57 protein-coding genes and 1 riboswitch (1 of these 58 cut by a window edge) are annotated in these 54,330 nt (G+C 69.7%); of the genes, 28 read left to right on the top strand and 29 right to left on the bottom strand.

Annotated features, from left to right (window positions below; all coding sequences use genetic code 11):
- The 5 genes in view from ACQ859_RS05645 to ACQ859_RS05625 are tightly spaced (at most 14 nt apart) and all read right to left on the bottom strand, a layout consistent with a single transcriptional unit that may run on beyond the window.
- A protein-coding gene (locus ACQ859_RS05645; RefSeq protein ID WP_431264934.1) for a hypothetical protein crosses the window boundary here: on the bottom strand, nt 1–88 show its 5' portion. 1,502 nt of this gene lie to the left of the window's left edge; 88 of the gene's 1,590 nt are visible here — the first part of the coding sequence; its start codon is at nt 86–88; the stop codon falls past the left edge of the window.
- A 14-nt stretch (nt 89–102) separates the two neighbouring features.
- The gene (locus ACQ859_RS05640; RefSeq protein WP_431264933.1) at nt 103–1,032 is read right to left on the bottom strand and encodes a tyrosine recombinase XerC; all 930 of its coding nucleotides are present in this window, start codon (nt 1,030–1,032) and stop codon (nt 103–105) included.
- Entirely contained in the window at nt 1,010–1,729 is a 720-nt protein-coding gene (locus ACQ859_RS05635; protein ID WP_431259430.1) for a DUF484 family protein, read from the bottom strand. The genes ACQ859_RS05640 and ACQ859_RS05635 overlap by 23 nt, the downstream gene beginning before the upstream one ends.
- On the bottom strand, nt 1,726–2,601 hold the full coding sequence (gene dapF, locus ACQ859_RS05630) for a diaminopimelate epimerase (protein ID WP_431264932.1): 876 nt from the start codon (nt 2,599–2,601) through the stop codon (nt 1,726–1,728). Before dapF ends, ACQ859_RS05635 begins: the two co-directional genes overlap by 4 nt.
- Nucleotides 2,602–2,613: 12 nt before the next feature.
- Nucleotides 2,614–3,501, bottom strand: coding sequence for a lipid A biosynthesis acyltransferase (locus ACQ859_RS05625; RefSeq protein WP_431264931.1), 888 nt, complete (start codon nt 3,499–3,501; stop codon nt 2,614–2,616).
- A 205-nt stretch (nt 3,502–3,706) separates the two neighbouring features.
- Here ACQ859_RS05625 and metK point away from each other — a divergent pair, with 205 nt between their 5' ends.
- The 4 genes from metK to ACQ859_RS05605 all read left to right on the top strand — a co-directional run bounded on the left by metK (nt 3,707) and on the right by ACQ859_RS05605 (nt 8,333).
- Nucleotides 3,707–4,885, top strand: coding sequence for a methionine adenosyltransferase (metK, locus tag ACQ859_RS05620; RefSeq protein ID WP_331613785.1), 1,179 nt, complete (start codon nt 3,707–3,709; stop codon nt 4,883–4,885).
- A 118-nt stretch (nt 4,886–5,003) separates the two neighbouring features.
- Nucleotides 5,004–6,056 (top strand): GGDEF domain-containing response regulator, encoded by a 1,053-nt coding sequence (locus ACQ859_RS05615; protein ID WP_431264930.1) that lies wholly within the window; start codon nt 5,004–5,006, stop codon nt 6,054–6,056.
- 86 nt (nt 6,057–6,142) lie between these two features.
- Nucleotides 6,143–7,165 carry a GGDEF domain-containing response regulator gene (locus ACQ859_RS05610; protein ID WP_431264929.1) on the top strand — a complete coding sequence of 341 codons (1,023 nt, stop codon included), beginning with the start codon at nt 6,143–6,145 and terminating at the stop codon, nt 7,163–7,165.
- Between the two features lie 70 nt (nt 7,166–7,235).
- Complete coding sequence (locus ACQ859_RS05605) at nt 7,236–8,333, top strand: DNA glycosylase AlkZ-like family protein (RefSeq protein WP_431264928.1); 1,098 nt, start codon at nt 7,236–7,238, stop codon at nt 8,331–8,333.
- Nucleotides 8,334–8,391: 58 nt separating this feature from the next.
- Here the strand turns inward: ACQ859_RS05605 and ACQ859_RS05600 are convergent, their stop codons facing one another.
- Nucleotides 8,392–9,420: an aldo/keto reductase gene (locus tag ACQ859_RS05600; protein ID WP_431264927.1), complete on the bottom strand. Its 1,029-nt coding sequence runs from the start codon at nt 9,418–9,420 to the stop codon at nt 8,392–8,394.
- A gap of 188 nt (nt 9,421–9,608) precedes the next feature.
- On the opposite strand from ACQ859_RS05600, the gene ACQ859_RS05595 reads away from it, so the two are divergent.
- Together ACQ859_RS05595 and ACQ859_RS05590 are read left to right on the top strand one after the other, a co-directional pair.
- Nucleotides 9,609–10,550, top strand: coding sequence for an AraC family transcriptional regulator N-terminal domain-containing protein (locus ACQ859_RS05595; protein WP_431264926.1), 942 nt, complete (start codon nt 9,609–9,611; stop codon nt 10,548–10,550).
- A gap of 10 nt (nt 10,551–10,560) precedes the next feature.
- Nucleotides 10,561–11,499 (top strand): AraC family transcriptional regulator N-terminal domain-containing protein, encoded by a 939-nt coding sequence (locus ACQ859_RS05590; RefSeq protein ID WP_431264925.1) that lies wholly within the window; start codon nt 10,561–10,563, stop codon nt 11,497–11,499.
- Nucleotides 11,500–11,518: 19 nt separating this feature from the next.
- Here the strand turns inward: ACQ859_RS05590 and ACQ859_RS05585 are convergent, their stop codons facing one another.
- Both ACQ859_RS05585 and ACQ859_RS05580 read right to left on the bottom strand, forming a co-directional pair.
- Nucleotides 11,519–12,154 carry a hypothetical protein gene (locus ACQ859_RS05585; protein WP_431264924.1) on the bottom strand — a complete coding sequence of 212 codons (636 nt, stop codon included), beginning with the start codon at nt 12,152–12,154 and terminating at the stop codon, nt 11,519–11,521.
- 169 nt (nt 12,155–12,323) lie between these two features.
- A complete protein-coding gene (locus tag ACQ859_RS05580; RefSeq protein ID WP_431264923.1) occupies nt 12,324–13,163 on the bottom strand; it encodes an oxidoreductase in 840 nt (279 codons plus the stop codon).
- A gap of 518 nt (nt 13,164–13,681) precedes the next feature.
- Between ACQ859_RS05580 and ACQ859_RS05575 the strand changes: the two genes are divergently transcribed.
- The 4 genes from ACQ859_RS05575 (at nt 13,682) to ACQ859_RS05560 (ending at nt 15,297) form a co-directional block, all read left to right on the top strand.
- Entirely contained in the window at nt 13,682–13,897 is a 216-nt protein-coding gene (locus tag ACQ859_RS05575; protein WP_421037371.1) for a hypothetical protein, read from the top strand.
- A gap of 85 nt (nt 13,898–13,982) precedes the next feature.
- Nucleotides 13,983–14,240 (top strand): translation initiation factor IF-1, encoded by a 258-nt coding sequence (gene infA, locus ACQ859_RS05570; protein ID WP_067278543.1) that lies wholly within the window; start codon nt 13,983–13,985, stop codon nt 14,238–14,240.
- A 49-nt stretch (nt 14,241–14,289) separates the two neighbouring features.
- Entirely contained in the window at nt 14,290–14,499 is a 210-nt protein-coding gene (locus ACQ859_RS05565; RefSeq protein ID WP_431264922.1) for an oxidoreductase-like domain-containing protein, read from the top strand.
- 315 nt (nt 14,500–14,814) lie between these two features.
- Nucleotides 14,815–15,297, top strand: a complete 483-nt coding sequence (locus tag ACQ859_RS05560) for a hypothetical protein (RefSeq protein WP_431264921.1) — start codon at nt 14,815–14,817, stop codon at nt 15,295–15,297.
- On the opposite strand, the gene ACQ859_RS05555 is transcribed toward ACQ859_RS05560, so the two are convergent.
- Nucleotides 15,225–16,016: an HAD family hydrolase gene (locus tag ACQ859_RS05555; RefSeq protein WP_431264920.1), complete on the bottom strand. Its 792-nt coding sequence runs from the start codon at nt 16,014–16,016 to the stop codon at nt 15,225–15,227. The two genes, ACQ859_RS05560 and ACQ859_RS05555, sit on opposite strands and share 73 nt — an antisense overlap.
- Before the next feature lie 30 nt (nt 16,017–16,046).
- Nucleotides 16,047–16,145: riboswitch (S-adenosyl-L-homocysteine riboswitch) on the top strand.
- 115 nt (nt 16,146–16,260) lie between these two features.
- On the opposite strand from ACQ859_RS05555, the gene ahcY reads away from it, so the two are divergent.
- From ahcY to ACQ859_RS05530, 5 genes are all read left to right on the top strand, one after another.
- Nucleotides 16,261–17,694, top strand: a complete 1,434-nt coding sequence (gene ahcY, locus ACQ859_RS05550) for an adenosylhomocysteinase (protein WP_431264919.1) — start codon at nt 16,261–16,263, stop codon at nt 17,692–17,694.
- A 22-nt stretch (nt 17,695–17,716) separates the two neighbouring features.
- Nucleotides 17,717–18,448 (top strand): TlyA family RNA methyltransferase, encoded by a 732-nt coding sequence (locus ACQ859_RS05545; RefSeq protein WP_431264918.1) that lies wholly within the window; start codon nt 17,717–17,719, stop codon nt 18,446–18,448.
- Nucleotides 18,445–19,284: a methylenetetrahydrofolate reductase [NAD(P)H] gene (gene metF, locus ACQ859_RS05540; protein WP_431264917.1), complete on the top strand. Its 840-nt coding sequence runs from the start codon at nt 18,445–18,447 to the stop codon at nt 19,282–19,284. Before ACQ859_RS05545 ends, metF begins: the two co-directional genes overlap by 4 nt.
- 129 nt (nt 19,285–19,413) lie before the next feature.
- Nucleotides 19,414–20,061, top strand: a complete 648-nt coding sequence (locus ACQ859_RS05535) for an OmpW/AlkL family protein (protein WP_431264916.1) — start codon at nt 19,414–19,416, stop codon at nt 20,059–20,061.
- 169 nt (nt 20,062–20,230) lie between these two features.
- Nucleotides 20,231–20,794, top strand: coding sequence for a proprotein convertase P-domain-containing protein (locus ACQ859_RS05530; protein ID WP_431264915.1), 564 nt, complete (start codon nt 20,231–20,233; stop codon nt 20,792–20,794).
- A gap of 121 nt (nt 20,795–20,915) precedes the next feature.
- Here the strand turns inward: ACQ859_RS05530 and pepQ are convergent, their stop codons facing one another.
- Nucleotides 20,916–22,250 carry a Xaa-Pro dipeptidase gene (pepQ, locus tag ACQ859_RS05525; RefSeq protein ID WP_431264914.1) on the bottom strand — a complete coding sequence of 445 codons (1,335 nt, stop codon included), beginning with the start codon at nt 22,248–22,250 and terminating at the stop codon, nt 20,916–20,918.
- Nucleotides 22,247–22,840 (bottom strand): 5-formyltetrahydrofolate cyclo-ligase, encoded by a 594-nt coding sequence (locus ACQ859_RS05520; protein ID WP_431264913.1) that lies wholly within the window; start codon nt 22,838–22,840, stop codon nt 22,247–22,249. Before ACQ859_RS05520 ends, pepQ begins: the two co-directional genes overlap by 4 nt.
- Before the next feature lie 100 nt (nt 22,841–22,940).
- Here ACQ859_RS05520 and ACQ859_RS05515 point away from each other — a divergent pair, with 100 nt between their 5' ends.
- Complete coding sequence (locus ACQ859_RS05515; RefSeq protein ID WP_431264912.1) at nt 22,941–23,501, top strand: TfoX/Sxy family protein; 561 nt, start codon at nt 22,941–22,943, stop codon at nt 23,499–23,501.
- Here ACQ859_RS05515 and ACQ859_RS05510 read toward each other — a convergent pair.
- A complete protein-coding gene (locus tag ACQ859_RS05510) occupies nt 23,446–23,805 on the bottom strand; it encodes a DUF2917 domain-containing protein (RefSeq protein ID WP_431264911.1) in 360 nt (119 codons plus the stop codon). The genes ACQ859_RS05515 and ACQ859_RS05510 overlap by 56 nt on opposite strands.
- Before the next feature lie 126 nt (nt 23,806–23,931).
- On the opposite strand from ACQ859_RS05510, the gene ACQ859_RS05505 reads away from it, so the two are divergent.
- The gene (locus ACQ859_RS05505) at nt 23,932–24,915 is read left to right on the top strand and encodes a LysR family transcriptional regulator (RefSeq protein WP_431264910.1); all 984 of its coding nucleotides are present in this window, start codon (nt 23,932–23,934) and stop codon (nt 24,913–24,915) included.
- 5 nt (nt 24,916–24,920) lie between these two features.
- On the opposite strand, the gene ACQ859_RS05500 is transcribed toward ACQ859_RS05505, so the two are convergent.
- A complete protein-coding gene (locus tag ACQ859_RS05500) occupies nt 24,921–25,271 on the bottom strand; it encodes a 5-formyltetrahydrofolate cyclo-ligase (protein WP_431264909.1) in 351 nt (116 codons plus the stop codon).
- Nucleotides 25,243–25,452 carry a hypothetical protein gene (locus ACQ859_RS05495; protein WP_431264908.1) on the bottom strand — a complete coding sequence of 70 codons (210 nt, stop codon included), beginning with the start codon at nt 25,450–25,452 and terminating at the stop codon, nt 25,243–25,245. Before ACQ859_RS05495 ends, ACQ859_RS05500 begins: the two co-directional genes overlap by 29 nt.
- A gap of 139 nt (nt 25,453–25,591) precedes the next feature.
- On the opposite strand from ACQ859_RS05495, the gene ACQ859_RS05490 reads away from it, so the two are divergent.
- Both ACQ859_RS05490 and ACQ859_RS05485 read left to right on the top strand, forming a co-directional pair.
- Nucleotides 25,592–27,628: a transglycosylase SLT domain-containing protein gene (locus ACQ859_RS05490; RefSeq protein ID WP_431264907.1), complete on the top strand. Its 2,037-nt coding sequence runs from the start codon at nt 25,592–25,594 to the stop codon at nt 27,626–27,628.
- Between the two features lie 50 nt (nt 27,629–27,678).
- Complete coding sequence (locus ACQ859_RS05485) at nt 27,679–28,380, top strand: glutathione S-transferase family protein (protein ID WP_431264906.1); 702 nt, start codon at nt 27,679–27,681, stop codon at nt 28,378–28,380.
- A gap of 88 nt (nt 28,381–28,468) precedes the next feature.
- On the opposite strand, the gene ACQ859_RS05480 is transcribed toward ACQ859_RS05485, so the two are convergent.
- Nucleotides 28,469–28,744: a hypothetical protein gene (locus ACQ859_RS05480; protein WP_431264905.1), complete on the bottom strand. Its 276-nt coding sequence runs from the start codon at nt 28,742–28,744 to the stop codon at nt 28,469–28,471.
- 160 nt (nt 28,745–28,904) lie between these two features.
- Here ACQ859_RS05480 and ACQ859_RS05475 point away from each other — a divergent pair, with 160 nt between their 5' ends.
- Nucleotides 28,905–30,146 carry a multifunctional CCA addition/repair protein gene (locus tag ACQ859_RS05475; RefSeq protein WP_431266469.1) on the top strand — a complete coding sequence of 414 codons (1,242 nt, stop codon included), beginning with the start codon at nt 28,905–28,907 and terminating at the stop codon, nt 30,144–30,146.
- Here ACQ859_RS05475 and ACQ859_RS05470 read toward each other — a convergent pair.
- The 11 genes from ACQ859_RS05470 to purE all read right to left on the bottom strand — a co-directional run bounded on the left by ACQ859_RS05470 (nt 30,115) and on the right by purE (nt 41,716).
- Nucleotides 30,115–31,281 (bottom strand): class I SAM-dependent methyltransferase, encoded by a 1,167-nt coding sequence (locus ACQ859_RS05470; RefSeq protein WP_431266468.1) that lies wholly within the window; start codon nt 31,279–31,281, stop codon nt 30,115–30,117. The genes ACQ859_RS05475 and ACQ859_RS05470 overlap by 32 nt on opposite strands.
- Nucleotides 31,282–31,307: 26 nt before the next feature.
- Complete coding sequence (locus ACQ859_RS05465) at nt 31,308–33,410, bottom strand: putative bifunctional diguanylate cyclase/phosphodiesterase (protein WP_431264904.1); 2,103 nt, start codon at nt 33,408–33,410, stop codon at nt 31,308–31,310.
- The gene (locus ACQ859_RS05460) at nt 33,411–34,409 is read right to left on the bottom strand and encodes a uracil-DNA glycosylase (RefSeq protein ID WP_431264903.1); all 999 of its coding nucleotides are present in this window, start codon (nt 34,407–34,409) and stop codon (nt 33,411–33,413) included.
- A complete protein-coding gene (gene rimI / locus ACQ859_RS05455) occupies nt 34,406–34,903 on the bottom strand; it encodes a ribosomal protein S18-alanine N-acetyltransferase (protein WP_431259461.1) in 498 nt (165 codons plus the stop codon). The genes ACQ859_RS05460 and rimI overlap by 4 nt, the downstream gene beginning before the upstream one ends.
- Nucleotides 34,900–35,622, bottom strand: coding sequence for a tRNA (adenosine(37)-N6)-threonylcarbamoyltransferase complex dimerization subunit type 1 TsaB (gene tsaB / locus ACQ859_RS05450; protein ID WP_431264902.1), 723 nt, complete (start codon nt 35,620–35,622; stop codon nt 34,900–34,902). The genes rimI and tsaB overlap by 4 nt, the downstream gene beginning before the upstream one ends.
- Before the next feature lie 91 nt (nt 35,623–35,713).
- Nucleotides 35,714–36,412 carry an OmpW/AlkL family protein gene (locus tag ACQ859_RS05445; RefSeq protein ID WP_431264901.1) on the bottom strand — a complete coding sequence of 233 codons (699 nt, stop codon included), beginning with the start codon at nt 36,410–36,412 and terminating at the stop codon, nt 35,714–35,716.
- Between the two features lie 30 nt (nt 36,413–36,442).
- Nucleotides 36,443–37,840: an alpha/beta hydrolase family protein gene (locus ACQ859_RS05440; RefSeq protein WP_431264900.1), complete on the bottom strand. Its 1,398-nt coding sequence runs from the start codon at nt 37,838–37,840 to the stop codon at nt 36,443–36,445.
- A gap of 254 nt (nt 37,841–38,094) precedes the next feature.
- A complete protein-coding gene (locus ACQ859_RS05435) occupies nt 38,095–39,033 on the bottom strand; it encodes an SGNH/GDSL hydrolase family protein (protein ID WP_431264899.1) in 939 nt (312 codons plus the stop codon).
- Between the two features lie 22 nt (nt 39,034–39,055).
- The gene (locus ACQ859_RS05430) at nt 39,056–40,054 is read right to left on the bottom strand and encodes an L-threonylcarbamoyladenylate synthase (RefSeq protein WP_431266467.1); all 999 of its coding nucleotides are present in this window, start codon (nt 40,052–40,054) and stop codon (nt 39,056–39,058) included.
- Between the two features lie 25 nt (nt 40,055–40,079).
- Nucleotides 40,080–41,252 (bottom strand): 5-(carboxyamino)imidazole ribonucleotide synthase, encoded by a 1,173-nt coding sequence (locus ACQ859_RS05425; protein WP_431264898.1) that lies wholly within the window; start codon nt 41,250–41,252, stop codon nt 40,080–40,082.
- Entirely contained in the window at nt 41,252–41,716 is a 465-nt protein-coding gene (gene purE, locus ACQ859_RS05420; protein ID WP_431261331.1) for a 5-(carboxyamino)imidazole ribonucleotide mutase, read from the bottom strand. Before purE ends, ACQ859_RS05425 begins: the two co-directional genes overlap by 1 nt.
- 194 nt (nt 41,717–41,910) lie before the next feature.
- On the opposite strand from purE, the gene ACQ859_RS05415 reads away from it, so the two are divergent.
- Entirely contained in the window at nt 41,911–42,876 is a 966-nt protein-coding gene (locus ACQ859_RS05415; RefSeq protein ID WP_431264897.1) for a tetratricopeptide repeat protein, read from the top strand.
- On the opposite strand, the gene ACQ859_RS05410 is transcribed toward ACQ859_RS05415, so the two are convergent.
- Nucleotides 42,877–43,635 (bottom strand): DeoR/GlpR family DNA-binding transcription regulator, encoded by a 759-nt coding sequence (locus ACQ859_RS05410; RefSeq protein ID WP_431264896.1) that lies wholly within the window; start codon nt 43,633–43,635, stop codon nt 42,877–42,879. It lies immediately after the preceding gene.
- Between the two features lie 241 nt (nt 43,636–43,876).
- On the opposite strand from ACQ859_RS05410, the gene ACQ859_RS05405 reads away from it, so the two are divergent.
- Genes ACQ859_RS05405 through ACQ859_RS05375 form a run of 7 tightly spaced genes read left to right on the top strand, consistent with a single transcriptional unit; the run spans nt 43,877 to nt 52,199 of the window.
- Nucleotides 43,877–46,204: a TonB-dependent receptor gene (locus ACQ859_RS05405; protein WP_431264895.1), complete on the top strand. Its 2,328-nt coding sequence runs from the start codon at nt 43,877–43,879 to the stop codon at nt 46,202–46,204.
- Between the two features lie 5 nt (nt 46,205–46,209).
- Nucleotides 46,210–47,397 carry an alkaline phosphatase D family protein gene (locus tag ACQ859_RS05400; RefSeq protein WP_431264894.1) on the top strand — a complete coding sequence of 396 codons (1,188 nt, stop codon included), beginning with the start codon at nt 46,210–46,212 and terminating at the stop codon, nt 47,395–47,397.
- Nucleotides 47,394–48,512, top strand: a complete 1,119-nt coding sequence (locus tag ACQ859_RS05395) for an ABC transporter substrate-binding protein (RefSeq protein WP_431264893.1) — start codon at nt 47,394–47,396, stop codon at nt 48,510–48,512. Before ACQ859_RS05400 ends, ACQ859_RS05395 begins: the two co-directional genes overlap by 4 nt.
- Nucleotides 48,509–49,501 carry an alkaline phosphatase family protein gene (locus ACQ859_RS05390; protein WP_431264892.1) on the top strand — a complete coding sequence of 331 codons (993 nt, stop codon included), beginning with the start codon at nt 48,509–48,511 and terminating at the stop codon, nt 49,499–49,501. Before ACQ859_RS05395 ends, ACQ859_RS05390 begins: the two co-directional genes overlap by 4 nt.
- Nucleotides 49,498–50,331 carry a hypothetical protein gene (locus tag ACQ859_RS05385; RefSeq protein ID WP_431264891.1) on the top strand — a complete coding sequence of 278 codons (834 nt, stop codon included), beginning with the start codon at nt 49,498–49,500 and terminating at the stop codon, nt 50,329–50,331. The genes ACQ859_RS05390 and ACQ859_RS05385 overlap by 4 nt, the downstream gene beginning before the upstream one ends.
- Complete coding sequence (locus ACQ859_RS05380) at nt 50,328–51,173, top strand: ABC transporter permease subunit (RefSeq protein ID WP_431264890.1); 846 nt, start codon at nt 50,328–50,330, stop codon at nt 51,171–51,173. Before ACQ859_RS05385 ends, ACQ859_RS05380 begins: the two co-directional genes overlap by 4 nt.
- A 54-nt stretch (nt 51,174–51,227) precedes the next feature.
- Entirely contained in the window at nt 51,228–52,199 is a 972-nt protein-coding gene (locus ACQ859_RS05375; RefSeq protein WP_431264889.1) for an ABC transporter ATP-binding protein, read from the top strand.
- Nucleotides 52,200–52,332: 133 nt separating this feature from the next.
- Here ACQ859_RS05375 and ACQ859_RS05370 read toward each other — a convergent pair whose 3' ends face one another.
- Nucleotides 52,333–53,013, bottom strand: a complete 681-nt coding sequence (locus ACQ859_RS05370; RefSeq protein ID WP_431264888.1) for a glutathione S-transferase family protein — start codon at nt 53,011–53,013, stop codon at nt 52,333–52,335.
- 113 nt (nt 53,014–53,126) lie between these two features.
- Nucleotides 53,127–54,170 (bottom strand): hypothetical protein, encoded by a 1,044-nt coding sequence (locus ACQ859_RS05365; protein ID WP_431264887.1) that lies wholly within the window; start codon nt 54,168–54,170, stop codon nt 53,127–53,129.
- Between the last annotated feature and the right edge of the window lie 160 nt (nt 54,171–54,330).

Genomic DNA, 54,330 nt, shown 5'->3' with positions numbered 1-54,330 from the left:
TCGCGTGCATCTGCGCCGCCATCAGGGCGGAACACAGCAGCAGCGGGCGGGAAGGGAAACGCGAAGAGGTCAGGTCAAGGCGGCGCATCGGGAAGCAGTCGGTTATTTCTTGCGGGCGCGTGGATGCGCCGCGTCGTAGACCTTGGCCAGGTGCTGGAAGTCCAGCCGGGTGTAGATCTGCGTGGTGCTGATGTTGGCGTGGCCCAGCAGTTCCTGGACCGCGCGCAGGTCGCCGCTGCTCTGCAGCAGGTGCGACGCGAACGAGTGGCGCAGCATGTGCGGATGGACATGCGTGGGCATGCCCGCCGCCAGCGCGCGTTGCTTGAGACGCTTGCGGATCTGGTCGGCGCTGAGCCGGTGGCCGCGCGGACCGACCAGCAGCGCCGGTTCGTCCGCCGACGCCCATTGGCCGCGGACCTCGATCCACGCGCGCAGCGCCGTCATCGACGGCCCGCCCAGCGGCACGGCACGGCGCTTCGAGCCCTTGCCGAGGACCTGCGCCTCGGCGTCCTCGAGCACGATCCAGCCGGCGGAGGACGCCTGGTGCCGCTGGTCCAGGCCGGCCAGCTCGGAGACGCGCAGGCCGCTGCCGTAGAGCAGTTCGACCAGGCAACGCTCCAGCGCCTCGGCGACCGGATCGGCCGCGTCCTGATGGTGCTCCGCGAGCCGCACCGCGTCGTCGACGCCCAGCGCCTTCGGCAGCGGCCGGCCCTGCTTGGGCGCATGCAGGTCGGCGATCGGGTTCGCGTCGACGAGGCCGTTCTGGCCCAGCCAGCGGTACCAGCCGCGCCACGCGGACAGGATCAGCGCCAGCGTGCGCGGCTTGAGCTTCTCCCCGTGCAGCTTCGCGAGGAAACGCCGCGCCTGATGCGCCGTCAGGCGCAGCAGGTTCAGGTCTTCCGCCACGGCGAGCCCGGTCAGCCGCTGCAGCGCCTCCGTGTAGAGCGTCAGCGTGCGCTCCGCCAGGCGGCGCTGCACGCGCAGGTGGTCCAGGTAGCGCTGCTGCTCGTCAGTCAGGCTGGGCAGCGACATGGGGAGCGGCCTGGGCGGCGTGCGGATCGGCGTCCAGCAGGCGCGAGAGCGCGGCGCTCGCGATCTCGCCGACACGGGCCAGGAACTCGGTGCCCATCTCGGCCGTGTAGCGCGTCGGATCCGGCGAGCCCAGCACCAGCAGCCCGAACGGCTGCGCCGGCGCGCCCGTCGTCAGCGGCACCAGCGCCAGCGAGGCCACGTCGTCCTCCAGCCAACGCGCGGCTTCGAAGCCCGAATTGATGCCGCAGTACGGCTGGTTCAGGCTGCCCACGAAGGTCTTCACGTCCGGGTTGACCTCGGCCGCGAACGGCGCCAGCGCGTGGCCGGCGTCGACGTTCCACAGCCGCAGGCCCGCCTGCGGGATCAGGAACTGGTGGCGCAGCTCGCGCAACAGCACTTCCGGCAGCTGGCGGTCGTCGCGCGTCAGCATCAGCGCCAGCGTCCAGCGGTGCAGCCGGTCGGCGATGGCGACGTTCTCCTGCCCGTTGCGGATCATCTCGATGATCTTGTTTTCCAGGCCGCGGATCTTGTCGCGCAGCAGCTCCGCCTGGCGCTCCTGCAGCGAGACCGCGCGCTGACCGTGCGGATGCGAGATCCGGACGTTGGCCAGCAGTTCGGCGTGACGTTCGAAGAACGCCGGGTCATTCGCCAGGTAGTCGGCGATGTCTTGTTCGGTGATGCCTTCGATGCCGCTCACAGTTCGATTTCTCCTTCAAAGACCGTCTGTGCCGGCCCCGTCATGTAGACCGGGGCGGACAGCCCCGGGCCTCCCGGCGTCATGCCGGCCCATTCGATGCGCAGGTCGCCGCCGCGCGTGTGCACCTCGACCGCGGCGTCCAGCCAGCCCAGCCGGATGCCCGCCACCACCGCCGCGCAGGCGCCGGTGCCGCAGGCCAGCGTCTCGCCGGCGCCGCGCTCGAAGACGCGCAGCTTCACTTCGCCGCGGCTGACGATCTGCAGGAACCCGGCGTTGACGCGCCGGGGGAACGATGCATGGTGCTCGACCAGCGGGCCGACGATGCCCACCGGCGCCTGGTCGACGTCGTCGACCCGCTGCACCGCGTGCGGATTGCCCATCGACAGCACGGCGACATCCGCCGTGATGCCGTCGCCCAGGTCCAGCGGCCAGCGCTCGAACCCGTTCTCATGGCGCGGGGCCGATTCCTTCGGGTCGAACGGGATCCGCGGCAGGTCGAAGACCGGCGCGCCCATGTCGACCGTGACCCGGCCGTCGTCCTGCAGGCGCAGCTCCAGCAGCGCGTTGATGGTCTGCACGCGGATGGTCCGCTTGTCGGTCAGGCCCTTGTCGACGACGTAGCGCACGAAGCAGCGCGCGCCGTTGCCGCACTGCTCCACCTCGGACCCGTCCGAGTTGAAGATGCGGTAGCCGAAATCGACGTCCGGAGACTTCGACGCCTCGATCACCAGGATCTGGTCGCAGCCCACGCCGAAGCGGCGGTCGCCGACGCGCCGCAGCTGGTCACTGGTCAGCGGCATCGGGTGGCGCGTGGCGTCCAGCACGACGAAGTCGTTGCCGGCGCCCTGCATCTTGGTGAAGCGCAGTTTCATGGGAGCGGATTATCAGGAATACAGCGACGCCTCGCCGGGCGGTCGCGTCTTGAATCGCTTGTGGACCCAGAAATACTGGGCCGGGTGCTCGCGGATCCGGTCCTCGAGCCAGCGGTGGAAGTGGTTGGCGTCGGCTTCCAGGTCGCCGCTCGGGTAGTTCTCCAGCGGCTCGTGCGCATGGATCACGATGCCCTCGCCCTTGGGCAGCATCGTGACGATCACCGGCTGCACCACCATCTTCATCGTCTGCGCGATCTTGGCCGGCGCCAGCAGCGTGTTGGCCGGCACGCCGAAGAACGGCACGAAGGCCGAGTCCTTCGGGCCGAAGTCCATGTCGGGCAGGTTCAGGAAGGAGTAGCCGTCGCGGATCGCCCGCAGCACGCTGCGCACGCCCTCGTGGCGGTCGACCAGCTTGGTCGTGCCGAAGCGCGAGCGCGCCTTGCGCAGCGCCTCGTCGAAGAGCGCGTTGCTCTGGCGCTGGTAGATGCTGGCGCCAGGTCTTGCCTGGTTCAGCATCAGCGCCGGCCCGATCCAGTCCAGGCCCACGAAGTGCGGCATCAGCCACATCACCGGGCGGTCGACCTGTTCGGAGAGCTGGATGTTGCCCTCGATGCGCATCAGCTTCAGCAGGCGGCGGTCCGACGCGTACCAGAGCAGCCCGCGCTCGAGCAGGCTGCGGCCCAGCCAGCCGAAGTGTTCCCGCACCAGCGCTTCGCGCTCGGCCAAGGGTTTCTCCGGGAAACACAGTTCGACGTTGCGCAACGCGACGCGCCGGCGCGAGCCGGCCACACGATGCAGGACGCCGCCGAGCCCCCAGCCGAGGGCCGCCAGCCAGCGCAGCGGCAGCCAATGAAGCAGCCAGAGGAGCGCGATCAGCGCATAGGTACCCAGTTTTCCCATCCACCCATCCAGGGGCCCTCGCGGGCCTTTCCTCTTTCCTATAATGCCGCCCCAGTCGCCGAGTTAATCTGGACAACTTGCGGGGCGACTCATAAATCCCGCTAAAGCGTTCGCCGCCTGACTCCCGTCTCGGCGACGCCAAAAGGCAAGCCCGAAGGGCAAGGCCAGAAGGCATTGCCCGAAGACTGAATCACAGGAGTTTAAATTGGCGAGCGATTTCCTCTTCACCTCGGAATCCGTATCCGAAGGCCACCCCGACAAGGTGGCGGACCAGATCTCCGACGCCATCCTCGACGCCATCCTGGCGCAGGACCCGCGCTCCCGCGTCGCGGCCGAGACCCTTTGCAACACCGGCCTGGTGGTGCTGGCGGGCGAGATCACGACCAACGCCCATGTCGACTACATCCAGGTCGCCCGCGACACGATCAAGCGCATCGGCTACGACAACACCGAGTACGGCATCGACTACAAGGGTTGCGCCGTGCTCGTCGCCTACGACAAGCAGAGCAACGACATCGCCCAGGGCGTCGACCAGGCCTCCGACGACCACCTGAACACCGGCGCCGGCGACCAGGGCCTGATGTTCGGCTACGCCTGCGACGAGACGCCGGAGCTGATGCCCGCGCCGATCTACTACGCGCACCGCCTCGTGGAGCGCCAGGCCCAGCTGCGCAAGGACGGCCGCCTGCCCTTCCTGCGTCCGGACGCGAAGAGCCAGGTCACGATGCGCTACGTCGACGGCAAGCCGCACAGCATCGACACGGTCGTGCTGTCGACGCAGCATGCGCCCGAGATGTCGCTCGGCGACAAGATGAAGCCCGAGTTCTACGAGGCCGTCATCGAGGAGATCATCAAGCCGGTGCTGCCCAAGGAATGGCTGCAGGACACGAAGTACCTGGTCAACCCGACCGGCCGCTTCGTCATCGGCGGCCCGCAGGGCGACTGCGGCCTGACCGGCCGCAAGATCATCGTCGACACCTACGGCGGCGCCTGCCCGCACGGCGGCGGCGCGTTCTCGGGCAAGGATCCGACCAAGGTGGACCGCTCGGCCGCCTACGCCGCCCGCTACGTGGCGAAGAACATCGTCGCCGCCGGCCTGGCCAAGCAGTGCCAGATCCAGGTCGCGTACGCGATCGGCGTCGCGCGTCCGATGAACGTCACGGTCTACACCGAAGGCACCGGCGTCCTGCCCGACGAGCAGATCGCCGCGCTGGTCAACGAGCACTTCGACCTGCGTCCCAAGGGCATCATCCAGATGCTGGACCTGCTGCGTCCGATCTACGGCAAGACCGCGGCCTACGGCCACTTCGGCCGTGAAGAGCCGGAGTTCACCTGGGAACGCACGGACAAGGCGAAGGCGCTGCGGGCGGCGGCGGGCCTGTAATCCCCCTCCCCCAAACCGGTCATTTGCCGCACGCGCGGAAACTTGATCCCCCGACTCAGGGCCGCCTCGCGCGGCCCTGGTCGTTTCAGGAACGCGGGCATCGCGGCAGAATGACCGCATGCATGCGATGCCTACCGCGCCCACCCCGCTGACCATCCTGATCGTCGACGACCAGAACGCCACCCGCGTGGCGCTGACGGCGGAACTGGACCGGGCCGGCCACCGCGTGCTGGAAGCCGACAGCGCCAAATGGGCGCTGGAGCTGTTCCGCCGCTACCGTCCCGACCTGGTGCTGCTGGACATCGAGATGCCGGGCCACGACGGCTACTGGACCTGCCGCGAGATGCGCGCCGCCGAACCCGGCGGCTGGACGCCGATCATCTTCCTGTCCCAGTTCAACCAGGACGAGGACGTCTGGAAGGGCATCGAGGCCGGCGGCGACGACTACCTCGTCAAGCCGGCGTCCGCGATGATCCTGCACGCCAAGCTGCGCGCGATGCACCGCCTGGCGCAGATGCGGTCGCGGCTGGTGCAGATGTCCGAGGAACTGCGCGCCGCCAACGCGCAGCTGGAGGAGCTCTCCAGCGTGGATGCGCTGACCGGCCTGATGAACCGCCGCGCGCTGGACGCGCGGCTGCAGCAGGAGCTGGACCTGGCCCGCCGCGACGGCAAGCCGCTGACGCTGATGCTCTGCGACGTCGACCACTTCAAGCGCTACAACGACGCGGCCGGCCACGTCGCCGGCGACGAATGCCTGCGCCGCATCGGCCGGCTGCTCAAGGAAACCTGCCGCCGCCCGAGCGACTGCGCCGGGCGCTACGGCGGCGAGGAGTTCGCGCTGGTCCTGCCCAACACGCCGCGCTCCGGCGCGATGACCTATGCCCGCGCGCTGATGCGCACGGTGGAGCTCGCGGCGATCCCGCATCCGGATTCGCCGACCGGCGCCACGATCACGCTCTCGGGCGGGATCACGACCTGCCTGCCCGACGAGAGCACCAGCGCCGAGGGCCTGATCATCCGCGCCGACGACGCGCTCTACAACGCCAAGTCCACCGGCCGGAACCGCTTCTTCAGCTACGAGATGCAGATGGACACGGCGGAGCAGCGCCGCGCGGTCGCCCCGGCCGCACCGGCGGCCACGCCCGCCGCCCCGCCGCCGTCCCCGACTTGAGGCATACCCGGACTGCCCGCGAGGGGACCGGCCCCGCATAATCGGCTCCGGCACATCTTGTTGCCGCCAGTCGACGATGCCCGGCCATGGACGCTTCCGCCTCGCTGCCGCCTGCCTCGCTCCCTCCACTGCGCATCCTGGTCGTGGATGACCAGGCCAGCACGCGTGGTTTCCTCTGCAGCCAGCTCCGGGCCATCGGGCACCTCACGCTGGAGGCGGACGGCGGCGACAGCGCCCTGGCCCGTTTCGACGGCGACCACCCCGACCTCGTGCTGCTCGACGTCGAGATGCCCGACCACGACGGCTACTGGGTCGCGAGCCAGATGCGGGCGCACGAGAACGGCGGCTGGACGCCGATCATCTTCCTCTCCAGCCGCGATCGCGACCAGGACCTCTGGCTGGGCATCGAGTCCGGCGGCGACGACTACCTCGTCAAGCCCGTCTCCAACACCGTGCTGCAGGCCAAGCTGCGCGCGATGCAGCGGCTGCGGCGGATGCAGACGCGGCTGCAGGAAGTGTCCGACGACCTGCGCCACAGCAACGAACGGCTGGAGAAGCTCTCCGGCGAGGATCCGCTGACGCGGTTGCTGAACCGGCGCGCCTTCGATGCCCGGCTCGCGCAGGAGATCGCCTGCGCGCGGCGCGACCAGACGCCGCTGACGCTGGTGCTGTGTGACATCGACCACTTCAAGCGCTACAACGATTCCTACGGCCACCTGGCCGGCGATGCCTGCCTGCAGCGCGTCGCGCTGCTGCTGCAGGAGACCTGCCGCCGTCCGCGCGACTGCGCGGCCCGCTACGGCGGCGAGGAGTTCGCGCTGATCCTGCCCGGCACGCCGCGCTCCGGCGCGATGACCTTCGCGCGGGCGGTGATGCGTACGCTGCGCAACTGCAACATGCGCCATCCGGATTCGGTGGAGCCCCACGTCACGCTGTCCGGCGGCATCACCACCTGCGTGCCGGATGCGGAGACGACCGTCGAAGGCCTGCTGCGGCGCTCCGACGACGCGCTCTACACGGCGAAGTCGCGCGGCCGCAACCGCTTCTTCAGCTTCGAGATGCAGATGGACACCGTCGAGCAGGCACCGAGCGGCTTCGCGCCGCTGTGATCCATCCCTGCTGACACATCCGGTGCCGCGCCGGGGTACCGTCACGGCTTTCGACCACCCCTGCTTCCGAATGCCCGTGATCGACCATGACGCGCTGCGGCGTCACGCCATCGCCCGCACCTTCTTCAAGCCGACGACGCTGCTGCGCGCGATCCAGCGCCTGGGCTTCGTGCAGGCCGACCCGATCCGCGCCCCGGCGCGGGCGCAGGACCTGATCCTGATGCACCGGGTGAAGGACTACCGCGCCGGCCAGCTCGAAGCGCGGTACACGAAGCTCGCGGTCGAGGAGGATGCCCTCGTCAACTACGGTTTCCTGCCGCGCGAGACGCTCGCGCTGCTGCATCCGCGCACCGCGAAACGGCCCTGGGACGACGCCATGAACGCCCGCGCCGCCGAGGTGCTCGCGTTCATCCGCGCACGTGGACGCACCCATCCGCAGCATGTGCAGCAGGCCTTCAGCCACGGGCGCGTCGAGGGCTACTGGGGCGGCGAACTCAACGCGAGCACCCAACTGCTCGACGGCATGCATTACCGCGGCCTGCTGCGCGTGGCGCGGCGCGATTCCGGCACGCGCGTCTACGAGGCGATCGAGCACCTGCTGCAGGACGACAGCCCCGAAGCGCGGCATGCGCGGGCGGCCGCGCTGCTCGACATGATCGTGGCGCTCTATGCGCCGCTGCCGTCGGCCAGTCTCGGCTACCTCACCTCGCTGCTCGGCTACGGCGCGCCGCACCTCAGGGTCGAAGCGCGCAACGTGCTGAAGGAAGCGAAGACCCGCTGGGGCCACGCGAAGGTCGACGGCGAGGTCTGGTACTGGCCGGCCGACGAGAACCCCGCGTCGCGCGGCCACAAGGTCGAGCCGGAGCGGCTGCGCTTCCTCGCGCCCTTCGATCCGCTGGTCTGGGACCGCCGCCGCTTCGAGCGGCTGTGGGGCTGGGCCTACCGCTTCGAGGCCTACACGCCGGCGGCGAAGCGGACCATGGGCCACTACGCGCTGCCGATGCTCTGGGGCGACCGGATGATCGGGTGGGCCAACCTGAAGGTCGGGGACGGAACGCTGGTCCCGGACCTCGGCTTCATCGACAAGCGGCCGCGCGACGCGGCCTTCCGGGCCGCGCTCGACGAGGCGTACTACGAGATGGCCGTGTTCCTCGGGCTCGAGGAATGAAGAAGGCCCGGACGGCGTCGCCGTCCAGGCCTCATGACGCGCCCGGGCGATCAGCGCGTCATGCGTTCACCAGCGCCATCGACACCTCGGGGTAGCGTTCCCCGGCGACCGGGAATTCGTCGAGCAGGTCGCGCAGGTCCTCGCGCAGCACGTCGTTGAGCCGCAGGCGCGCGGCCATCGCGTTCTCCTCCAGCCGCGCGATCGAGCGCGTGCCGGGGATCGGCACGACGTCCGGACCGCGGTCCAGCAGCCAGGCGAGCGCCAGCTGCGCCGGCGTCAGGCCGTGGTCGCGGGCCAGCGCGACGATCGCATCGGCCAGCGCGAGGTTCTGCGCCAGGTGGCCGTCCTGGAAGCGCGGATTAACGCGCCGCCAGTCGTTGGCCGCCAGCTGGTCGGCGCTGCGGATCGCGCCGGTCAGGAAGCCGCGCCCCAGCGGGCTGTACGGCACCAGCGCGATGCCGAGCTCACGGCAGGTCGGCAGCACCTCGGCCTCGACATCGCGGGTCCACAGCGAGTACTCGGACTGCACCGCCGCGATCGGATGCACCTTGTGGGCGCGGCGGATCGTCTCGGCGGAGGCCTCGGACAGGCCGATGTGGCGCACCTTGCCGGCGCGCACCAGCGCGGCCATCGCACCGACCGTCTCCTCGATCGGCACGGTCTTGTCGACGCGGTGCAGGTAGTACAGGTCGATGTGGTTGACGCCGAGGCGGCGCAGGCTCCCGTCGCAGGACGCGTGGACGTTCAGCGGCCGGCCGTTGACGCCGGCCGAGAGCCCGTCGGCATTGCGGACGATGCCGAACTTGGTGGCGAGCACCACCTCGCGGCGACGGTTGGCGAGCAGCCCCGACAGCAGCTTCTCGTTGGCGCCGTTGCCGTAGATGTCGGACGTGTCGAGGAAGTTCATCCCGAGGTCCAGCGCGCGGTGCAGGACGGCCATCGACGTGGCCGCGTCGGCGGGACCGTAGAAATCGGACATACCCATGCAGCCGAGGCCGAGGGCGGACACCTCCGGTCCGTGCGCGCCGAGCCGGCGGCGCGGCAGCTGGGGCAGATTGTTGAGCGGTTCCCTGGACATGATGGTCATGGCGGCACTCCTTCAAAAGCGGTGGGAGCGCGACGACCGGACGGCCGCCGCGATGACCGAGAGCTTAGGAATCCGCCCCCTCCCTCACCAGCGCAATGCTCGCCCGTCCTTGCCTGATCCTCCGGAACCCGGTCCGCCGCGCTCGCGGGCGCTGGCGCCGCACGCGAGGGACTTGCACAATCCGATGCATGGTCGCACCCACTCCGATTCCCCTCGCCGACGGCTTCCCCGACGCGCTGCAGGCCCTGCGCGCGCAGATGGTGGATTTGACGCTCCGGCACATCGGCGGCGAAGGTTCCCTTCCCACCGCCATCCCCTGCCTGCACCTGATCAAGGCCAGCTGCAGCATGCCCAAGACCGCGCCGGCGTTCTACGAACCCGGCCTGGCCATCGTGCTGCAGGGGCGCAAGAAGGTGGAGCTCGGCACGGAGACGCTCTACTACGACCCGCTGCATTTCCTGCTCGTGTCGATGCCGATGCTGCCCAAGGGCGGCGTCATCGAGGCGACGCCGGACAAGCCCTACCTGTGCGTGCGCATCGACTGCTCGACCGCGACGCTGGCGGAGCTGATGCTCGAGGTCGGCCCGGCGAGCACCGACGCGTCGCCGTCGGCGCAGTCGGGGCTGAATGTCGCCCCGGTGTCGGAGTCGCTGTTGAGCGCCGCGCTGCGGCTGATGCAGCTGCTCGACAACCCGTCGGACCAGCGCGTGATGGCGCCCCTGCTGCAGCGGGAGATCTTCTATCGCGTGCTGACGGGGCCGCTCGGTCCGCGGCTGCGCGCGCTGGCGCAGCAGGACAGCGCGACGCGCCGCCTGTCGCGCGCGATCGACGAGCTGAACCGCCGCTTCAGCGAGGCCATCAGCATCGACGAACTGGCCGAGGTCGCGCACATGAGCGCCTCGACGCTGCATCAGCGCTTCAAGCAGCTGACGAGCATGTCGCCGATGCAGTACCAGAAGCAGCTGCGGCTGCAGCACGCGCGCCGGCTGATGCTCGGCGAAGGACTGGACGCGGCGGCGGCGGCGCACCAGGTCGGCTACGAGAGCGCCTCGCAGTTCAGCCGCGAGTACCGGCGCCTCTTCGGCACGCCGCCGCGCGCCGACATCGAGCAGCTGCTCCGTGTCGGCTGAGGCCCGCGGCATGAGCGCGCCCACGACGGACACCGCCGCGCTGGCGGCCTTGCTGGCGCGCCACGCGCCGCGCGACGGGACCTGGCAGACCGCCTTCCCGAGGCTGTTCGCGATCCGCTTCGAGGCGCCGGGCGGCGACTTCGCCCACGCGGTCCAACCGGCCGCGCTGTGCCTGATCGCGCAGGGCGCGAAGGAGGTGGTGCTCGGCGAGGAGCGCTTCGTCTACGACGCGGCCCGCTTCATGGTCTTCACGACCGACCTGCCGATCAGCGCCCGCGTCATCGACGCGACGCCGGAACGGCCCTACCTCTGCCTGCGCTTCGACTTCGATCCCGAGGAGGTGTCCGAACTGGTGGCGCGCAGCGGGCCGCCGAAGGTCGCCCCCACACCGCCGCCCGAGGCCGGCGACAGCACCGGTCGCGGCATCTTCGTGAGCGCGGTGACGCCGGACATGCTGGATGCGGCCGGGCGGCTGATGCGACTGCTCGATCATCCGGAGGACCAGGCCGCGCTGGCCCCGATGGCGATGCGCGAACTGGTCTACCGCGTGCTGCGCAGCGAGCAGGGCGAGCGCCTGGCGCAGGTCGCGCGCACCGACAGCCAGACACAGCGCGTGCACCGGGCGATCCGCTGGCTGAAGACTCACTACGCGCAGCCGCTGCGCATCGAGTCGCTGGCGAAGGAGGCGCACATGAGCGCGTCGTCGCTGCACCACCATTTCCGCGCGCTGACGGCCATGAGCCCGCTGCAGTACCAGAAGCAGCTCCGGCTGCAGGAAGCGCGCCGGCTGCTGATCGCCGAAGGCCTCGAAGTCGCGCGCGCCGGCCATGCGGTCGGGTATGAGAGCCCGTCGCAGTTCAGCCGCGAGTACAGCCGTCTCTACGGTGCGCCGCCGTCGCGCGACGCGGCCAAGCGGCGCGACACGCCAGCCGCGCGGTTCACGGCCTGAGCGCCGCGACCGAACCTTCCTACTTGCCGTAGCAGTTGCCCATCATCGCTGGCGCGTCCTTGAGGCGATCGTCCGTCGGGTTGAGCGCGGCGACCCGGTTCTCATAGACCCGCGTGCACTTGCTGCCCTGACGGATCACCTTGGAGCCCGAGCCGCTGGTCGACACGCTCGACACGATGGGCAGCGTGCCGGCGGCATCGGCGATCGCCGACTCGACGGTGCGCGGCGCGCTGTGCGAGCGCTCGTCGTTGCGGATCTGTTCGGCCATGCGCACCCAAGGATCGGAAGCCGCACCTGCCTTTGGCAGCGCGAGGTTGAGCGTCGTGCGGCCATTGCCGCGCGGCGCCGACGCCCCCGATGCCGGGACGGCAGGCGCTGCGGCGGTCTCGATCGATGTCGACGGTGGCGCGACGGTGATGGTCACCTCCGGCGGGGCGACAAAGATCGGCGCGGGCAAGTGCTGGCGAGGCAGGGACGGTCTGAACCTCTGCAGGAACCGGTCGTCAAACTCCGAGGGGTCGGCGATCTGCTTCGGGTTCACCGTCACCCGCACCAGAGGCTCGATGTTGCGGCCGATCCGCGGGTCGGGCCACACCACCAGGGTGCCGCGCCACAGCAGCAGCAAGGCGAGCGCCTGCACGACCAGCGCCGCCACTCCCGCGATCCGCCGCCGGCTCCCGCCGGCGGGCACCCAATGCGCCACCGTCATGACGGCGTGCCGCGTTCCTCCATCGCGCCCTCCCCGGCGGACATGTCCCGGGGCGGGATGGTATCCGCGCCCCGTGACCGCAGCCGGAGGTCAGTTCAGCTCAAGGCCACACCACTCAGACGTCGTCGCGATCCAGCGAGGCCGACAGGCGCGCATGCGCCTCGATCTCGGCCGCGCGCAGCCCGAAGGTCTCGCGCGCCATGCCCAACGCGTCCGATCCCGCCACGAAATGCAGCGGCGGCGCCGGCATCGCGGCCAGCTCGACGAAGGCGCGTCCCAGCTTCGCCGGGTCGCCGGGCTGCTGGTGGTTGTAGGCCTCGTAGGTCGACAACGGCGGCGTGGGCAGCGTCGCGTAGTCCGCGATCGTCGCCGTGCCGTAGCGGACCGAGCTGGCGTCCAGGAAGTCGGTGCGGAAGAAGCCCGGCTCGACGACCGTCACGCGGATGTTGAAGCCGGCGAGCTCGGGGGCCAGCGACGCGGTGAAGCCGTCGACGGCGAACTTCGTCGCGCAGTACACCGTCGCGCCGTCGAAGCCGCGGAAGCCGCCCACCGACGCGATGTTCAGGATGTGCCCGTCGCGCTGCCGGCGCATGACCGGCAGCACCGCGCGGGTGACGTGCATCAGACCGAAGACGTTGGTGGCGAACTGACGCTCGATGTCGGCGGCGCTGATCTCCTCAAAGAGACCGAGCTGTCCGTAGCCGGCGTTGTTGACCAGCACGTCGATGCGCCCGAAGCGCGCGACGGCCTGTTCGACCGCGTGGGCGGCGTCGGCCTCACGGCTGACGTCCAGCGGGAGGCAGAGAACAGCCTCGCCATGGTCGGCGTAGGCCGCCTTCAGCGCGTCGACGTTGCGGCCGGTGGCGACGACGCGGTCGCCGGCGGCCAACGCCGATCGGGCGATCTCGCGACCGAAACCGCGGTTGGCGCCAGTGATGAACCAGATCTTGCTCATGGAATTCCGTCCTTCAGGGGTTCGAGGCCGAACGGCAGCGGTGTGCCGGGGCCTGTGTTGGGAGACGGATGAATCCTAGGAACGGGGCGGCGATCGCACGTGCCGGTTCCGGCACACCGCTTGCACGATCCGACGAGGCGACCCTCACGGGCCGGTGCGGGCCCTCGTCCACCTCCCCCACCCCGGGTGATCGCGAGAGATGCGCGATTCCCGCGCTTGGGCTACAATCGCCGCTTGACTCGCACAAGACCACCCTCTTCAGGTCTTCTTCTGCAGCCCCTCCGGTCCCTCCCAAGGACACTTCTGCGAGCGGCTCGCACCAGCATCACCCCCGGTTCGTGCGCTTGAGCGTTTCTGGTTTCGGCCTGCCTGTTCGCCTTTCGGCTGATCGGCATCTGGAGCCACTTTCCGTGCCCCTTCTGTTCGTATCATCGAATGGAGATGGCACACCTTCCCACACCGCGCCAAGACGGTTGCTTATTGCGATTGCCTGTCAAGGCGCACACCTCAAGATAATGATGCAGAACAAACGCATTGAGGTGGGGCGATTCCTTGTCTCACCGATGACCAAACCCCATGCCGACGGCGGATTCGCCGCGGCTGTCTCGATCCAGTCGGGACGCGGCATGGCCAGCATTGATCGTGTCATGCGATTCGTGCCGACCTTCGAGACCCGCCGCGCCGCGTTGCGCTATGCGGAGACCGAAGGTACCGCCTGGGCGCGCAGCCACTGAGCCGCGCGCCGCTGATATCCAAGGCGAAGGCCTGCGGCAGACCGCGGCTGGCGCCGTTTTCATCTTCAAGAATGGAGCAAGCCGTATGGCCAAGGAAGAACTGATCGAAATGCAGGGTGTCGTCAACGAAATCCTGCCGGACTCGCGCTTCCGCGTGACGCTGGAAAACGGCCATCAGGTCATCGCCTACACGGGCGGCAAGATGCGCAAGCATCACATCCGCATCCTGGCCGGCGATGCCGTCTCCCTGGAAATGTCGCCGTACGACCTGACCAAGGGCCGGATCACCTTCCGTCACCTGCAGCGCTCGAACCACTCGGGCCCGCCGCCGGTCCGTCGCTGACGCGTTCCGCCGCGGGAGGCCTCCGGCCCCTGCGGGAGCTTCGCCAGCCATGACCGACGTTCAGTCTGACACCGCCGCCGCGCCGGCCTCGCTCGAGGCTGGCGACGATCCGATGCCTGTGCCGCCGCCGCAGCCGGACATCGATGCGTGCTGCGGCAACGGCTGCGACCCGTGCATCTTCGACCTGCACGATCTCGCGATGGACGCCTACCGGCAGGCCCTGCGCGCCTGGAAGGCACGCCATCCGGACGCCGCCTGACGATTCTCCGAACCCCACCCGAAGGGCCGCTAGCGCGGCCCTTCTTCTTGGTGCACCGCACCCGCTCGAAGCCGGCGGCGCCGGTGCCCCTCGAAGCGAACCCTGAGCGAAGCGAAGACTGTGAGCGCCGAGGGGCACCGGCGCCGCCGGCGCTCTCCGCAGGCACTCACCGCAGGCGCTCATTCCCGAGGCGCTTTCGTTTCGTGACGTTTTGGGGGACACCCCCGATTCAGAACCGGTGGCCACTGGCCGACATCAAGGACAGGCGCCGCGTTTGCCGCAGCGGCGCAGCGCTCCTGCCCTCCGGAGGTCTCGATGTTCATGACCGGCCAGAACCGTTTCCATGTCGCGCATTCCGACGCACAGGCCAACCTGCGCTTCGCGCTGGCGCGATTGAGCACCGATTGGCGAACCCTGGATCCCTTCGGGCTCGAGATCCTCCTGCGCCACCTGCTGATGGCGGAGCACCGCTGCATGCCGCACCCCAGCGTGATGCGCGAGCGCCCCACCAACCGCTGGCTGCTGCCGCGCCTGCGGCGGCGGCGGGTCGAGGTGGCGGAGCGGCTGGTCGCCGTCGGGGGACGGGTCAGCCATGCGACGCTGGCGCGCGTGCTGCCACGCGGACACGACTGGCCAGGCATCTCCGCGCTGGTCGGGCGCCATGCCTGGGATCCGGTGGAAGGCCGCCAGCCGCGTCCTCACCGCCCGGTCGTCGACGAACCGGCTCACCCGCGCGCCAGCAGCAGCGCCCGGGCCACTTCCGCGAAGCCGTCGCCGCGCTCGGTCGCGGTGACGTAAGCGGGCGGGTGATCCAGCATCGGCAGGAAGCGAGCGATGTTGGCCACGCCCACCGACAGCGGCATGCGCTCGAACATCAGTTGATCGTTCGTCGAGTCGCCGACATAGACCCACTCGGCGGGGTCGAAGTCCAGGCCCGTCAGCCGCTTCACCGCCCATTGAGCGGCGGTCCACTTGCTGTGGCCGCCGATCCAGCCGTTGACGTGGATCGAGCTGACCGTCGCCACCAGCCCGTGCGCGCGCATCCGGTCGCAGATGGCGGCGATCACCTCGTCGGACAGCGTCGTGAACTCGCTGTGGTCGATCGCGATGTCGGTCAGCCGGCCGGCGCTGTCACGCGCGAGCACGGCGGCCGGCACCGTCGCGACGATCTCCCGGGCGCAGGCCTGCAATCGCGCGAAGTTCTCCAGACGTGTCGCATCGTCCTGGGCGAATTCGGTCGACAGCCGCTCCCCCTCCCGGTGCAGCAGCACCCCGCCGTTCTCCGCAACGATCCCCCGGACGGGCCAGGCCATCGCGAAGGGCTCGCTCCAGCCCGCGGGACGCCCGGTGATCGCGATGACCGGCACGCCGGCCCTGTGCAACCGGCGCAGCGCGTCCAGCGCCGCCGGCGCGATGGCACCATCCGCCGTCAGCGTGTCGTCGATGTCCGTCAACACCCCGCGCACCGGCATCCAGGCCGCACGGGGGCAGTCGCTGAGCGCAGGGATCGTTCGCATGGAGGGCGATTGTTGACTACAATCCGGCCCTGTTCCGAGGAGCGTTGCGACCTCCCATCCCATCGAGGCCAGGCTCGGAACCGCCGCGCGGCGACACGCCCGCGGCAATGGCAACCGCGCTCACCCGTCGACCCTTCGCAGGCCGGGTGAGGACCGAGCGGCAAACGCCTTTCGCATTTGCCCGCCGCACTTCTCCCCATGCCCTGATCGCTGGCGTCGACGGCCCTTCCTCGCAGGAGTCCGCATGAACGCCCAATTGAAGCCGCTGGCCCAAGACCAGTACCTGATCAAAGACCTGTCGCTGGCCGACTGGGGCCGCAAGGAGATCAAGATCGCCGAGAGCGAGATGCCCGCGCTGATGGCCATCCGCGAGGAATACGCCGCCGCGCAGCCGCTCAAGGGCGCGCGCATCACCGGCTCGCTGCACATGACGATCCAGACCGCCGTGCTGGTCGAGACGCTGCAGGCGCTGGGCGCGGAAGTCCGCTGGGCCTCGTGCAACATCTTCTCGACGCAGGACCACGCCGCCGCCGCGCTGGTCGCCGCCGGCACGCCCGTCTTCGCCTACAAGGGCGAGACGCTGGAAGACTACTGGGACTACACGCACCGCATCTTCGACTTCGGCGCCAAGGGTACGCCGGGCGAAGGCCCGAACATGATCCTGGACGACGGCGGCGACGCGACGCTGCTGATGCACCTGGGCCAGAAGGCCGAGAAGGACCTGTCCGTGCTGGCCAACCCGGGCAGCGAGGAAGAGCGCATCCTGTTCGCCGCGATCAAGAAGAAGGTCGCCGAGGACGGCACCTGGTACACCCGCAAGAGCGCCGAGATCATCGGCGTCACCGAAGAGACGACCACGGGCGTGCACCGCCTGAAGGAAATGTCGGCCAAGGGCACGCTGCTGTTCCGCGCGATCAACGTCAACGACTCGGTCACCAAGAGCAAGTTCGACAACCTGTACGGCTGCCGCGAGTCGCTGGTGGACGGCATCAAGCGCGCGACCGACGTGATGATCGCCGGCAAGATCGCCGTGATCGCCGGCTACGGCGACGTGGGCAAGGGCTCCGCGCAGGCGATGCGTGCGCTGTCGGCCCAGGTCTGGGTGACCGAGATCGACCCGATCTGCGCGCTGCAGGCCGCGATGGAAGGCTTCCGCGTCGTGACGATGGAATACGCCGCCGACAAGGCCGACATCTTCGTCACCACGACCGGCAACAAGGGCGTGATCCGCCATGAGCACATGGCCGCGATGAAGCACAACGCCATCGTCTGCAACATCGGCCACTTCGACAACGAGATCGACATCGCCTCGATCGAGAAGTACGAGTGGGAAGAGATCAAGCCGCAGGTCGATCACGTGATCTTCCCCGACGGCAAGCGCATCATCCTGCTGGCCAAGGGCCGTCTGGTGAACCTGGGCTGCGGCACGGGCCACCCGAGCTACGTGATGTCGTCCAGCTTCGCCAACCAGACGATCGCCCAGATCGAACTGTTCGCGCACAAGGACGCCTACGCCGTCGGCCAGGTCTACGTGCTGCCCAAGCACCTGGACGAGCACGTCGCCCGCCTGCAGCTGAAGACGCTGAACGCGCAGCTGAGCGAGCTGACGGACGAGCAGGCCGCCTACATCGGCGTGTCGAAGTCGGGCCCGTACAAGCCCGATACCTACCGTTATTGATTGACTGACCCGAGACCCGACCATGCGTGCTGATCAGCTGCTTCTCTCCCTTGGCCTGGCGCCCACGCGCTCGGCCGCCCAGCGGCTGATCGACGCGCGAGCGGTCGAGTGGGAAGGTCCCAAGGGCTGGACCGTCGTGCGCAAGTGCGGCGAGGACCTGCCCGAGGCCACCCCGATGCGCGTGACGGATGACGCCGAGCTGCGTTACGTCTCGCGCGGCGGGCTCAAGCTCGAAGGCGCGCTGGCCAAGGCCGGCGTGTCGGTGGCCGGCCTCACGGCGCTGGACATGGGCCAGAGCGCGGGCGGTTTCACCGACGTGCTGCTCAAGGCGGGTGCGACGCACGTGACCGGCATCGATGTCGGCCACAGCCAGCTGCATGAGACCTTGAAGGCGGACCCGCGCGTGACGGCCCATGAAGGCATGCACGTGAAGGACTACGTCCCCGCGGAGCCCTTCGATCTGGTCGTGGGCGACCTGAGCTTCATCTCGATGATCGGCACGCTCAAGCACGTGGTCGGCTGGCTCAAGCCGCAGGGCCAGGCGCTGCTCCTGATCAAGCCGCAGTACGAGCTGGGCCCGAAGGCCTTGAACAAGAACGGCATCGTCAAGGACAAGTCGCAGTACGTCGTGCTCAAGGAGCAGGCGCTGGCGGCCGCCGAGAAGCGCGACCTCGCCGTCCGGGGCTGGTTCGAGAGCCCCGTCACCGGCGGCGACGGCAACACCGAATTCTTCATCTGGGTCCAGAAACCATGACGACGCCTGTCAGCATCGAATTCTTCCCGCCCAACACGCCCGTTGGGACGGAGAAGCTGAAGACCGTCGTGCAGGAGCTGCGCGCGGTGAACCCGCAGTATTTCAGCGTCACCTACGGCGCGGGCGGATCGACGCGCGAGAAGACGCTGTCGACCGTCGCCGACATCGCCTCGCAGGGCTTCGACGCGGCGCCGCACCTGTCTTGCGTCGGCTCGACGCGCGAGAACATCGCCGAGATCCTCGCGACCTACCGAGACCAGAACATCCGCCGCGTCGTCGCGCTGCGCGGCGACCTGCCCAGCGGCACGGCGACGGCGGGCGAGTTCCGCTACGCGTCCGAGCTGGTGCGCTTCATCCGCGAGTCGCAGGGCGCCGACTGGGACATCGAGGTCGCCGCCTATCCCGAGTACCACCCGCAGCAGCGCTACGCCGCGCGCGACCTGCAGTTCTTCGCGGACAAGGTGCGCGCCGGCGCCAGCGGCGCGATCACGCAGTTCTTCTACAACCCCGATGCCTACTTCCATTTCGTCGATGCGACGCGGGCGATGGGCGTGGACGTGCCGATCGTGCCGGGCATCATGCCGATCAACAACTTCGCGCGGATCGCGCAGTTCGCGCAGCGCGACGGCATCGAGATCCCGCGCTGGGTCGCGCTGAAGATGGAGGGCTACATGGACGACGCCGCGTCGGTGCGCGCCTTCGGCCTGGACGTCGTCACGCGCCTCTGCGAACGGCTGATCGCCGGCGGCGTGCCGGGGCTGCACTTCTACTCGCTCAACCAGAGCGCGCTCACGCTGGCGTTGTGCGAACGCCTCGGGCTCGCGGCGAAAGCTTGATAAGGCGCAAGCGCGCCGCGCCATCACCGGGCACCGCCCCGCTTCTCCGCCGTTCCTTGTGAACGGTCAAGGCGCCGGAGGTGGGGCACGCGTTCAATCCCGGTCATCCCATTGACCAGGAGTGACCGCATGTCCCGCACCTTCGCCCCCACCGCCCCCGTCTTCCGTCCGGCGATCGCCGCCGGTGTCGCCCTCGTCGCGCTGGCCACCGCGATGGCGCCATCGGCCCACGCGCAGAGCGGCCCGTGGGTGTTCCGCGCCCGCGCGGTGAACATCGATCCGGCGGACAAGGACAAGACCGGCCTGGGCCTGTCGCTGAGCCGCAAGACGATCCCCGAGCTCGACTTCAGCTATTTCCTGGCGCCGAACTGGGCCGCCGAACTGGTCCTGACCGTGCCGCAGCGCCACACGCTCTACAGCAACGGCACGCGCATCGGCTCGGTGAAGCACCTGCCGCCGACGCTGACGCTGCAGTACCACTTCAATCCGGAAGGCCGCGTCCGCCCCTACGTCGGCGCGGGCCTCAACTACACGAGCTTCTCCGGCGTCCATTTCGATCCCGCGGTGCAGGCGGCGCTGGAGCCGACCCTCAAGAAGCACAGCATCGGCCTGGCCGCGCAGGCCGGCTTCGATGTGATGCTCAACCAGCAGTGGTCGATCAACGTCGACGTGAAGAAGATCCAGATGGACACCGAGGTCCGCTCCAGGGGCGCGGCCGTCGGCAAGTTCAAGATCGATCCGCTGCTGGTGGGCGTGGGCGTCGGATACCGCTTCTGAGCGTCGGGATTCTTGACAGTTCCGCGCAAGGCGACGGCATCGGTGGTGGCATTTGTTCACAAAAACATCGCCAAATGACTGACACAACAAGGTCTTGAGCACCATCCCTAACTTGTTGGCACGAGTGCTGCTTACATGGAGTCACACGCCTCTCAGTTTTGTGACTTCCATGAACTTCAAGCATCTGCTGGCCGTCTGCGCCGCCTCCCTGACCACCGCCTTCGCCGCCCAGGCGGCCGTGGTGACCGCGTCCTCCACGACGCAGACGACCATCTGCGATCTGTGCACCGTGAACTCGACGATCAACGTGACCTCGCACGGCACGCTGAGCGACGTGAACGTGTCCATCATCGATCTGCGCCACACCTGGGACGGCGACCTGTCGATCTGGCTGATCTCCCCGACCGGCACCACCGTGCTGCTCAGCGGCAATCGCGGCGGCTCGGGCGACAACTACCTCAACACGGTGTTCGACGGCTCGGCCACCTCGTTGATCGGTTCCGCATCGGCGCCGTTCACCGGCACTTTCCGTCCGGAGCAGCTGCTGTCCGCCTTCAACGGCCAGGACAGCTTCGGCACCTGGACGCTGCGCGTCGCCGATCAGCAGCAGCTCGACACCGGTTCGATCAACAGCTGGCGCCTGCAACTGGCGACCGTGCCGGAGCCGGGTTCGCTGGCCCTCGTCGGTCTGGCCCTGGTGGGCCTGGGCGTCGCCCGCCGCCGCAAGGCGTGATCGATGCGGGCGCATGCCCGCATCCCGCTCGTCGATGCCGACAGCACGTCGGTGTCGACGAAAGAACGAAAGGGTCTGCGAGGACCCTTTCTTCATGGCGCGGCGGCAAGCACGTCTCGCGTCAGCCCAGCGCCGCGAACGCCTCCCGCGTCAGGTTCTCCGGCGCGCCTTCCGCGCGGCAGGCCACGTCGTCCTCGATGCGGACACCGCCGAAGGCGCTCAGGTGCTTCACCAGCGACCAGTCCACGTTCGCCGCCGCCGGCGTCGCGCGCAGCTTGTCCAGCAGCATCGGGATGAAGTACAGCCCCGGCTCGATCGTCACCACCATGCCGGGCTGCAGCACCCGCGTCAGGCGCAGGTACGGATGCCCGTCCGGCTTGGCGATCGTGCCGCCGTCCTCGCCGGCCATGAAGCCGCCGATGTCGTGGACCTGCAGTCCCAGCAGATGGCCGATGCCGTGAGGCAGGAAGGTCGACGTCACGCCCTGCGCCAGCATCGCCTCCTCGTCCATCTTCACGATGCCGAGCTGGCGCAGCACGCCGGCAGTCTCGCGGTGCGAGGCCAGGTGGATGTCGCGGTAGTCGACGCCGGCGCGCACGCGGTCGACCAGTCGCAGCTGGGCCGCTTCCATCGCATCGATCAGCGCCTGGAACGTGGCGTCGCCGTTGCCGGTCGTGCGCGTGATGTCCGACGCGTAGCCGCAGCTGTGTGCGCCCGCATCCACCAGCAACGACAGCGATTGCGCCGGGGCGCGCTGGTCCTGGTACTGGTAATGCAGCACCGCCGCGTGCTCGTTGAGCGCCACGATGTTGCCGTACGGCAGGTCGCGCTCGGCGAACCCGCAGGCGTCGAGGTAGGCGTTGTGGATCGCCGCCTCAGACAGCCCGTCGCGGAAGGCCCGCTGCGATGCGAGGTGCGCCTTCGCGCCCAGCGCCGACGCCTCGCGCAGGCGCAGCAACTCATACCCGGTCTTCGCGGCCCGCGCGTAATGCAGCGGATTCAGCACCTCGGGCGGGTTGTTCGGGACGATGTCGCCCAGCGCCGCATCCGCCTCGCCAACGATCGCCAAGGTGCCCGGCACCTGCAGGTAGGGCAGTGCCTCGTCCGGCTTGCGGACGATGATCAGCTCGAAGTGCTCGACCCAGAAGCCGCTCGGCGCCTCGGGCGGCACATGCCAGTAGTCCTCGGGCTGCACGTAGACGAGACGCGGCTTGTGCCCGGGCCGGATCACCAGCCAGCTGTCCGGGTGACGGATCAGCGGCACCCACAGCTTGAAGTGAGGATTCGGCTGGAACACGTAGGGGCGGTCGTCGAGGAAGGCGAACTTCTCGATGCCCGAGGCGATCAGCAGCGCATCGAAGCCGCCCCGCTGCAGCGCGTGTTCGGTGCGGCGCTGCTGTTCCGCAAGGTGGGCGGTGTAGAGGGCGTTCAGGGAGTAGGGATCAGCGGAACTCATGCGCGGGAATTCTCCCAGACGACACCCATCTCGGTCAGCATCGCGTCGAGCTTCACGTCGTTCGGCTGGGCGGTCAGCGTCGGCTGGAAGCCGTGGCTGAAGCCGACGCCGACGACCACCGGCTTCGGCTGGATCTGCGCGATGGTGCGCAGCATGAAGCCGCCGCCGTAGCCCATGCGGATGCCGCCCGGCCCGTAACCCAGGCAGGGCAGCAGCAGCAGTTGCGGATCGAAGGCCTCGGTGTCCTTGGGCTTGGTGATGCCGGTGGCGTCCTCTTCCATCGGGCAGCCGGGATACCAGACGTGGAAGCGCAGCCGGCCTTCCTCGCGATCGACGACAGGCAGGCCGATGCGGCGCTCGCCGTCGACCTCGCTCCAGCGGTACAGGGCCGGCAGCGGATCGAATTCCCCCTTGATGGGCCAGTAGGCGGCGATGCGCTTTTCCTTGCGCCCGACCAGCCAGACGCGCAGCACGCTCTGCACGACGTCGGCGAGTTCAAGGCGGCCCGGCAGGTCCAGGCGTTCGCGGATCAGGCGCTCGCGCAGCGCCTGGCGGTCTTCGGAGATCGGCAGCTTGTCGTTCGGATCCATCCAGCCCATTCGCCTTCCCTGACGGACCCGGCGGGCCCTGGAGCGGACCATTGTGGCCGCCTCGCGGACAGGGCGCCAGAGGTGATCTAGAGTCGCCGGCATGGCACGAGGCACCACCACCACGGGAACCGTCCGACGCGTCACCGGCGCCGGCGCGGACTTCGCGAATCACTGCATGGAGCTGCTGGCCCCGCTCGGACCGGTGCTGGCGCGGCGGATGTTCGGCGGCTTCGGGCTGTACGTGGACGGCCTGTTCCTGGCCATCATCAGCCGCGACGAGCTCTACCTGAAGGCGGACGCCGCCAGCCAGTCCCGCTACGTGGACGCCGGCTGCGAGCCGTTCCGCTACTCGAAGGCCGGCAAGGACGGGCGACAGGAGGTCGCCAGCCTGAATTACTTCCGGCCGCCGGAGGAGACGCTCGAGTCGCCCGCGCTCATGCTGCCCTGGGGGCGGCTGGCGATGGAGTCGGCCTTGCGCTCCGCCAACGCGAAGCCGAAGGCCAGCACGCCGAAGAAGAGCGCCGGCACCAGCGCCGAGCCGAGGACCGTCAGGAAGGAGAAACCGGCCAAGGCGCTGAAGGGGGTCACGACGAAGACTCCGGCGGTCAAGCGTTCGCCAGGCGCTGGCCGAACAGCTGCCCGAAAGAAGGCAGGCGGCTGACCTGGCGGGCCAACCGGGTCGGGCAGGCTTGCGGCGGCACCAGCAGCTGGAAGCGCGCGGTCGGCCAGGCTTCCACGACCAGCTCGGTGCCGTTGGCGACTTCCAGCGTCTCGCCGGCCGACAGCCAGAAGTCCTGCGCCGGCAGGTTCAGGTCGCCGCGTTGCGTCACCCAGACGCGACCGTCGAGCACATGCAGTTCACGTCGGCCCGGGCCGATGGGCAGGCTCATGGCCTCGCCCTGTGACAACGTCCACGCGGCGTCGTCGCGGCTGACCTGGATTGATGACTTTTGCATGACATTCATGATCGACTCCCGGTCCATCGGGCGTTCCGCGCACCGGCGGCGTTCCTCGTGGACATGGACAGATAGTAGGGTTGACCCGCATGCCGGTCCAATGAGTCTTGCAGCATCGATTGATACCATCCGCTCATGAATGCGCCTCGCCATCGTCCGCTCGCCGTCGGTCCGCTGCGTGCTTTCGAGGCGGTGGCCCGGCGCCTGAGCTTCAGCGCCGCCGCCGAGGAGCTCTACCTGACCCAGTCCGCCATCAGCCGCCAGATCCGGTCGCTGGAGGAGGAACTGGGCGCGACGCTCTTCAAGCGCGGCACCCGGCATGTGGAACTGGCGCCGGACGGCAAGCTGCTGCTGTCGGCGGTGGAGCCGATGCTGGAGCGGCTGGACAGCACGGTGCGCCAGATCCGCTCGACCCGCGGCCGCCGCGTCGTCAACGTGACGACCTTCGCCTCGTTCGCATCGCTGTGGCTGATCCCCCGGCTGGAAGCCTTCCAGCGCGAACACCCGGACATGGACATCCGCGTCTCGGCGCTGGACCAACTGGTCGAGATCGACGACAGCGAATTCGACGTCGCGCTGCGCTACGCCGCCCCCAACCGGGTGGCGCCGTCGGCGCGGCGCATGTTCGGCGAGATGCTGACCCCGGTGGTGAACCCGTGGGTTGCGAAGCAGGCGCAGGACGGCCAGGGGCCGCCGCTGAGCCAGGCGGCCGACCTGCGCCAGTACACGCTGGCCGAGGAGGACGACCAGCGTCCGAGCGGCCTGTTCCTGAGCTGGCGGCGCTGGCTGGCGCTGCACGGCGCGCCGGACCTGCAGCCGCGGCGCTGGATGTACCTGAACTTCACCTACCAGCAGATCCAGGCGGCGGTGTCCGGTCAGGCGGTGGCGCTGGCGCGGCTGCCGATGATCTACGAGGCGCTGGAGCGCGGGGAGCTGGTCGAGCCTTTCGGCGATGCCGGCCGCACCGATTGCCCGACGGTGTACTGGCTCATGATGTCGGAGCATGGCCGGGCGCGGCCCGAGGTCGTCGAGTTCGCGCAATGGATCAGCGAGCAGGCGGCGATCACGCGCCGCGCGATCGGCGAGCCGGATCCGCCGGTGGATGAGAACTCGGGCTGAGCCGATCAGGGCGCGATGAGTTCGCGCTCCGTCAGCACGACCGTCAGTGCCTGGTCATGCGGCTGCACTTCGAAGGCCGCTTCGCAGCAACTCCATCCCAGGCCGATCGTCGTGACCCCGGGATGGGCCTCGATCCAGCGGTCGAAGTAGCCGCCGCCGTAGCCCAGCCGGAAGCCTTCCCGCGTGTAGCAGAGACAGGGCACCAGCAGCACTTCCGGCACCAGCACCGGGCCGGTCGAGCTGGGAATGCCGCATTCGTCCTTCACCGTCGGCTCCTGGCCATCCCAGCGCCGGAACGTCATCGCCGCCGGTCCGTGATCGCCGGCTTTACGCGCGAAGGGCAGCGCCAATTGCATCTCCCCCGAGCTTGTGGGTCGAGGCCCAGGCCGCTGCGTTAAATTCACCCTCCAGGGGCCAGTAGAGGCCGAGGGTCAGCGGCTCCAGCTGGCGCAGCAACGGCAGCAGTTGCTCGCCGAGCTTGTCGGCCGCGAGGCGCGCCTCGGCACCGGCCCACCATTCACGGCGGCGCGCCAGCAAGGCGCGGCGCAGTTCGCTCCGCTCATGGGGCCAGGTCTTGCCGGTTGCACCGGCGGCATCGGGAGCCGTGGGGAGTCACTCATCACAGGTCGGCATGAAGTTCGCTCGGATCACTGTAACCGCCCTCGCCTCCGCCAGCGTGACCGTCTCGGCCGCCGTCGGCGCCCTTGGCGCCCTCTGCCTGGCGACGGCCCTGCCCGCCGCCGCGCAGTCGAGCACGACCTTCACCGTCGTGCCCAATCCGCTGCCGCCGCTGCCGGACCTGGTCACCGACGCCCGTGAGGCCTGGCGCGTGCGCGACCGTTCGCGGCTGGCCTCGATGCGGCAGGCCGCTTTCGACCAGCAGCATCCGCTCGCCCCCTGGTTCGACTACTGGGAGCTGAACGCCCGCCTGTCCGAGGCCCAGCAGCCCGAGCTCAACGCGTTCTACGCGCGCTGGCCGGGCGCCTACGTCGAGGACCGGCTGCGCAACGACTGGCTGCTGGAACTCGGACACCGCCGCGACTGGGCCAACTTCCGCCGCGACCACGCCGCCTACAAGATGCAGGACGACCGCGAGGTGGCCTGCTACGCGCTGCTGGCGGATCCACCGGGACGCGACCTGCGCGACGCCGCGCGCGCCGCCTGGTTCGCGCAGCGCGACGCGGACGAGGGCTGCAACATGCTGGCGACGACGCTGCATGAGAACGGCCAGTTCAAGGACTCCGACGTCTGGCGCAAGCTGCGCTTCATCGTGGAGACCAACAAGCCGCGCGCGGTGAAGCAGGCCGGCGCGCTGCTGTCCAAGCCCGACCAGGAGGCGCTGGCCGAGCTGATGGACAAGCCGGACCGCTACCTCAAGCGCAAGGCCGCGGCCTCGCCGCGCGCCAAGGCCGAACTGACGATGCTGGCGCTGATGCGCCTGCTGGCGACCGACTACGACAAGGCGGACGACGACGTGCGCCGCTGGGCCGCCAAGCTGCCGAACGACCTGTCCGCCTGGCTCTGGGCGCAGTACGGCAGACAGGCGGCGCTGCGGCTGAAGGACGAGGCCAACGAGCACTTCGATCGCGCGATGAAGCTGCAGGCGAAGCTCGGCCCGGTCGAATGGAGCGACGACACGATCAGCTGGATGGCGCGCGCCGCGTTGCGCGGCGACGCGGGCGCGAGCCGGCCGGATCAGCTGATGTCGGCGCTCTCGCTGATGAAACCGTCGGACCAGAAAGACATCACCTGGCAGTACTGGCGCGCGAAGGCGCAGCAGCAGCTGGCGCCGACCGGCGCGGCGGGCGACGCCCAGCGCCGCGAGTCGCAGGACACGCTGCGCGCGATCGCCTCGCCACTGAGCTTCTACGGCAAGCTCGCCGCCGACGAGTTGAAGCTGCGCCTGCCGCTGCCGCCCACGCCCGCGGACCTGACCGCGGCGGAGCGCGCGCAGGCGCTGGCGAATCCGGGCATCCAGCGCGCGCTGCTGCTGCTGGCCGTCGGTCTGCGCAGCGAGGGCCAGCGCGAATGGAACTTCAGCCTGCGCGGCCTGTCGGACCGCGAGCTGCTGTCGGTCGCGCAGACCGCCTGCGAACGCGAACTCTGGGAGCGCTGCATCCAGACCAGCGAGCGCACGAGGACCGAGATCGACCTCGCCCAGCGCTTCCCGATGCCCTACCGCGCGGACGTGCTCAAGCAGTCGACGGCGATGGGCCTGGACCCGGCCTATGTCTACGGGCTGATCCGCCAGGAATCGCGCTTCATGATGGATGCGCGCTCGCACGTCGGTGCCGGCGGCCTGATGCAGGTGATGCCGGCGACCGCGAAGTGGACGGCCAAGAAGCTGGGCGTCGACTTCAAGCCCGACATGCTGCATGACCGCGACACCAACCTGCGCCTGGGCACCGGCTACCTGAAGCTGGTGATGGACAGCTTCGAGGGCTCGCAGGCGATGGCCGCGGCGGCGTACAACGCCGGCCCGAACCGGCCGCGCCGCTGGCGCGACGGACCACAGCTCGACGCCGCGATCTGGACCGAGAACATCCCCATCTGGGAGACCCGCGACTATGTGCGCAAGGTGCTGTCCAACGCGACGATCTACGCGCAGCTGATGGGCCGCGAGACCGGCACCGTGCTGCGCGACCGGCTCGGCCGCGTCATCGGTCCGGCGGCGGCGTCGGCCCCGGACATCCCGGCCAACGGCACGAACTGACCCCCAGCGCGCCGGCGATGGCGCGCAGTCCCTAGCAGAGAGATTTCCGCATGCAGCTGATCATCGGCAACAAGAACTACTCGTCCTGGTCGATGCGCCCGTGGGTGCTGATGAAGGCGCTGGGCATCGACTTCCAGGAGCGGATCGTCCGCTTCGACTTCACGCCCGACTCGGCCTTCTACCGCGAGATCGGCGCGGTCACGCCGGCCGGCAAGGTGCCGGTGCTGGTCGACGACGGCCTCGCGGTCTGGGATTCGCTGGCGATCGTCGAATACCTGGCCGAGCGCTTCCCCGACAAGGCCGTCTGGCCGCGCGACGCCCGCCAGCGCGCGCGGGCGCGCAGCCTCTGCGCGGAGATGCACAGCGGCTTCGGCCAGCTGCGCACCCACTGCATGATGAACATCGACGCCGACCTGGCGACGGTCGGCGAGCGCCTGATGCGCAGCGAGGCCGGCCTGCGCAAGGACCTCGCCCGCGTGGTGGAACTGTGGACCGACGCGCTGACGCAGAGCGGCGGACCGTTCCTGTTCGGCGAGTTCGGCGCGGCGGACGCGTTCTACGCGCCGGTCGTGATGCGGGTGACCCGCTACGGACTGCCGTTGCCGGCCGCGTTGAAGGCCTACACGGACGCCGTGCAGGCCGCACCGGGCGTGCGCGAATGGATCGCCGACGCGCTGGCGGAGAAGGATTTCCTCGACTTCGAGGAACCGTACCGCGACGTCAGCGGACCGGTGCCGGTGCTGAAACCCTGAGGAGGGCCCGGCCGCCGGCAATGAAAAGCCGCCTTCTACAGCCTGTGCGGGCAGGCGGCGAAAGGCGGCGAGGTGGACCGGCGCGAAATCAGTGGTCGCGGCGGCGGCGCACCATGAATCCGGCAGCCAGCAGGCCGCCGAGCATCATGGCTTGGTTCGTGGGCTCGGAGACGAAGGACGGCATGACGGTGTCCGCGCCTTCCTGCTCATTGACATCGGCCAACTGCGCGGGCGCAGGCTGGCTCTGGCGGGTGAAACTGGTGTCAGCGGCGACGTGCACGACATTCGTGTCCGGCGCCTGCTGCTCCTGTGCCTGGGCGGCGAGACCAATTCCGCCCAGCAGGAGGAGAAGAACAGACTTCATTCAAGATACTCCCTACTGCTATGCCGCCCTGCCTGACTACAACGTCTCTCTCGGTAGCTGGCCTGTTTGAACAGGCACTGGTGTGCAGGTGGCATTGGTGAATATACGGATGGATAGCCTAATGGAGGTATCCCCTTTATCAGGGATGCTGCGCCGCAACATGAGTGATCAGATGTATCTCGTTGGAGGGGCCGTCCGGGACGCGCTCCTGGGGCTGCCCGTGCAGGACCGTGATTGGGTCATGGTCGGAGCGACGCCCAAGTCCTTGATCGACAAGGGATTTCTTCCCGTCGGCAAGGATTTCCCGGTGTTCCTGGATCCCGTGACCCATGAAGAGGTGGCATTGGCCCGGACGGAGCGCAAGACGGCCGCCGGGTACCACGGCTTCCAGTTCCACACCGCCCCGGATGTCACCCTTGAAGAGGACCTCGTCCGCCGGGACCTGACGATCAATGCGATGGCCCAGGCGGCCGACGGGACGATCGTGGACCCTTACGGCGGCCGGCGCGATCTCGAAGCCCGGGTGCTGCGTCACGTCTCGGACGCCTTCGCGGAGGATCCGGTACGCATCCTCCGCCTGGCGCGTTTCGCGGCGCGCTTCGGCGACTTCACCGTGGCGCCGGAGACGATGGCGCTGATGCGCGGCATGGTGGCCGCTGGCGAGGCCGATGCGCTGGTCGCCGAGCGCGTCTGGCAGGAGGTCGCGCGGGGCCTGATGGAAGGCCATCCGGCGCGGATGATCGAGATCCTGCGCGACAGCGGCGCGCTGGCGCGCATCGCCCCTGAACTGGCACGCCTGTTCGGCGTGCCGCAGCCCGAGGCGCACCACCCGGAGGTCGACACCGGCGTCCACGTCCTGCTGGTGCTCGAGGAATGCGCGCGCGTCGAGGCGCCGCTGCCGGTGCGGTACGCCTCGCTGTGCCACGACCTCGGCAAGGGCACGACGCCCGAGGAGGAGTGGCCGCGCCACCTGAAGCACGAGTCACGGGGCGTCGAGCTGGCGGCGGCGCTGTCGCAGCGCTGGCGCGTGCCGTCTGACTGCAAGGAGCTGGCGGAGTTGGTCGCGCGCGAGCACACGCATGTGCATCAGAGCCTGGACTTCAGCGCCGAGGCGCGCCTGCGCCTGATCGAGCGTTGCGACGCGCCGCGCCGGCCGGAGCGCTTCGCGCAGCTGCTGCTGGCCTGCGAATGTGATGCCCGCGGCCGCACGGGCTTGCGCGATCGACCCTATCCGCAGCGCCAGGCCTTGCTGCACGACCTGCGCGCCGTGCAGTCGGTCGATCAGGCGGCGATCTCCGCGGCCGCGCTGGCGGCCGGCAAGCAGGGCCCGGCCATCGGCCAGGCGATCCACGAGGCCCGCAAGGCCGCGCTCAGAGCGTGTGAGAGCGATCGCCCGCGCTGAACCCCAGCGCGTCGAATCCCTCGCCCGGCGCGAAGCCGACGACCTTGAACAGCTCGCCCATCTCGTGCTCGGCGATCAGCCGGTGGGCCATGCCGCGATGCGCGAGGTCGGCATCGCTCATCAGGTCGACCAGGCCGCAATTGATCAGGAAGTTGGCCTGGCTGGTGTAGCCCAGCACCATCAGCCCCGCATCCTGCCCCGTCACCGCGATGCCGGTGAAGTTCACGTGCGCGGTGATGTCCTTCTGCCCCGGCAGGGCCAGCGGATCGGGGTCCGAGCGGTGCAGGTGGTGGCACATCAAGGTGCCGCCGGTGCGCTGCGGGTGGTAGTACTCCGACTCCGGGAATCCGTAGTCGATGAAGAACGCCGCACCGCGCTTCAACCGTTCCGCGAGCGTGCGCACGAAGGCCTCGGCCTGCGGATGGATCTCCGTCACCGTCCCGGGCACGAAGCCCACGTCGTGCTCCGGCGGCGTCGGCGGCCGCGCCTCGCCCGGGCGATCGACGAAGTGCAACGCGCCCAACCCGTCCAGGCCCACGCCGCGCTGCAACCAGTGCTGCCCGTCCCAGCGCAGGAGCTCGACCGGGATCGCATCCAGCAGCTCGTTGGCGACCAGCACGCCGTGGATCTCGTCGGGCCAGCGGTCCAGCCACTCGACGCGCGGCGCGAATCGCGCCAGCCGCTCCGCCTGCCGCTCGCGCAACGTGCCGGACAGGTCGACGATGTAGTACCTGGCCACCGGCGTCCCGGCCGCGTCCAGCGTCTCCAGCAGCTGCGCCGCCAGCGCGCCGCTGCCGGCGCCGAACTCGATCACCGTGTCGGTGCCGCTGACGGCGAGCGCCTGGGCCACCTGCTTCGCCAGCGCGCGCCCGAACAGCGGCGACAGCTCCGGCGCCGTCACGAAATCCGAGCCCTGCTGCGGCATCGTGCCGAACTTGCGCCGTGCGTTGGCGTAGTAACCCACGCCCGGCGCATACAGCGCCAGGCTCATGTAGCGGTCGAAGGGCAACCAGCCGCCGGCGGCCGCGATTTCATCGCGCAGCAGCGCGGCCATGGCGGGATCGGTCGCGTGGGCTGACGCCCCCGGTGCATCCGGACGGGAAGCGCCATGCGGCGCGGACGCCGCGCCGTTCAGGCGGGCGGAATCTGGTGTCTTTGAAGTCATGTGTCGATTCCGGGAAGCGTCGGCTGGCCACGCGCGGCCAGCCAGGCTTCGAATTCTTCGGCGGGCATCGCCGGGGCGATCACCTCGCCCTGCAGTTCGTCGCAGCCCCACTCGGCCAGCAGGTGCCATTGCCGCGCGTTGCGCACGCCTTCGGCACCGACGCGCATGCCCAGGCCCTTGGCCATCTGCACCATGGCGCGCGTGATCGCGGCCGCGCCCCGATCGTCCGGCAGCACCGCGACGAAACTCTGGTCGATCTTGAGCTTGTCCAGCGGCAGCCGGATCAGCTGGTTCAGCGCCGTGTAGCCGGTGCCGAAGTCGTCGATCGAGATCGCCAGCCCCTGGGACCGCAGCGTCTGCAGCAGCTCGGGCAGCCGGTCGATCTCCTCGGTGAGCATGCGCTCGGTCAATTCGAGCTCCAGCCACTCGCCGGGCATGCCGGCCGTCTTCAGCACGTGGGCCACCGACTTCGAGAAGCTGGCCAGCCGGAACTGCATGCTCGACAGGTTCACCGCGATCGGTATCGCGGCGACGCCGCGCTCGTGCCAGGCGCGCGTCTGCCGCGCGGCCTCGTACATCACCCACTCGCCCAGCGGCAGCATCAGGCGGTGACGCTCGGCCACGACGATGAAGGCATCCGGCGTCAGCAGGCCGCGTTCCGGGTGCCGCCAGCGCAGCAGCGCCTCCGCGCCGACCAGCTCGCCGGTGCGCGCGTCGACCTGCGGTTGATAGAAGAGCACGAACTCGTCCGCCGTCAGCGCCTGTGCCAGTTCGGTCTCCAGCACCAGATCCGCGTAGGCGTTCTCGGCCATCGCCTGCTCGAAGAAGCGGTAGGTCGCACGGCCCGCGGCCTTCGCGAGGTACATCGCGGTGTCGGCGTGCTGCAGCAGTTCCTCGGGCGACTCGCCGTGCTCCGGGTACATCGCCACGCCGATCGACGGCGTCACCGACAGGTCGCGGCCGTCCGCCTGCACCGGCACCTCGACGACGCTCAGCAGCGCGTTGAGCACGGTCTGCACGTCCTTGCGCTGGTGCACGTCCTCGAGCAGCACGACGAATTCGTCGCCGCCGAAACGCGCCACCAGGTCGCTGCCGCGCAGGCCGCCGCGCAGCCGCTCGGAGACGGTCCGCAGCACGCGGTCGCCCTCGAAATGCCCCAGCGAATCGTTGACCCGCTTGAAGTTGTCGAGGTCGATGAACAGCAGCGCGGCGCGGCGCGCGTTGCCCTGCGAGAGCCGCTCGCGCAGCCGTTCCATGAAGGTCGCGCGATTCAGCAGGCCCGTCAGCGGATCGTGCTGCGCGAGGTGCTGGATGCGCGCCAGCGCCTCCAGGTGCGGGCGCAGGTCGCGGACGATCGTCATCCGCAGGCGCTCACCGTTGCGCCACAAGGTCCGCACGATGAACTCGACGTCGATGCGCTCGCCGCTGCGATGCAGGATCGCCGTCGGATAGCGGGTCTCCTGCCCGGACATCATCACGTCGCGCACGGTGTCGACCTGGTCCGGCGCGATCATCGACAAGGCGGACCGTCCCACCAGTTCCTCGAGCGCGTACCCGACCAGCTCGCACAGCGGCGGGTTCACATCGGTCATCACGCCGTCGCGATGGAAGACGATGCCCTCCATCGACGCCTGCATGAACTTGCCCAGCCGCTCCTCGGAATCGCGCACCGCCAGCTCGGCCTCGCGGAAGCGGGTGATGTCGGAGATCAGCACGAAGCTCGACTGCACCTCGTCGCCGCCGGGCGGCACGTAGGGGATCAGGTTGACCTCGATCCAGCGCGGGCTGCCGTCGCGACGCTCCAGCCGGCGCTCGTAGCTGACGCTGATGCGCTCGCGCAGCACGCGCTGCACGTGCGGCTCGATCTCCTGCGAGGCCTCCTCGCCGATGATCTGCGCGAAGGTGCGGCCCAGCACGCTGACCTCATCCAGGCCGAAGCTGCGCGCGTACTGGCGGTTGGCGAATCGGCAGGTGCGCGTCGCCGCGTCGAAGACGGCGATCAGCACCGGCACGTTGTCGGCGAGCAGCCGGAACTGCGCGGCCTGGTCTTCGGCCGAGGGCGCCGGCGTGGCCGGCAGAGGCGGCACCGGCGCGTTCATTCAGTCCGTCCCGGTCGTCGACGGCACGGCGGGCGTGGCGCCCGCAGTGGCAGCGTCGTCGCGCGGCGGTGACTCATCCAGCGTCTTCAGCGCCAGGCAGAGGTCCTCCCACGCGCGGGCCTTGTCCGGCAGGTTGCGCAGCAGGTAGGCCGGGTGGTACGTGACGACCAGCGGCACGCCCTGGTAGCGGTGGACGCGCCCGCGCAGCCGGCCGATCGGCTCCTGGCTGCGCAGCAGCTGCTGCACCGCGAAGCGGCCCATCGCCAGGATGATGCGGGGCTGGATCAGGTCGATCTGGCGCTGCAGGAAGGGCTCGCACTGCGCCAGCTCCGACGGGTCCGGATTGCGGTTGCGCGGCGGGCGGCACTTCAAGGTGTTGGCGATGTAGACCTGACGTTCCGGCGGTCCTTCGCCGCGACCCAGGCCGACCGCGCGCAGCATGCTGTCCAGCAGCTTGCCGGCGGCGCCGACGAAGGGCTCGCCCTGCAGGTCCTCCTGCTCGCCCGGCGCTTCGCCGACGACCATCCAGTGCGCGCGCTCGTTGCCGACGCCGAACACCGTGTTCTTGCGCGACTCGCAGAGCCCGCAGGCACGGCAGGAGGCGACCTCGTCGCGCAGGCCGGGCCAGTCCAGACGGGCGATGGCCTCGCGCGCCAGGCCACGGGCCTGGACGAGCGCGGCATCGGCGGCGGCCGCCGCGGTCACGGGCGCCGCGACCGGCGCGGCCATGCGTGCGGCCGGCGCGGCGGACGGCGACCTCGCCGCCGGCTCCGGCGCGCGGCGCGGTGCCGGGGGCTCGGCGATCGCGACGTCCGCATCGGCCATCGGCGCGCGCATCGCCGGCGCTGCAGGAGGCTCGACGGATCGCGCGGGCATGACGGCGCGCGGTGCCGTGGCGGCGACGGGCGCTGTCTCGGTATTGGGCGATCCGGACGGCGGCGTCCACAGCTTGAGGCCCATCGCCTCCAGCATCGCGCGTTGACGATCGTTCCAGCTCATGCGGCGGGCTCCATCAGGCGCAGCGTCATCAGGATCGCATCCTCCCGGCCATCCGTACCGGGGTAGTAGCCGCGACGCAGGCCGCTCTGCACGAAGCCGTAGCGCTCATAGAGCCGGCGTGCGCGGACGTTGCTCTCGCGCACCTCCAGCCACACCTGGTGGCAGCCGCGCGCCCGCGACAGCAGGCCCAGCGCGTCGAGCATGCGGCGCGCCAGTCCCTGCCCCTGCCGCTCCGGGGTGACGGTGATGTTGAGCAGGTGCATCTCGTCGATCACCTGCATCGCAAGGAAGTAGCCGCAGAGCCTGGCCTGCTCGTCGCGCAGGACGAAGCCGGCATAGCCTGCGGCCATCGAATCGATGAAGTTGCCGCGCGTCCACGGATGGGTGTAGGAGACGGCCTCGATGGCCATCACCTCGTCGAGGTCCAGCGCACGCAGCGGCTGCAGGGCCTGCAGCGACGGCGGCCACGTCAGGTCGCGGGGTTGGGCGCTCATCTCGTGATCGCTCCCTTGGCGGCTTCGCGCTCGGCCGTCGTGAGGGCGACCTTGTCGCGCACGTACAGCGGCAACGCGTTCGCGGCATCCTCCGCGAGGCCCGCATCGAAGGCCTGCCGCGCGAGCGCGCCCAGCGCGCGTGCGCGCGACGCGGTGGCGGGGAAGCGCCGGGCCGGGCCGGTGTCGAGCGCGAAGGCGCTCAAGGCGGAGCCGGCGACGATCGCCGGCGGTTCCTCGCGCCACAGCGCCTGCAGTGGATCGAGGTCGGTCAGCAGCGGCTCGACGATCGCGGACCAGCGCGTGCCGTTCCAACGATAGCGGCCCAGGTAGATCTGGTTCATGCGGGCGTCCATGGCGACCCACACCTCGAGCGATGACGCCGCGTCGCCGGCGGCGACGAGCTGCTGTCGCGCGTCCTCCGCGACCAGCATCAGGCTGTCCAACGCCAGCACCGGCTTGCCGGCGCCGAACGCCAGGCCCTGCGCCACCGAGCAGGCGGTGCGAAGTCCCGTGAAGGCGCCGGGTCCGCGGCCGAAACCGACGGCGTCCACGGCAGCCAGCGTCAGGCCGGCCTGCTTCAGCAGCGCCATCACGTCGGGGACCAGCCGCTGCGAGGCCAAGGCTCCGCCATCGGCGTCCACAAAAGCAGCATGGCCCTGGCCAACGAGGGCCAGAGCCATGTGTTCGGTCGAGCTATCGAGGGCCAGCAACACGCTCATGCGACAAGTGTAGTGGCCCGGGACATCGCGGGGCGGGGAGATCCCCCGCCGCGGCGCCCGTGTCCGGTCAGCCGTTCGAGCGGAAGTCCGATCAGAACGAGTAACCCAGCGACAGCGTGTACACCACCGGACGGAAGTTGATGTCCGTGTGCAGCTCTTCCACGCCGTCCTTGGTCGTCGTGTACGAACGCATCTTGCTGCGCACGTCCGCGTAGGCGACCGTCGCGTTCAGCGACCACTGCTTCGTGTACGCCACGGTGAAGCCCGCGTGGGCCGCGAGGCCCCACGAGTTCTCCAGCGTGATGCGGGTCGGGCCGCCGCTGATCGCGTCGCCGGTGGGCGTGCTGCGCTTCTTCTCGAAGTAGGTGTAGTTCACGCCCGCGCCGACGAAGGGATGGACCTTCGGGATCCATTCGCCGAGGTGGTAGTTCACGAACACCGTCGGCGGCATCTGGCGCACGACCGCGATCTGGCCGGCATTGCGGAGCACGCCATTGCCGTAGATCTTGTGCGACGGCGGGATGCCCAGCGCGACCTCGCCGCTCCAGCTCGGCAGGAAACGGTAGGTGTAGCCGAAGCCCGTGGTGGTCGCGTCACCGACGCGGATCTGCGCGCCCGGTGCCGGGAACTGGCGGCTGCCGCCTTCCAGCGGACCGGCCTTGCTGTTCACGTCGATGTGCGCCAGGCCCAGGTAGACCGTGTGCGTGCCGACCGCCGGCTCCTCGGCGCGGGCGGCGCCCGCCAGTGCCATCAGCGAGGCGGCCAGGATGAGGGTGATGTTCTTCTTCATGAATGATGTCTCCGTTCTGGTCGTCGGCGATTACGGCTGAGCAGCCAGGACCGATTGGAAGAAGCCGCGTGCCAGCGCATTGCAGAACGGCGGGACCAGCGTGCCGTGATAGGCGCCCTGCACCGCCGCCGCGCCGGCCGCACCGCCGCCCGCCGCGGCGGACGTCGCCGCCTTGGCTTGCGCGAAGCCGCCCGCGATCGTGGCGGCCGTCACCTGGCCGGCCCAGGCCATCGAGGCCGAGCTTTCCAGGTTGGACGCCGGGTACTGCTTGCCGCGCGTGGCGAAATCGGCCTGCGCCTGGAGCGTGTTGGTGAAGAACACCGTCGGGTCGCCCGAGCCGCCGCACAGCGCGACCGGCGCCTTCGGCGTCCAGCCCAGCAGCGTGTTGGTCTGCAGCGCCTTGCGGAAGTTGGAGGTCGGGTACGCGGTCTTGAAGGCCGGGTTCAGCAGGCCACCGGTGCCGAACAGGTTGGTGAAGGTCGGGTCGTTCGGCAGCTTGCCGGCGGCGATCAGCTCGCCGACCGACTGCTTCGACGGGAACAGCGTTTCCGCGGTCGCGGCGAACTGCGACGCGTACACGTCGGTCGGGGCCGAATAGATGTTGCCGTAGGCCTTCTGGTAGCTGGTCAGCATCAGCGGCAGGAACAGCGTCGCGCCGGCGTTGACCGGACCGGTGGTGACGATCGTGTCGCCGAAGCCCACCAGGTTGTACGGGCCGGACATCGGCGCGGCGGCGGTGACGGTGAATTCGGACGCGTAGTCGCGCTCCATCACCTTCTGCGTGGCCATGGCCACGTGACCGCCCTGCGAATAGCCGGCGAGCAGCAGCTTGGCGGACGGCTTGACTGAGCTTTCGGCCGCCAGATGGGTACGCGCGGCGCGCATCGCGTCGACCATCTCGATCGCGGATTGCTCGGCGTTCAGGTAGGTCGTGTACTGGGCGCCGGAACGGTCGTAGCCGAGGTAGTTCGGCGCTACAACGATGAAGCCCTGGGCGGCGTAGAACGCGGCGACCAGCGAGCCTTCGGCGTTGGAGTCGATCTGGGCAATGTTGTAGCCCTGGTCAGTCGTCGTGCCATGGGCATAGAGCACCACGGGACGGTTGCCCGTGCAGGCAGCGCCGGTACCGGCCGGCACCAGCACCGCGGCGGAGGCCGTCGCCGGCAGACCTTGGGGATCACGCGTCCAGTAGTAGACGTAGCGCACGTCCACGTCGCAGGCGGCTTTGCCGGTCAGCGCCTGCACGCCCTTGGCCAGCGTGCCCGCGTCGATCGTCGCGGCGGTGGCCGCGCCGGCCTTCAGGCCCAGTTCGAGGGTACCGCGCGCCGGCGGGGGATCGTCACTCGCGGGGCTGCTGCCGCCGCCGCAGGCGCTCAGCATGGCCACGGCGGCCAGAGTCAGGCTGGCCAGTTTGAATTGGCTGTTCATTCGGACTTCTCCAGGGGTTGTCTCCGTCGTCTGCACCGTCCCGGCTGTTGCGGTCGGCACTAAATCGAACGGTCGTTCGTTTTTCTCAGGGATCACTTTAAGCGCACGTCCGGCGGCGCTTACAAAGGAAAACCCTGACAAGCCGCAGCATGCCAGGGTCGGGGGGACGACGGACGCACAACCTGACCCTTGCGAGGCGCGGCTGCAACACTCCCGTCATCGAACTGCGCGCGATGCGCGCGGACGGATCGTCTTCAGAACGGGTTGTTGCTCGCCCGGTTGACGGCCTGGTTGGCCATGTTGGTGTGCATCACCGGCGAGACCAGCAGGTCGCTGGCCCACATGTGCGTGGCCGCCGTCGCGTTGGCCACCAGCGTCTTGTCGGTGCAGACCGGCGGCAGCGAGGTCGTCAGGCAGGCGCCCTCGATCGAGTTGGTCGCGCCGTACAGCGTCGGATAGCGGCTCATCGTGCCCATCAGTTCATCGGTCAGGATGAGGCCGATGTAATGGCCGTCGTTGCGGATCTTCAGGCGCATGCCGGCATTGAAGCGGCGCGACAGTTCCGACAGCAGCGCGGCACGGTCGGTGTCGGCGTGGGCGGCCTTCTCCTTGATCGCGAACGGCGACAGGCCCATGTCCTGCACGGTGGACAGGATGATGCGGCCGTTGGCGTCGACGATGCGGTTGACCTGCGCGGCCAGCGCCTCGCCGCGCGCCTGCGCCGAGTTGCCCAGCGTGCCCGCGTCCAGCGCGGGGAACTGCGCGTACAGCTCGAGCACGTCGTTGGCGCCGGCCAGGACGGTGACCAGGTCCTTCGGATTGAAGCCGTCGAGCGCGAACTGGCGGTCGATCTGAGCGGCCACGTCGGCGACCTTGGCACCGGCGGCGGCATACATGCGCGCGGTCGGCGTGGCCAGCTTGTCCGGGTTGCATTCCGCGAACACGAGGCCGAAGTGGCCCGCGAGCTGCTGCGTCCAGACCTGGTTGAGGCCGCAGGTCACGACCGCGGTGGTCGCGTCGGTGCCGTTGATCGTGTACTTCGTGCCGTCGCTGCGGATGGCGCTGGTCTCGTCGCCGAAGGCGAGGGCGCGCGTCGGACGGAAGGGGTCGATCTGCTCGCCGCCGCCACCACAGGCGGCCAGCAACGCGGTCGCACCCAGCAGCACGGCCAGGTGGCGCTTCACACTCTTCATGAACTCTCCAAATCTCGAAAACTCAGCGGGGCGCGAAGGCCGCCGCCGCGCGGGACAAGCGGTCCCGCACCCCATCCCAGGCGGCCTCTTGCGGGGGCGCCTCGATCCAGATCTCCGTCGCGCCGGCTGCGTCCAGCTCGCGCAGGACGGCAAACAGCTGACGCGCCGCCGCACGCGCCTGGGCCGGCATGGCCCGGTGCAGCGCGGGAGCGCCCGTCCCGTCGAAGGACGTGCGGGAATATACCGCCAGCCCCGCCGGACGGTGGCCCGCCAGCGCGTCGCGTAACGCTTCCGGGGTCATCAGCCGGACGGTGGCCCGCGGCGCGTAATGCGCAGCCAGTGTGCCCGAGGCGCGTGGCGCCTGGGCATCGGGCGCTTGTAAAGCGAGGCCCGCCGCGGCTTCCAGCTGTTCCGGCGTCAGCACGCCCGGTCGCAGCAGCACCAGGCCGCCGCGGCTGACGTCGACGATCGTCGATTCGATGCCGACGTCGCAGGGACCGCCGTCCAGCACGGTCAGGCCAGGGTCGAATTCGTCGGCCACATGCGCGGCGGTGGTCGGGCTGACACGGCCGAATCGGTTGGCGCTCGGCGCGGCCAGGCCCTCGACGCCGAGGGCGCGGCACTCGGCCATCAGCGCGCGGAAGACCGGATGCGACGGGCAGCGCAGGCCCACCGTATCCTGTCCACCGGCGGCCGCCGCGGCGATGCCCGGCACCCGCCGGACGATCAGCGTCAGCGGACCGGGCCAGAAGGCCTCGATCAGCCGGTGGGCGACGGGGGGCAGGTCTTGCCCGAAGACGCGGGCCCCCTGCTCGTCGAGCACGTGCACGATGAGCGGGTGGTCGCTGGGGCGTCCCTTGGCGGCGAAGATCTTCGCGACGGCCTCGTCCCGGTCGGCGCGCGCCGCGAGGCCGTAGACCGTCTCGGTCGGCACGCCGGCCAGTTCCCCCGCGGCGAGCACGCGCGCGGTGGCACGCACCGCCTCGGGCGAGGCGTCGGGGGACAGGCCATCGAGCACCACGGCGCCGGACTCCGTCACCACGCCGTCACCACGTGTCCGGCAGGCCGAGCAGCGCGCAGGCGCTCCGGGCGTTCGCGCGGGCCTCGTCGGCGGTGGCGCCGATCACGTTCAGGTGACCCATCTTGCGACCGTGGCGCGCCTGCGCCTTGCCGTACAGGTGCAGCTCGGCGCCCGGCAGCGCCAGCACGCCGGCCCAGTCGGGCGTCCGTTCCCGGCCGTCCGCGTCGAACCACAGGTCGCCCAGCAGGTTCAGCATCACCACCGGCGAATGCAGGCGCGGCTCGCGCAGCGGCAGGCCGGCCATCGCGCGGACCTGCATCTCGAACTGCGAGACGTCGCAGGCGTTCATCGTGTAGTGGCCCGAGTTGTGCGGACGGGGCGCCATCTCGTTGACGACCAGGCGGCCGTCCTTCAGCACGAAGAACTCGACGCACAGCACGCCGACGTAGCCCATGCCGGTCGCGATCGCGGCGGCCGAGCGGCGCGCCTGCGCCTGCAGCGCCTCGTCGACGTCCGGCGCGGGCACCTCGGTGACGGCCAGGATGCCGTCGCGGTGCAGGTTCTGCTGGACCGGGAAGGTCACGACCCCGCCGTCGGCGCCACGCACGACCAGGACGCTCAGCTCCAGTGCCAGCGGCAGCATCTGCTCGAGCACGCAGTCGACGCGTCCCAGTTCATCGAAGGCGGCGGCGAGCTGTGCGCGGTCGGCGACGCGGCGCTGACCCTTTCCGTCATACCCGAGCCGGGCGGTCTTGAGGATGCCGGGCAGCAGGGCGTCGGGCACGGCGGCCAGGTCGGCCACGCCCGGCTCGCCGTGGCGCAGCACCGCATACGGCGCGCACGGCACGCCGCTGGCGTCGAAGTGGGCCTTCTCGCGGGCGCGGTCCTGGCAGACCGCCACGGCGGACGCGCCGGGCGCGACGACGCGCACCCGCGCCAGGTGCTCCAGCGCGCGGGCGGGCACGTTCTCGAATTCGGTGGTGATGGCGTCGCAGCGGCGCGCGAGGTCGTCGAGCGCCGCCGGATCCAGGTAGTCGGCCTTCAGGTGCTCCTGGGCGACCGCGCCGGCGGGGCTGGACGCGTCCGGGTCCAGCACCACGCAGCGGTAGCCCAGCGCCTGCGCGGCATGGACGAACATGCGGCCGAGCTGGCCGCCTCCCAGCACGCCCAGCGTCGCGTCACCCGGCAGCAGCGGCATCAGCGCAGCTCCTCGGTCATCGCGGTGGCGGCGGCGGTCTGGCGCTTGCGGAAGGCGTCGAGCTTCGCGCGCAGGTCCGGGTTGTCGCGGGCCAGCACGGCCACGGCGAACAGCGCGGCGTTGCCCGCGCCGGCGGTGCCGATGGCGAAGGTCGCGACGGGGATGCCCTTGGGCATCTGCACGATCGAATGCAGCGAATCCACGCCCTGCAGATGGCGGCTGGCGACCGGCACGCCGAGCACCGGCACCAGGGTCTTGGCGGCCAGCATGCCGGGCAGGTGGGCGGCGCCGCCGGCGCCGGCGATGATCGCCCGCAGCCCGCGGCCTTCGGCCTGTTCGGCATAGGCGAACATCTCATCGGGCATGCGGTGGGCCGAAACGACCCGTGCCTCGAACGGCACGCCGAACTCGGTGAGAATGTCGGCGGCGTGCTTCATGGTCTCCCAGTCACTGCTGGAGCCCATCACCACGCCGATGAGGGGAGCGATGTCGGGAGTGGTGGCGCTGCTCACGGGTCGGTCCTCGATCTGCAAATCGTGAAACCTTGAATTGTAGGCGGGGAGCCTCAGGTGCCGTTCTTGCCGTCGAAGTCCCGTCCGGCTGACCGCACCCGACGCCGCTCCTCGTCGCCCGCCTGCTCCCGCCCTTCCGCCCCACCATGACCGACATCACCCTCCAAAACTTCGAAGCCGACCTCCTGCAGGCCTCCATGCAGCAGCCGGTGCTGCTGGACATCTGGGCGCCGTGGTGCGGCCCCTGCCGCACGCTGGGCCCGATGCTGGAGAAGCTCGAGGTCGCCTACGCCGGCCGCTGGAAACTGACCAAGCTCAACAGCGACGACCAGCCCGAGATCGCCACGCAGCTGAGCCAGGCCTTCGGCGTGCGCTCGATCCCGTTCTGCGTGATGTTCGTCGGCGGGCAGCCGGTGGACGGTTTCGTCGGCGCGATCCCGGAGGCGCAGATCCGCGAGTTCCTGGACCGCCACGTGCCGACCGGCGAGGCGCTCGAGGCCGAGGAGGACCTGGCCGAGGCCCAGGCGCTGCTCGAGGAGGGCGACGCCGACGGCGCGCTGCAGAAGCTGCAGGCGGCGGTGCAGGCCGATCCGAACAACGAGGGAGCGCGTTTCGACCTGATCCGCGCGCTGCTCGAGGACGACCAGTTGGAACACGCCAAGGCGGCCTTCGCGCCGGTGGCGCACCAGGCGGCGGACACGATCACACCGCATGCGCGGTTCCAGGCGCTGGCCGCGTGGATCGCCGCTGCGGACCGTGCCGAGCAGGGCCTGGACCCGGCCGCGCTGCAGGCGGCGATCGCCGCCGACAAGCGCGACTTCGATGCGCGCTACGCGCTGGCGCAGGGTCTCTTCGCGGGCCGCGACTTCACCGGTGCGATGGAAGAGCTCCTCGAGATCATCATGCGTGACAAGACCTGGAACGACCAGCTCGCGCGCAAGACCTACGTCGCGATCCTCGAGATCATGACCAAGCCGGCGCAGCCCGCGCACGGCCACGGCGCCGGCGCGCCGCAGGCCGGCGGCCTGCAGCTGTCCGGCCACAGCACCGTGGCCCCGGCCGACCCGCTGGTCGACCAGTACCGCCGCAAGCTGAGCATGGCGCTGTTCTGATCAGAACATCACCTGCGCCACCCCGGCGCGGGTGAGCCGGTCCAGCTCCTGCGGATCCGCCTCGTTGTCGGTGACCAGCACGTCGATGTCGGCGCAATCGCAGACCTGCATCCGGCTGCCCTGCCCCAGCTTGCTGGCATCGGCGAGCAGCACCCTGAGCCGCGCCCGCGCCAGCATGGCCTGCGCGACAGCCACTTCCGCCCACAGGTAGCTAGACGCGCCCTGCCGCGCGTCGAGCGCGGTCGGCGAGATCAGCGCGATGTCCACGCGATGCCGCGAAATCTCCGCGACGGTGAACTCGCCGAAGGTGCCCGAGGTCTCCGGCACATACCCGCCGCCGAGCATCAGCAGCTCGTGCCCCTGGCGCCCGGCCATCGCGTCGCACACCGCGACCGAGTTCGTGATCACCCGCAACTCCTGCGCCTGGGCCAGCGCCTGGGCCAGCGCATGCGTCGTCGAGCCGGCATCGATGAACAGGCTCATCCCCGGCTTGACCAGGGTGAGCGCCTGCCGTGCGATCGCCTGCTTCTGGCGGCGGCGCGACTGCGCCCGCTCCGCATAACTGGCCTCCGCCGGCACCTCCGACTGCACCGCGCCGCCGTGCACGCGGGCCAGCTTGCCGCCCTGCTCCAGCTCGATCAGGTCGCGCCGCACCGTCTCGCGCGACACGCCGAGCTCGCGCGCCGCCTCGTCGGTCGTGAGGCGGTGCCGCTCCCGCAGCAGCAAGAGGATTTTGTCGTGTCGTTCCTGGGACCACATGGATCGCTTGTTCTCCCTGCATGGACCTCGCATTCACCCAAACCCGCGCAGCGTCTTCATGACAGTTTGAGGATTTATTTGTGATGTTGTGGATATCCAGCACCTGATGCGAATCCGGCTGTGGTTTTTCGTGTTTGTCGTTGTCTTGTCGTGGACGGTTGTGACAGTGCGGTCCGTTCGTTGGTCAAACCGACTTTCTTCCGACGTCTCCTCCGACACCTCAACGCACCGAGTCCCCACCATGAAGCACCCGATGCCCACCGCCCTGGTCCTGGCCCTCAGCCTGGCCTACGTCTTCCCCGCCGCTGCGCAGTCCACCGACGCGGCCAAGTCCGCCGACGCCAGCGCCGCCGCCTCGTCGTCCTCCTCGTCCTCCTCGTCGGAGCGCTCCGAGCTCGAGCGCGTCACCGTCTCCGTCGGCCGCGGCCAGCTGCGCTCCGTGCAGAGCCTGAGCCAGACCGAGTTCGACAACGCCCTGGCCGGCAGCAGCCCGCTGGCGACCGTCGCCCGCCTGCCCGGCGTGAACTTCCAGTCCGCCGACGGCCTGGGCAACTACGAGTGGTCGACCCGCTTCACCGTGCGCGGCTTCTCGCAGAACCAGCTCGGCTTCACGCTCGACGACGTGCCGCTGGGCGACATGTCCTACGGCAACTTCAACGGCCTGCACATCAGCCGCGCGATCTCGAGCGAGAACGTCGGGCGCGCCTCGCTGTCGCAGGGCGCTGGCGCGCTGGAAGCGGCCTCGTCCAGCAACCTGGGCGGCACGCTGCAGTTCTACTCGAGCGATCCGCTGGACAAGTTCGGTTTCCGCGCCTCGCAGACCATCGGCAGCGAATCCACGACCCGCACCTTCGTGCGCGTGGACAGCGGCCGCTCGGTGCTGGGCGAGTTCTACATCAGCTACACCGACCAGGACGCCGACAAGTGGCGCGGCGAGGGCAAGCAGAAGCAGGAACAGTGGAACCTGAAGTGGGTGAAGAACGTCGGCGACAGCCGCCTGTCGGCCTTCCTCAACACCTCGCGCCGCAAGGAAGTGGACTACCAGGACCTGTCGCTGGACCTGATCAGGCGCAAGGGCGACAAGCTCGACAACTTCTATCCTGATTGGAACGCCGCGGTGAACGCCGCCAACACGCTGTGCGGAGGCAACGGCACTCCCGGCGTGGCCGCCTGCGATGACCAGTACTACGCCGGCGCCGGGCTGCGCAACGACGAACTGGCCGGCCTGACGGCCGACGTCCGTCTGGCCACGAACGCGACCTGGAAGACCACCGCCTATTACCACCACAACAAGGGCGCGGGCCTGTGGTTCACGCCGTACAACCCCACGCCCGCCCTCAAGGACAGCCAGGGCGTCGACGTGCCCGGGACGGCGTCGCCGATCTCGATGCGCACGACCGAATACGGCATCCATCGCTGGGGCGTGGTCTCCAACGCCGAAGTCGAACTGGGCGATCACCTCGTCAAGGCCGGCGTCTGGTTCGAGGACAACGACTTCGACCAGGCCCGCCGCTTCTACGCCGCCCGCACGGGCGCGGTGCCGAGCGTCTACGAGTTCCCGAGCAACCCGCTGTCGACGCAGTGGCAATACGGCTTCAACACCAAGACGTCGCAGTTCTCGGTGTCGGACACCTGGTCGGTCAGCAAGGACCTGACCGTCGGCGCCGGCTTCAAGGCATTGAAGGTCAAGATCAACGGCAACCGCGAAGTCGGCACCGACATGCCCTCGGGCACGATCACCGCGGAGAAGGGCTTCCTGCCGCAGCTGGGCCTCAACTACCGGCTCTCGGCCAGCAACGAGCTCTACGGCACCATCGCCCGCAACATGCGCGCCTACCAGGGCGCCGCCACCGGCACATCGCCGTTCGCGACCAACGCCGTCGGCTTCGACGCCATCAAGGGCTCGCTCAAGCCGGAGACCTCCGACACCGTCGAGGCCGGCTGGCGCACCAGCGGCCGCGGCTACGAAGGCTCGGTCAGCGCCTACCTGGTGAACTTCAAGGACCGCCTGCTCAGCATCCAGCAGGGCAGCGGCATCCAGGGCAATCCGGTGGTGCTCTCCAATGTCGGCGACGTGCGCGCCACGGGCGTGGAAGCGGCCCTGTCCTTCCGCCTCGCCTCGGCGATCACCTGGTACAACAGCGTGAGCCTGTCCAAGTCCACCTACCGCGACGACGTCGTCAGCGACGGCAAGGCGATCCCGACCCGCGGCAAGCGCGTGGCCGACGCGCCGGACACGATGATCAAGTCGCAGTTGGGCTACGACGACGGCGCGCTGTTCGGCAACATCGGCGTGGACTACATGTCCAAGCGCTACTACTCGTACACCAATGACGCCTCGGTGCCGGACCGCACGCTGGTGAACGCGAGCGTCGGCTACAAGCTGAAGAACGTGTCGATGCTGCGCGAACTGAGCCTGCAGGGCAGCGTGACCAACCTGTTCGACAAGCACTACATCTCGACGATCGGCTCGAACGGCTTCACCAACAATGATCCGACCGGCGCCTACGCCACGCTGCTGCCGGGCGCGCCCCGCCAGTTCTTCGTGACGCTGACCGGGAAGTTCTGAGCCTCATGACGCGCGCCTCCCGTCTGACGCGCCGCCAGCTGCTGCTGGCGGGATCGCTGGCCACGCCGCTGGCGGCCCCGCTCGCGGGCTGCGCGACGGCAACGCCTGCGCAAGAGCCTGCTGAGACGCCGGTGTCCGGGGCGAAGGACGCGGAGGCGCCCCGGCGCTTCCGCGTCGCCTTCGGCTCCTGCGCGAAGCAGTCCAAGCCTCAGCCGATCTGGCGCGCGATCGGGGCGGCGAAGCCGGACCTGTTCGTCTTCCTCGGCGACAACCTGTACGCCGACGCCCGCGACGAGGCCACGCTGCGCCAGCGCTATGCCGAGTTCCTGGCGGTCGAGCCGCTGCAGGCGTTCCGGCGCTCGACGCGTCACGTCGCGATCTGGGACGACCACGACTTCGGCGACGACGACGAAGGCGCGGACTACCCGCTCAAGCAGCTCTCGCAGCAGCTGTTCTGCGACGCGTGGAACGAGCCGGCGGACTCCCCGCGCCGGCGCGCGGACGGCATCTACCAGAGCTATGTCTTCGAGGCGCTCGGCAAGCGCATCCAGGTGATCCTGCCGGACCTGCGCTTCAACCGCACGATGCTGACGGCGGATCCGTCGCTGAAGTCGAGCTACGCGGCGATGGTGCTGCGCGCCAAGCTCAGCGGACAGCCGATGACCGGCTGGTACGTGCCCGACGCGCGCCCCGAGGCGACGCTGCTCGGCGAGGCGCAGTGGACCTGGCTCGAAGCGCAGCTGCGCGTGCCGGCGGACGTGCGGCTGATCGGCTCCAGCGTGCAGTTCGCGGCGGACGGCAGCGGCTGGGAAGGCTGGGCCAACTTCCCGCGGGAACGTGCGCGGCTGGTCGAGCTGATCCGCACGACGCGCGCGGAAGGCGTCGTCTTCCTCAGCGGCGACATGCATTACGCGGAGATGTCCAGCATCGACGTCGACGGCGCTTATCCGCTGTGGGACGCGACCTCCAGCGGCCTGACCGAGGTCTGGGACATCCCGACGCCCAACCGCAACCGGCGCTCGGCGGTGATGGCGGAATTGAACTTCGGCCTGCTCGATGTCGAGCCTGTCACCGAAGGGGAGGATGATCTCCGCCTGCGCTTCGCACTGTGCGACGTGAATGGAAAGGCCAAGGTGACGAAGGAGCTGACGCTGTCGGGCCTGCGCTTCCCGGCCAAGGAGAAGACCGCATGACCCTGTCCCGACGAAGCCTGCTGCGGACCCTGCCCGCTTCGCTGCCTGCCTTGGTGCCCGCCACCCTGCCCGCCTCGTTCGGGCTTTTTGCGTTTGAAGCGCTCGCCCAAGGGGGCCAGCCGGCCTCGGCCGCGCTGGACGCGCTGATGACCGCCGCGCGCAAGGAAGGCCGCGTGAACAGCCTGGGCATGCCCGACGACTGGGCCAACTGGCGCGCGACCTGGGCCGACCTGCAGCGCCTGTACGGCCTGGCGCATGTCGACACCGACATGAGCAGCGCCGAGGAGATCGCCAAGATCGAGGCCGAGAAGTCCAACGCGAGCGCGGACCTCGGCGACGTCGGGTTCGAGTTCGGCGCGATCGCCAAGGCGCGCGGCATCACGCAGCCCTACAGGCCGACGACCTGGGCGCAGGTGCCGGACTGGGCCAAGGATCCCGAGGGCCACTGGGCGCTCGCCTATACCGGCACGATCGCCTTCGCGGTCAACCGCAAGCGGCTCAAGGACGTGCCGCGGAGCTGGCAGGCGCTGTTCGCGTCCAAGGCGCGCGTGATGATCGGCGAGGTCGGCCGCGCGGCGCAGTCCAACGCGGCGGTGCTGGCGGCGGCGGTGGCGCTGGGCGGCGACGAGACCAAGCTCCAGCCGGCGCTGACCGCGTTCGCGCAGATCGCCAAGGACAAGCGGCTGATCGGCACCAACGCGACGCCCGCGCTGATGGAGCGCGCCGAGGCCGACGTGTTCCTGCTGTGGGACTTCAACGCGCTGTCCTACCGCGCTAAGCTGCCCAACGCGGCGGACTACGAGGTCCTGATCCCCTCCGACGGCTCGATCACCAGCGGCTACACGACCATCCTCAACCGCTGGTCGCAGCGTCCGAACGCGGCGATGCTGGCGCGGGAGTACATCTTCAGCGACGCCGGCCAGATGAACCTCGCGCGGGGTCATGCGCGGCCGATCCGCATCGCGCAGCTGCCGCTGCCGGCGGACCTGAAGGCGCTGCTCGTGCCCGAGGCGCAGTACGCGAAGGCGCGTGCGCTGAAGCCGGCCGTGTGGACCGAAGAGGTCAAGAAGCTGCCGCGCGCGTGGCAGCGCGAGGTGCTGGGGGCCGCGCGATGAACCCGGGCACCGGTCCTCTGCCCCCGCCGTTTCCCGGCGCCCCGACGAGCGCCGCGACGCCTCCTGCCGCGGCGACGGCCCCATCGATCGCCACGGCCCCGCCGGCCTCTCTGCCGGCCCCGTCGTCATCGATCGATGCCGCCGCCGAAGCCGCGGCCGCGATCGCGCAGGCGGCGGATCCCGCGCGCAAGCTCGTCGTGCTGCTGGCCGACGGCCTGCGCGCCGACACCGCGCGCGACTACATGGGCTATCTGCAGGCGCTCAACGAGGCGGGCCGCGCGCAATGGCGCTCGCTGCGCTGCGAGCTGCCGAGCCTGTCGCGCCCGCTCTACGCGACGGTGATCAACGGCGAGCCGCCGCTGGCGCACGGCATCCTCGGCAATGGGCAGGCCGGTCAGCCGCTCTCGCACCACCTGTTCCAGCAGCTGGACGCGCAGGGCGTCCCGGCCGCGATCGCCGCGTATCACTGGTTCTACGAGCTGCTGGCCGGCGAGGTCTTCGATCCGCTGCGCCATCGCGACGCGGTGCCGGCGGGCTGCGGGATCCAGGCGGCGCGCTGGTACTGGGAGGACGACTACCCCGACAGCCACCTGCTCGCCGATGCCGAAGCGCTGCGCCGTGCGCACCTGCCCGTGCCCGGACCGTCGCTGCTGTTCATCCATCCGATGGGACCGGACCTGGCGGGCCATGTGCACGGCGGTGAATCGAGCCAGTACGCGATGAGCGCGCGCAAGCTCGACATGCTGCTCGCGCAGCTGCTGCCGCGCTGGCATGCGGACGGCTTCGACCTGCTGCTGACCAGCGACCACGGCATGAACGCCGACCGCATGCACGGCGGGCCGTTGCCGGTCGAGCGCGAAGTCCCGCTGGTCTGGGTGCCGCACGACGGCGCGGTGGGCCTGGACCTGCCGGAGCGGCAGACCGGCATCGCGGCGTGGATCCTGGCACGGCTGGGCATCAAGGACGCCACGGGAGGCGCGCCGGCATGAGCCTGAACGCGCGGACTGCCACGCGCCTCGCCGGGCCGCTGCTCCTGCTGACGGCCGCGGCCTTGCTGCTCCCGTTCGGCTGGCGCGCCATCGCCATCCTCTCGGACTGCGTCGGCCAGGGCAACGGCTGCGCGATCGCCGAATTGACCGCGGACAGCTATTACCTCGAAGCGGCCTGGAACACGCTCTGGCTGGGCGCGATCTCGGCGCTGATCGGCCTGGGAATCGGACTCGGCGCGGCGATCGCGCTGCTGCGCGTACCGAAGCTGACGTCCTCCGTGACGCTGCTGGCGAGTCTCGGTGCCAACTTCTCCGGCGTGCCACTGGCGGTCGCGCTGCTGCTGCTCTTCGGCGCGCAGGGCGTGGTGACGGCAGCGATGCAGGCCGCCGGGCTCGCGCCGTGGATCGACCTGCAGGGACTGGACGGACTGCTGCTCGCCTACGTCTGCTTCCAGGCGCCGCTGGCGACGCTCCTGCTCATCGCGCCGGTGAAGATGCTGGACGGCTCGCTGCAGGACGCGGCGGCCACGCTCGGCGCGGGACCGGTGCTGTACTGGCGGCGCGTCGGCCTGCCGCTGATGCTGCCGAGCCTGGTGGAAGTCTTCGGCCTGCTCTTCGCCAACGCGGCGGCGGCCTTCGCGACGCCCTTCGCGCTGAGCGGCACGGCCGCCCACGTGCTGGCGGTACGCATCGCCTCGCTGGTCAGCGGCGACATCTTTGCGCAGCCCGAGCTGTCGGCGCTGCTGGCGCTGGTGCTGTTCGTGATGCTCGCGGTGGTGATCGGCCTGACGCGCTGGCTGGCCACGCGACTTCGGAGGGGCCACGCATGAGCGCCGCATCGACCGCCACCACGAACCGTCCCGTGATCTCCGCGCTGGCGCTGACGACCTTGCTGGTCGTGGTGCTCGTGCCGATGGCGGCCTTGCTGGTGTATGGCCTCACCGGCCGCTGGGATCGCCACTGGTGGCCGGAGGATCCGACGCTGCGCTGGCTCATCGAGGCCATCGTCGATCCGCGCGTGCAAGGCGCCGTGGTGCGCACGACGCTGCTCGCCCTGGCGAGCGCGGCCTTGGCGCTCCTCAGCGGCGCACTCGCGACGATTCCCGCGGCGCTCGCGGTGCAGCTCGACGACGGCCCGGCCGCGCGGCGACTGCAACGCACGCTGGACCTCGTCGCCCTGCTGCCGTTCGCGATCGCGCCGGTGGTGATCGCGATCAGCGCGCTGGAGCTCTTCGTCGGCCGCTGGGGCCGCTGGTTGCCGCTGCCGCTCGTCTACGTCGCGGTGGTCGCGCCGACACTGTTCCCGCTGATCCACAAGACGCTGCAGTCGGCGCTCGCGCAGTTGCAGGCGGCCTCGCTGATCGAGGCCGGCCGCACGCTCGGCGCGAGCGACGGGCACACGGTGCGCCGCGTGCTGCTGCCGATGCTGGCCCCGGCGCTGCTCGCCGCGTTCCTGCTCGCGTGGGTGACGGCGGCGATGGAATTCGCCATCGCCAACCTGCTGCTCGGCGGACAGCTGGAACTGCTGCAGCCGCTGATGAACAGCCTGCGCAACGCCAACGGCCACCAGGCGGCGGCGCTGATGGTGCTGGCCTTCGCCGGCGTCGGCGCGATCGTCGCGGCGGTCGCCGCCCTCACCCGGCGCTGGGCGACCGGCACGCAGGGCCGATGAGCGCGCATCGACCATGAGCACTCGCGCCCGTCTCACCTCAACGATCTCCGTGCGATGACCTCGACCGCCTCTACGACTTCTCACGCTCCCGATCACGACGCCGATCTGCCGGCGCAACTGGCGGTGCGCGGTGCCGAGCTGGCGCTGGGCGGCCGGCCGGTGCTGCGCGGCATCGACCTGACGCTCGCGCGCGGCGAGGTCGTCGCACTGCTGGGGGCCTCGGGCTGCGGCAAGACGACGCTGCTGCGCTCGATCGCGGGCCTGCAGCGGCTGGATCGGGGATCCATCGCGATGGCGGGTCAGCAGGTCGAGTCGCTGCCGCCGCAGCAGCGCGACATCGGCATGGTGTTCCAGCACTACGCGCTGTTCCCCAATCTGTCGGTGCGCGAGAACATCCGCTTCGGCCCGCTTGCGCGTGGCGAGGAGCCGTCGCTCGCCGATGCGCGGGCCGACGAGTTGCTGGATCTCATCGAGCTTCGCGCGCTCGCGGAGCGTCTGCCGCAGGCGCTGTCGGGTGGTCAGCGACAGCGCGTGGCGCTCGCGCGGGCATTGGCCACGCGGCCGATGCTGCTGCTGATGGACGAGCCGTTCTCCGCGCTCGACGAGCACTTCCGGCTGCCGCTGCGACGGCAGTTCCGGCAGTTGCAGCGCGAGCTCGGCCAGAGCTGCGTGATCGTCACGCACGACCGCGAGGAAGCCTTCGAGATCGCCGACCGGGTGGCGGTCATGTTCGACGGCGTCATCGCGCAATGCGCGTCGCCGCGGGAGCTGCGACGGGCGCCGGCGAACCGCCGGGTGGCGGACTTCCTGGGCCTCTTCAACCGGCTGGAGGCGAAGACGCTGGAAGGCGCGTGGCATCGGGAGACCGGGCACTGGATCGCGCCGGTGGAGGCCCTGGTGCTGGACGAGGGCCGCAGCGCGGAGGCTGGCTGCGGGGGCTCCGCTTCACCGCGAGGCTGCGGGCGAGTTACCCGGGGCAGCAGCGCGTGGCCTGCGAGCTGGAAGGGCCGGGAGGCCAGACCTTGACGCTGTGGCGTCGGCACGAGGACGAGGAACTCGCACCCGGCAGCGCGGTGCAGGTGGCGATCGCGGAGCCGGCGTTGCGGTGGATTGAAGACTGACGATCAGTCCACTCGAACCACACACGATCCCTCGGGATTCAGTCCGCGGGGGCGTATTCCGCCGGCAACGCCTCCCGATACGGATAGAACTTGAAGAACGGCCTCGCCTCGTCGAGCGTGCGCACGACCGAAGGGCGCTGCATCAACCGCGCGTAGTACGACGCGAGCCGCTGCTGCGACGCCCCGAACGGCACCAGCGTCGCCGCATAGAACAGCGACGGCGCCGCTGCGCAGTCCGCCATGCTGAAGTGCCCGCCCGCGGCCCACTCGCGATCGGCGAGCCGCTCGTCGAGCATCCCATAGGCCATCGTCAGCGTGTCGCGCGCCTTGTCCACCGCGATCGGATCGCGATCCGCCTCGGCGCGCAGCCGGTCCCCGACGATCGCCTGCATCGGCAGCATCACGTAGAGATCAAGCAGCCGGTCCATCAACCTCACCTCCAGCGCCGCGTCCTCGTCCGTCGGCACCAACTGCTGATCGGGCCGCCCGTACCGCTTCGCGAGGTACTCGATGATCACGCTGGTCTCCGGCACCACACGGTCTCCATCGACCAGCAGCGGCATCTTCCCCGTCGGCCAGAGGGCGAGGAACGCCTCCCGCTGCACCGGATCGCCGAGGTTGAGGAACTGGCGCTCGACCTCGATGTCCAGCTCGTTCAACGCGATCAGCGCCTTGTGGCAGAACGAGGAGAGCGGATGGAAGTGCAGGCTCAGCGCCATGTCATTCACCTTGAACAGGTTGCCGGAGATGACAGGTTAACTCGCGCCGAACGCTGGGGCCGCTAGATCAACCGCTGCTCGAAGCCCCAGGCGATCGCCGCTCTCATCCCGGATCAACCTCCTGGCGCCTTGAACACCGGCTTCCACGCCTGGTCCTTGTTCTCCGCGTACCAGGTCCGCGTGTCGTATTGGCTGAATATCTGCGTCCACTCGCCGTCGCGTCGGAACGCGGCGCCGTAGGGACTGCCCATCAGCATCACGCCGTCGCGCACGGCGAGGTGATGTCCGTAGATCTGATTGGGAACCTCATCGGCCTTCCTCAGCGTGTCGCCGTCGAGAACGAACAGGCCGACATGCGTCGCGGCCCACAGCCGATCCTCGTACCAGACGAGATCCTGGATCGGCAGCGCGATCGTGCCGCGCGTGCGCAGCCGCTCCCATCGATCCCCCTGTCCGCGGAAGATCGTGTGCCCGGCGGCGATGTAGACATTCCCGTCCCCGCCGCAGCACACTGCGCTCAAGCCCCAATCGCTGGGAAAACGGCAGCGACGCCAGACGGTGCCGTTGAAGTGCCAGACATCTCCAGGCGCGCCGACCGCATACAGGTCATCGGCGGCGAAGCGATCGAAGTCCTCGAAGCTCATCGCGCGATCGCCGGGATCCGGGATCGGATCGCCGAGGAACTGCCAGTCCCCCGGCCCCCTGCGCACCAGCATCTGCCGCGACGTGGTGCACGCGATCAGTTCGGCGCCGAAGCTGCGCACCCGCGAGAGGCCACCCGTCAGGACGCCGCCCTCGGACTTGAACGGCAGGCGCGGCTGGAACGGACTGCCCCCGTCGCTCTGCATCCAGACCTTCGAGTCCGAATCCACGATCGCGACCTTACCCTCCGGCGCGAAGGCCATCGCGCAATGGCTGGTGCCCAACCCGGCGACGTGGGCCACGCCGACCGGCCGCTCCGGCTCGTCGAGCCGCAGTCCGATCAGCCGCTTCGCCATCCTGCCCTCGGGCGGACCGCCGCGCCCGCGACGGTGGACCTCCATCTGGTCGACGTCCTCGCGCATCAGCAGGTACAGGACGCCGCGATCCTTGATCTCGCAGTCGATCACTTCGTAGCCGCCGAGGCGTGGGTTCAACTGGTCGGGGTGGAAGCTCATCGGAGGACAGGTCGACAGGTTCGGACCCTGCGTTTATCCCGTCACCGCACCTCCCGGGCAAGTGACCGAAGGCATCGGTCCGGTCCTCCCACATTCTGTTGCCATCACCCACCGCCCGCGCGACGGTCTCCCCCTCTCACGGGAACGGTCTTTGCCCGCT

The sequence above is a fragment of the Roseateles chitinivorans genome (genome assembly GCF_050632235.1).
Lineage (GTDB): Bacteria > Pseudomonadota > Gammaproteobacteria > Burkholderiales > Burkholderiaceae_C > Roseateles > Roseateles chitinivorans_A.
The sequence above is the reverse complement of the archived record's forward strand: the minus strand, read 5'-3'. Positions and strand labels throughout refer to the sequence as shown.

Excerpts from the sequence above, each read along its gene's own strand:
- ACQ859_RS05520 (WP_431264913.1), bottom strand. The coding sequence starts at position 22,840 with ATGGATCCGAACGACAAGCTGCCGATCTCCGAAGACCGCCAGGCGCTG.
- ACQ859_RS05445 (WP_431264901.1), bottom strand. The coding sequence starts at position 36,412 with ATGAAGAAGAACATCACCCTCATCCTGGCCGCCTCGCTGATGGCACTG.
- ACQ859_RS05480 (WP_431264905.1), bottom strand. The coding sequence starts at position 28,744 with ATGAAGTCTGTTCTTCTCCTCCTGCTGGGCGGAATTGGTCTCGCCGCC.
- ACQ859_RS05510 (WP_431264911.1), bottom strand. The coding sequence starts at position 23,805 with ATGAATGTCATGCAAAAGTCATCAATCCAGGTCAGCCGCGACGACGCC.
- ACQ859_RS05435 (WP_431264899.1), bottom strand. The coding sequence starts at position 39,033 with ATGAAGAGTGTGAAGCGCCACCTGGCCGTGCTGCTGGGTGCGACCGCG.
- purE (WP_431261331.1), bottom strand. The coding sequence starts at position 41,716 with ATGGGCTCCAGCAGTGACTGGGAGACCATGAAGCACGCCGCCGACATT.
- ahcY (WP_431264919.1), top strand. The coding sequence starts at position 16,261 with ATGAACGCCCAATTGAAGCCGCTGGCCCAAGACCAGTACCTGATCAAA.
- ACQ859_RS05565 (WP_431264922.1), top strand. The coding sequence starts at position 14,290 with ATGACCGACGTTCAGTCTGACACCGCCGCCGCGCCGGCCTCGCTCGAG.
- ACQ859_RS05410 (WP_431264896.1), bottom strand. The coding sequence starts at position 43,635 with ATGTGGTCCCAGGAACGACACGACAAAATCCTCTTGCTGCTGCGGGAG.
- ACQ859_RS05405 (WP_431264895.1), top strand. The coding sequence starts at position 43,877 with ATGAAGCACCCGATGCCCACCGCCCTGGTCCTGGCCCTCAGCCTGGCC.
- rimI (WP_431259461.1), bottom strand. The coding sequence starts at position 34,903 with ATGAGCGCCCAACCCCGCGACCTGACGTGGCCGCCGTCGCTGCAGGCC.
- ACQ859_RS05385 (WP_431264891.1), top strand. The coding sequence starts at position 49,498 with ATGAGCCTGAACGCGCGGACTGCCACGCGCCTCGCCGGGCCGCTGCTC.
- pepQ (WP_431264914.1), bottom strand. The coding sequence starts at position 22,250 with ATGAGTTCCGCTGATCCCTACTCCCTGAACGCCCTCTACACCGCCCAC.
- ACQ859_RS05440 (WP_431264900.1), bottom strand. The coding sequence starts at position 37,840 with ATGAACAGCCAATTCAAACTGGCCAGCCTGACTCTGGCCGCCGTGGCC.
- ACQ859_RS05535 (WP_431264916.1), top strand. The coding sequence starts at position 19,414 with ATGTCCCGCACCTTCGCCCCCACCGCCCCCGTCTTCCGTCCGGCGATC.
- tsaB (WP_431264902.1), bottom strand. The coding sequence starts at position 35,622 with ATGAGCGTGTTGCTGGCCCTCGATAGCTCGACCGAACACATGGCTCTG.
- ACQ859_RS05390 (WP_431264892.1), top strand. The coding sequence starts at position 48,509 with ATGAACCCGGGCACCGGTCCTCTGCCCCCGCCGTTTCCCGGCGCCCCG.
- ACQ859_RS05365 (WP_431264887.1), bottom strand. The coding sequence starts at position 54,170 with ATGAGCTTCCACCCCGACCAGTTGAACCCACGCCTCGGCGGCTACGAA.
- dapF (WP_431264932.1), bottom strand. The coding sequence starts at position 2,601 with ATGAAACTGCGCTTCACCAAGATGCAGGGCGCCGGCAACGACTTCGTC.
- ACQ859_RS05370 (WP_431264888.1), bottom strand. The coding sequence starts at position 53,013 with ATGGCGCTGAGCCTGCACTTCCATCCGCTCTCCTCGTTCTGCCACAAG.
- ACQ859_RS05375 (WP_431264889.1), top strand. The coding sequence starts at position 51,228 with ATGACCTCGACCGCCTCTACGACTTCTCACGCTCCCGATCACGACGCC.
- ACQ859_RS05425 (WP_431264898.1), bottom strand. The coding sequence starts at position 41,252 with ATGCCGCTGCTGCCGGGTGACGCGACGCTGGGCGTGCTGGGAGGCGGC.
- ACQ859_RS05475 (WP_431266469.1), top strand. The coding sequence starts at position 28,905 with ATGAGTGATCAGATGTATCTCGTTGGAGGGGCCGTCCGGGACGCGCTC.
- ACQ859_RS05610 (WP_431264929.1), top strand. The coding sequence starts at position 6,143 with ATGGACGCTTCCGCCTCGCTGCCGCCTGCCTCGCTCCCTCCACTGCGC.
- ACQ859_RS05545 (WP_431264918.1), top strand. The coding sequence starts at position 17,717 with ATGCGTGCTGATCAGCTGCTTCTCTCCCTTGGCCTGGCGCCCACGCGC.
- ACQ859_RS05400 (WP_431264894.1), top strand. The coding sequence starts at position 46,210 with ATGACGCGCGCCTCCCGTCTGACGCGCCGCCAGCTGCTGCTGGCGGGA.
- ACQ859_RS05625 (WP_431264931.1), bottom strand. The coding sequence starts at position 3,501 with ATGGGAAAACTGGGTACCTATGCGCTGATCGCGCTCCTCTGGCTGCTT.
- ACQ859_RS05590 (WP_431264925.1), top strand. The coding sequence starts at position 10,561 with ATGAGCGCGCCCACGACGGACACCGCCGCGCTGGCGGCCTTGCTGGCG.
- metF (WP_431264917.1), top strand. The coding sequence starts at position 18,445 with ATGACGACGCCTGTCAGCATCGAATTCTTCCCGCCCAACACGCCCGTT.
- ACQ859_RS05465 (WP_431264904.1), bottom strand. The coding sequence starts at position 33,410 with ATGAACGCGCCGGTGCCGCCTCTGCCGGCCACGCCGGCGCCCTCGGCC.
- ACQ859_RS05615 (WP_431264930.1), top strand. The coding sequence starts at position 5,004 with ATGCATGCGATGCCTACCGCGCCCACCCCGCTGACCATCCTGATCGTC.
- ACQ859_RS05515 (WP_431264912.1), top strand. The coding sequence starts at position 22,941 with ATGGCACGAGGCACCACCACCACGGGAACCGTCCGACGCGTCACCGGC.
- ACQ859_RS05575 (WP_421037371.1), top strand. The coding sequence starts at position 13,682 with ATGCAGAACAAACGCATTGAGGTGGGGCGATTCCTTGTCTCACCGATG.
- ACQ859_RS05580 (WP_431264923.1), bottom strand. The coding sequence starts at position 13,163 with ATGAGCAAGATCTGGTTCATCACTGGCGCCAACCGCGGTTTCGGTCGC.
- ACQ859_RS05485 (WP_431264906.1), top strand. The coding sequence starts at position 27,679 with ATGCAGCTGATCATCGGCAACAAGAACTACTCGTCCTGGTCGATGCGC.
- ACQ859_RS05460 (WP_431264903.1), bottom strand. The coding sequence starts at position 34,409 with ATGAGCTGGAACGATCGTCAACGCGCGATGCTGGAGGCGATGGGCCTC.
- ACQ859_RS05640 (WP_431264933.1), bottom strand. The coding sequence starts at position 1,032 with ATGTCGCTGCCCAGCCTGACTGACGAGCAGCAGCGCTACCTGGACCAC.
- ACQ859_RS05395 (WP_431264893.1), top strand. The coding sequence starts at position 47,394 with ATGACCCTGTCCCGACGAAGCCTGCTGCGGACCCTGCCCGCTTCGCTG.
- ACQ859_RS05600 (WP_431264927.1), bottom strand. The coding sequence starts at position 9,420 with ATGACCATCATGTCCAGGGAACCGCTCAACAATCTGCCCCAGCTGCCG.
- ACQ859_RS05415 (WP_431264897.1), top strand. The coding sequence starts at position 41,911 with ATGACCGACATCACCCTCCAAAACTTCGAAGCCGACCTCCTGCAGGCC.
- ACQ859_RS05555 (WP_431264920.1), bottom strand. The coding sequence starts at position 16,016 with ATGCGAACGATCCCTGCGCTCAGCGACTGCCCCCGTGCGGCCTGGATG.
- ACQ859_RS05605 (WP_431264928.1), top strand. The coding sequence starts at position 7,236 with ATGCCCGTGATCGACCATGACGCGCTGCGGCGTCACGCCATCGCCCGC.
- ACQ859_RS05380 (WP_431264890.1), top strand. The coding sequence starts at position 50,328 with ATGAGCGCCGCATCGACCGCCACCACGAACCGTCCCGTGATCTCCGCG.
- ACQ859_RS05530 (WP_431264915.1), top strand. The coding sequence starts at position 20,231 with ATGAACTTCAAGCATCTGCTGGCCGTCTGCGCCGCCTCCCTGACCACC.
- ACQ859_RS05560 (WP_431264921.1), top strand. The coding sequence starts at position 14,815 with ATGTTCATGACCGGCCAGAACCGTTTCCATGTCGCGCATTCCGACGCA.
- ACQ859_RS05500 (WP_431264909.1), bottom strand. The coding sequence starts at position 25,271 with ATGCAATTGGCGCTGCCCTTCGCGCGTAAAGCCGGCGATCACGGACCG.
- ACQ859_RS05505 (WP_431264910.1), top strand. The coding sequence starts at position 23,932 with ATGAATGCGCCTCGCCATCGTCCGCTCGCCGTCGGTCCGCTGCGTGCT.
- ACQ859_RS05595 (WP_431264926.1), top strand. The coding sequence starts at position 9,609 with ATGGTCGCACCCACTCCGATTCCCCTCGCCGACGGCTTCCCCGACGCG.
- infA (WP_067278543.1), top strand. The coding sequence starts at position 13,983 with ATGGCCAAGGAAGAACTGATCGAAATGCAGGGTGTCGTCAACGAAATC.